Here is a 57,671-nt window from a genome sequence, read left to right on the forward strand (position 1 = left end):
TGACATAATTCCAGACGAAGTTCACTTCTGATGCTAGTTGGTCTAACACCTTGCAATGTTTGTCTTTTATACGTAATTTAAGGGTTTTCATGTACTTATATTAACAATCAAAACTCAAGGAAAATAGTCCTTAGTTAAATCAAACGACACTTCATGTCGTGTCGCTTATATCTCTGACCTGAAGGACTGAGTTTTACGCTCCATTTGATAAAGCATGCTAAACTGCCAAACATAGGGATTAAACTGCGTTAACCATGTCAAATATCAATAAAAAGTTATTTAAGCGCTTACATTTAAATCATGCTTATGGACAGCTGATTGCACTTATTTTTGTGCCAATTATGGTTTTGGCATGCGTCGGCACGATGCTAGTTTTATCTGAAACCTCGAATGCCGCAAAAGCACAGCAGCGACAAATGGCAATTGCGATTTTGACCCGTTTTGAGTTGCCATCTGAAGCAGCTTTGCATCAACTGGCTAGCTTTCCGTGGAAGTACGAAGAAGCACGTACTTTTATGCAAAACATGATGAACGAAAAGCACTTGATTCGTACTGCACTGATTGATGCTTCTGGTACACGCCGTTTAAGCATGGGCTTTCAAGACCAAGCCGAATGGCCCAAATTCCCTAAAAATGCCGATTTTTTTGGCCCAATTCTGTATAAAAATAATCATGTGTATGGCATGCAAATTCAGCAAGACATCAACCGTCCTGCATGGTTGCTGATTGAACTGGACAATCAGCCATTACAAATTGCCCGTTATCGGGTCATGATTGTATTAATTGCCACAGGCTTGCTGACCCTGTTGTTGTTATTGCTGTGTCTGAATTTCTATTCACGACGCTGGATTGCACCCATGTATGAAATTCGCATGCAGCTACAACGCCTGAATGCCGATACGCTAGATCAACACATGGTCATTAACAGTACTGGCGAATTACGCTTACTGCAGCGGGATATTGCCAATGTGGTAAAACGCCTGCATTTCAGCTTTTTAGAACTCAAAGAACATACCGAACAAACCGAAGATGACTTGCGCCGCACCCTCGATACTTTGGAAGTGCAAAACATCACTTATCGTCAGGCACGTGACCAAGCGATTTCTGCCAACCAGTCTAAATCGGTATTTTTAGCCAACATCAGTCACGAACTCAGAACACCACTGAACAGTATTGATGGCTTTATTCACCTGTTATTGCGTCAGGAAAATCTTAGCAATGAACAGAATTTATATTTACAGACCATTCGTAAATCATCGGCGCATCTTTTAGCACTCATTAATGACGTATTGGATTTTTCTAAAATTGATGCAGGCAAACTGGAACTGGATACCGCACCCTTTGATTTAGAAGAAGCCATTTTTGATGTGATGGATATGCTCTCGCCTTTGGCTGCGCAAAAACACATCAACATGGCCTTTTATTTTGCCAATAATGTGCCGCAATATGTGCTGGGCGATGCTTTACGTTTCAAGCAAATTTTAACCAATTTAATTTCCAATGCGATTAAATTCACCCCCGATGGTGAAATTATTGTACGGGCGCGGGTAGAACATGACGATATTGGACAATGCTTAATTCACTTTAGCGTCCAAGACAGTGGCATTGGCTTAAGCGGTACAGACCGTAAAAAATTGTTTGAGTCTTTCTCTCAAGGTGATACTTCGGTCACGCGTCAATTTGGTGGTACAGGTTTAGGTTTGGCCATTTCCAAACAGTTGGTGCATTTGATGCAAGGTCAAATTGGCTTTGAAGACAATCAGGAACGCGCCCCAACCGAAAAAGGCTCGACCTTCTGGTTTACTGCCATGTTTGCGGTAGATGAAGCGCATGCACAGCAGCATCCAAACTTTAAAGAGATTCAGGTGGTGTCGTATTTGGCGCACCCTGCCACAGCGAATGTCTTGCGTCATTATCTTGAAAATTATGCGGTGCGACATATTGAAGCCGCTTCAATTTTAGATTTATTTAGCCGCTTAAAAGATGTATCCGACCTGCAAGACAATACTTGGTTGATTGTTGATCATAGTGGCGACACCGAAGCTTTATTAAAAGAAATTCGTACCCGTTATCAAGGTAACTTGGCAGTGTATGGCTATCAAATGGCGCTAGACCCAAGTCTGTTAAATGAATATCGTGCGCGCGCTTTGTATCAACCGCTCAGTCGTTCAGCCTTAATTGACTTACTCAACAATGAAAACAGTTTTGATGAACAGGAGTCTGCATCATTTGATGGTAAAGGCCTGCACGTTTTAGCGGTGGATGACCATCTACCAAACCTGATTGTACTCGAAGCCTTGTTGGGCGAACTGAATGTGACCACCACCAAAGCGCAAAGTGGTCAGGAAGCTTTGGGGATTTTGCAGCAACGCATTGAGCAGGGACAGCAACCATTTGACCTGATCTTTATGGATATTCAAATGCCTGTGATGTCGGGGGTAGATACCACCCGTGCGATTCGTTCTTTAGAATCGACTTTGGAAAATCACAAACGCTTACCTATTATTGCCCTCACCGCGCATGCTCTTGCCGATGAAAAGCAAAAATTACTCAAAGTCGGTATGGATGACTATGTCACCAAACCGATTCAGATTGAACAAATCATCCAAATTTTAACCCATTGGACCACGCAAAGTTTTAATAAGCCACCTGCAGTCGATAAAGCCATTGTGATTGAAGCGCTAGATCCACAGGTGTTGGATTGGCAACAAAGCCTAATGCTGGCAGCCAACAAAGAAGACCTTGCAGTGGATTTACTGAAAATGCTAGTGGATAGCTTTGCCACAGAATTACATGAAATTGAACAGCTGATTGAACTGGAAGATTTCCCACAACTCGAGCATGTGTTGCATCGTCTGTATGGTGCGACCCGCTATGTTGGCACACCGAACCTGCAAGAAGTAACAGGCTCATTTGAACAGTTTGTTTCGACCTTACGTAAAGAACGTCGTAAAGCCGATGATCTGTTTGTGCAAGAGGTCTTAAACCGTTATCAGGAATTACAAACCTGTATACAGCAAGTTGAACATGCAGCAGAACACATTTTTACCAAACATAATGCGGCGAGTTAGCCAACATCAAAGTGACATTCACCGCGAACGCCTCAACGAGAAGATACAGTTTGTAAGCACGACTCACCCAGCACTATTCACAAAAAAAAGTCACGTAATCAAAGGCAAGGTCGCAAGGCTTTGCCGTGACTCTGCTGTCATTTATCGCACTGCTGCCCATGTTATGCTTTGCCCAGTAAAAACAAGAGCTCACATCATGACCTTACTTCGTATCGAAAAAAATAACGGCATCGCCACAGTTTCCCTGAACCGCCCAGACAAACGCAATGCCATGAGTTTTGCCCTACTTAAAGAATTGGTGCGGACTGCCGAAAAACTTAAAAAAGACCGCAGCTTACGTTGTGTAATTTTAACAGGCGAAGCAAAGGTATTTAGTGCAGGCATTGACTTGGCCGACCTCAACAATCCACAAAACCGTGCATTTGCGGCTTGGGAATTAATTAAGCCAGGGCAAAGCCTGTTTCAAAAAGCATTTCTCGTTTGGCAACAATTGCCTGTACCTGTAATTGCTGCAATTGAAGGCTATTGTTTTGGCGCAGGGATGCAATTGGCTTTGGCTGCAGATATTCGTATCGCGCATCCTGACACGCAAATGTCGATTATGGAAAGCCGTTGGGGCTTAGTGCCTGATATGGGGCTAAGCCGTTCATTAAAAGGTTTAATTGGTTTAGACCTTGCCAAAGAACTGACCTTAACTGCACGTATTTTTGATGCCAACTATGCCAAAGAAATTGGCTTGGTCACGCATTTAGATGCAACACCTTTACAAAAAGCACAAGACCTTGCTGAAGAAATTGCACAACGCTCTCCTGATGCATTGGCTGCAGCCAAACAAGTGCTGGATGCTATGGAACATGCGCCAAATAAATCTTTACGTTTAGAAAAAATTTGGCAATTAAAATTATTGCTGGGTAAAAATAGCCAACTGGCACGTAAAAAGGACAAGAACCCTGAAGTGACCTTTGCACCGCGTCAGTTTTGATTCAGTTCAAACACAACAGACTTTGACCAAAGGCTAAATTGACATTTCAAGCCAGACTTGTACTGTAGGCAAAAACGGAGAATCAGCGCTATGCATTTTGATCGTGACACAAAAATCGCTTTTTTAGGTATGGGACTCATGGGTACGCGCATGGCAACCCGCTTAGTTCAGGCAGGTTTTGAGGTCGCGGTGTGGAATCGTAGCCCTGCGGCTTGCGAATCTGTGCTCAGTCTGGGGGCAAAGTCGCTGCAATTGAGCGAGATCGGACAATATCCAGTGATCTTGAGTTGCCTTGCCGATGATCATGCCGTCCAAGCTGTATTAGATCAAATTGAGCCATTTTTGACTGCTCAACAAGTCATTGTCGATTTTTCCAGTTTGTCTGTAGATCAAACCCAAAAGCTAGCGCAGCAAGCCAGCCTCAAACAGGTCACATGGATTGACTCACCTGTATCGGGAGGCACTGCGGGAGCCGAACAAGGTAGTTTGGTGATTTTTGCAGGGGGTGATGCAAACACCATCGAAAAATTAAGCCCGATTTATCATGTGCTGTCACAACGTGTAACCCGTATGGGCGAAACAGGCACAGGACAAGCCACTAAAATCTGCAACCAACTGATTGTTGCTGCCAACAGCACCCTAATTGCCGAAGCCGTTGCCCTAGCTGGACAGGCAGGTGTAGACACCCGTTTACTTGCACCTGCTTTGGCGGGTGGTTTTGCCGACTCGAAACCGTTTCAGATTTTAACTCCACGTATGGCAACTCACAGTTTTGAGCCTGTGCAATGGAAAGTCCAAACCCTGTCTAAAGATTTAAACAATGCCTTACAACTGGCAGCGCAATTTCAGTTACAGATTCCTGTGGCAGAAAAAGCCCTTTCACAACTGCAAGCCCATCAAGCTAAGGGTTTTGCAGAAGCAGATTTAGCCACCATTATTCATCAGGTCGAAGCTTAATCGGCTTGATTCCTGATCCAACCTTTGCCTGCAAGGAGCACCTGCATGTCTAAACTGGCGGTTAATCTGTCGATGATTTTTACCGAAGTGCCTTTAATTGAACGCTTTGCCCTTGCACGCGAACATGGTTTTCAGCATGTTGAAATTCAATTTCCCTATGAGCTGAGTATTGAGCAGATTCAAACCCAACTCACACTCCACCAACTCAGCCTGTGTTTAATCAATGTCCCTGCGGGTGACCTCATGCAAGGCGGCAATGGTTTGGCGGGCGTACCCGGAAAAGAGATTGAATTTCATCATGCCTTAGAGTTAGCCATCCGCTATGCCACGGCATTAAATGTCCCTAGCGTCAATATTTTGGCAGGCAAACAACCTGTCGATGCCGATTTACTGCCTTGCTTAAACACACTGGCAGAAAACCTAAAACTGGCCTGCTCGATGCTCACTCAACATCATATTCAGCCTGTCTTTGAAATGATTAATGGCACCGACATGCCACGCTTTTTAGTACAAAATATTGCGCAAGCTCAAGAGATGCTAGAAGCAGTCAAACATCCTGCTCTTAAAATGCAATACGACTGTTATCACATGGCGATGATGGGTGAAGATGTGCTGAGCGCATTGCAAGAAAACATTCAGGATATTGGTCATATCCAGTTTGCCGACAATCCAGGACGCCATGAACCCGATTCAGGCGAGCTAGACTATACTACTATTTTCAAATGGTTACAGCACAGTGCTTATTCAGGCTATATCGCTGCAGAATACCACCCAAGTCTGGCGTCAAATCAATCATTTGCATGGAAAGACAAATACTTTCCCTCAAATCAAAGTGGTTAAAATTAAACCGATTTGAAATTTCAGGCTAAAACAGCTATATTAGACGATGAATAATTTTAGGAAATTATACACCCCATGAATTTAGAACCATCGCCCGGCGCTTCTAATTCTCACGATCTTGCAATGAATACCCAAAAGCATGACGTACAAACTTGTCTTAAAGTTGTACATGAAGCTCTCCTTGATGTAAAAGCCAAAGAAATTGTTGAACTTGATGTCAGCAGCATCAGCAATGTTTCAGATGCCATTGTGATTGCTAGCGGTACATCAACTCGCCACGTAAAATCTCTTGCCGACAATGTTGCCGAAGAAGCGCGCAAAGCAGGCTTCCGCCCAATTGGTATTGAAGGTGAACGTGATGCAGAATGGATCTTGGTCGATCTTGGTATGGTAGTGGTTCACATCATGCTACCAACAGCACGTAAATTCTATGACCTAGAAAGCTTATGGCGCACTACGCCTGAGTCTGTTGCTTAATACAACAGCTCACTTGAGCAGCCTTAAAGATACACAAAAAGCGACTTTCAAATAAGTCGCTTTTTTAATGCGGATCTTTTGAAGTTTAGATCTCTAATCGTTTTTATATCGTATTAACCTACCCTAACCAAATTCCCTATCTCAACTGACCACTTTACATCAGCCATAAAAAACCGCCCGAAGGCGGTTTCATCTCTAGGAACAGTGTCTTAGTGACCTGTACCGTTGATTGATTTAGTCATATCTTCCACAACTTTCTTGGCATCACCAAAAATCATCATGGTCTTGTCGTTATAGAACAAGTCGTTGTCTAGACCCGCATAACCTGTTGCCATTGAGCGCTTGATGACCATAATGGTACGTGCTTTATGCGCTTCAAGAATTGGCATGCCGTAAATTGGCGAGTTTGGATCGTCTTTTGCCGCAGGGTTAACTACGTCATTTGCACCAATCACCAACACCACATCTGTTGCAGGGAAATCTGAGTTGATTTCGTCCATTTCTAAGATGTCTTCATACGGTACGTCTGCTTCTGCAAGTAATACGTTCATGTGACCCGGCATACGACCTGCCACTGGGTGAATCGCAAAACGAACAGTTACACCTTGCTCTTTTAACAAGTTGGCCAATTCTTTGACCGCATTCTGTGCACGACCTTGCGCCATACCATAGCCCGGTACAATTACTACGCTGTCTGCATTTGACATCAAGAAGCCAGCATCATCAGCAGAACCTGAACGGTAGTTACGTTGCACTTGCGCACCCGCTGCTGCCGTTGGTGCTGCTGCACCGCCCATCGCACCACCAAACAATACGTTGATGATTGAACGGTTCATGGCTTTACACATGATGTAAGACAGAATCGCACCTGAAGAACCGACCAATGAGCCTGCAACAATCAGCATGTTGTTTTCAAGTGTGAAACCAATACCTGCTGCCGCCCAACCTGAGAACGAGTTCAACAATGACACCACAACTGGCATGTCACCACCACCCACTGGTGCAATCCATACCCAACCGAATGCCAATGCTAAACCTGTCATTGCCCAGAATGAAGTCATGTTGCCGCTCAGGAAGAAGTGAATCCCAAAACCGAGCATAGCAAGGAAAATTAACGCCTGAACAGGTTTTACCCATGCACCCGAAATAGTTTTTGCCCATTTCTTCGCCGCCAATTTACCGTATGCAAAAACAGATGCAGTAAAGGTAATCGCCCCCACGAAACAGCCCACAAACAATTCAAATAAATGAACTTTGCTCATTTCATGGAAAGTAATGCCATTTGCAGCCAACAAGTCTGGACCAAGTTCGATTAACTTGTTGTTATGAATAATCGCAGCAATCGCAATTAAAACTGCAGCCAAACCGACTAAAGAGTGCATTAACGCTACAGTTTCAGGCATTTGAGTCATTGGCACCGTACGTGCGCGGGCAATACCCACCACCGCACCTGCTGCCATAGCTGCCAGAATCATCCACACAACTGGATTGTCTGCCACAAAGAATGTAGTCAAGACTGCAATCGCCATTGCGATCATGCCGTAACGGTTGCCCGCAATCGCAGTTTTAGGCCCAGACAAACCACGTAAAGTTAAGATAAAGAGCACAGCCCCGATTAAATAGAACCAGTCTGCATATTCACGAATAAATTCCATGCATTAGCCCTCTTTTTTCTTTGCTTTTGGTTTGAACATTTCCAGCATACGTGCAGTCACTGCAAAACCACCGAAAATATTGATGCTTGCCAAGAACACAGCAATCGCACCCAGTACACTCACCACATTAATGGTTTGGAAATCGACACTGCCTTCTACACCCATGATTGGTAGACCAACAGTTTGAATCATCGCACCGACAATAATGATTGAAGAAAGTGCATTGGTTACTGCCATTAATGGCGTATGTAACGCAGGTGTTACCCCCCACACCACGTAGTAACCTACGAAGATGGCAAGGACAAAAATCGTAATTGTTTCAACCATGAGAATTCTCCTTAACCACGCTTTAACAGCACTTGACCGTTATGAGTGACCAGCAACGCTTTCTGAATTTCTTCTTCAGGATTCAATGCGAAGTTCTTGTCGTTATCAAATAATGTTTCAACAAAATTCAACACATTACGCGCATATAGTGCAGATGCTTCTGTCGATACAGTCGATGGAATGTTTGGAATACCCAAAATTTTCACACCATTGGCAGTCACTACAGTTTCACCGCATTGTGAACCTTCGACGTTACCGCCCGTTTCGACTGCCATATCTAAAATCACAGAACCCGGCTTCATTTTTGCCACAGTTTCCGCTTTGATTAAACGCGGTGCATCACGACCCGGCAATAACGCAGTGGTAATCACGATATCCGCATTAGAAACGGCTTTATCGACAATCACTGCTTGGTCTTTAATGTATTGTTCACCAGGCATCCAGCCATAACCATTTTTGGCAGCATCGGCAGCTTTTTGTTGTTCTTCTTCAGACATTGGTACGTCTAACCACTTACCACCCAAAGATTCCACCTGATCTTTTGCCGTTGGACGCAAGTCAGTTGCTTCGACTACAGCACCTAAACGCTTCGCTGTTGCAATGGCTTGCAAACCAGCAACACCCACACCCATGATCACAACACGCGCAGGTTTTACAGTACCCGCTGCCGTCATTAACATTGGGAACATGCGTTGATATTCTGCTGCAGCCAACAACACAGATTTATAACCTGCCAAGTTGGCTTGTGATGACAACACGTCCATATTTTGCGCACGCGACAAGGTACGTGGCAAAAGCTCTAAAGCAAATGCAGACACCTGAGCCGCAGCAAATTGGTCTAATTCAGTATTGCGGTAAGGATCAAACATCGCCACCACAGTGCTGTTCGGTGCAAGTTTTTGAATTTCTTCACCCTTTGGGGCACGAACTTTCAAAATCATTTGGCTACCGCGATAAGCATCATCTGTCATGGTCGCGCCTACTTGTTCATAAGCGCTGTCGATATAAGCGGCTTTTACGCCTGCACCACGTTCAATGACTACGCTATGACCCGCGCTAATCAACTTCTTTACTGTTTCTGGCGTCGCAGCGACACGATTTTCACCGACAACAGTTTCGGTTGGAATTCCGATCTGCATGAGCGTTCCTCAAGCTAGTTTTTCTTAAGTCAACATCGTGGATAACGATGCTTTCCCCTCAGGATAAGTTTTGTTGAATTTTTGGATTCTAATGCAACATTTTTAAATTACCACCCAATATTTATTTAATAAATACCCATATTTTGAACTGATGATTCATAAAAATATTGTTGCGAGATATAATTGATAAGTTTTGCTTATTGAATATAAGTCTAATTATTCAGCAAAACTTCGATTTGAAGTGTCTAAAAGAAAAAAAGCGATGCTTTGAGCTTGCAGTTGACCACATTTAAATGAATTAAGCATTGATCATTCTGACACGCATTTCACTTAATTGGGAAAATCCGACTTAGCGCTAAAAGATTGCATATCTATACATTTAAGCGCTAAAAGCAAAAACTTAAACACCAAATTGACTTTTTTGACAATTTTTACACCGCACAACATGGTTCAATTTAGAAGTGTTTTGCTCATCTGAAAACCTTAGAAAAACCTACCTTTGCCTTATGAGTAAAACCGAATATTTGAAACAGTAAAACTTTTAAAAGAAGCTTGAATTTATTCAACTCAGGTCTAAGTTAAGTGCTGCTATTTTTTTCATTTTTTTTGTGCGTCATTTTGTCTGATGATGGATTTTCTCTGTTTTGCAATATTTTCAACTAATTTGCACCATTATCGTGCAAATCCCATTTACTCTACTTTTCACAAAATTTATGCCATCTCAAGCAGACCATCTGCATAAAATCGGCTATGCTTGCTCAAATACAGCACACACAGCTTGATCCATGCAGTCGCATCTGCCTTTATCTATCATGCAACTTGCATTTGTGTGCGCAGCATGTGTCACTTCTCTTGCATCCACCTTGCTCGACAGCATTTTTCATGATCAGACTTAACGCCACACAATGGGGCTCCATCTTTGCCTTATTTGCAGCCTTTTTGTTTAGTACCAAAGCCATTTTTATTAAACAGGCTTATGCACTTTCACCGTTGGTCGATGCAACCGTACTCATGGCTTTGCGCATGGCAAGTGCCCTGCCTTTCTTCTTGCTGATTTGTTGGCTCAATCGCCATCACAGTCGCAACATCTCTACACGCAATTGGCTGCTAATAATATTTGCAGGTCTGATGGGCTATTATTTTTCTAGCTGGCTGGATTTTTTAGGGCTGATGTTCATTAGCGCTTCATTAGAACGCATTATTCTGTTTTTATATCCAACGCTCACCGTTCTGGCTTCGAGCGTAATGTATCGGCAGAAACTGAGCTGGCTGAGTCTGTTTGCAATTGCTCTGAGTTATGGCGGAACAGTGATTGTGATGTTACAGGAACAGAGCAATACCCCACATGACACGTATTTTTGGTTAGGCAGTAGTTTGGTGTTCGCCAGTGCAGTGTGTTTTGCAGGCTATTTATTGCTGACCAAAAGCCTGATTCAGCATTTTGGTTCATGGAATTTTACAGGTCTGGCTTTAAGTACTGCCTGCATCGGTACGCTTACACATTACAGTTTGGTCACACCGAATCCACTGGGACTGGTGCAACAACTGCCTGTAGAAGTGCTGGGCTATGGCATAGCTTTAGGGATATTTGTCACAGTCTTGCCCACCTTACTCATGGCGCACAGTATCGCCCGTTTAGGTGCGGCACAATCGGCCATGATTGCTTCAATTGGCCCCATCTTGACGATTCTATTGGCCACAGCATTTTTAGGTGAACATCTAAATGGCATACAATGGTTCGGCTGCATGCTCAATATTGTAGGCGTGATGATGATCACCTTGTCCAAAAACAAGTTCTCTCATTAAGTTAAAGGCGACATCCTGCCACTAATGAAGTTGAATATTGGATTCAATCTTTGAGCTACTGCAACCCCGTTTTACCATTGACCTTAGGATAATTATGAACACTGCACCCGACATCAGCCAAGATAAAACCCTGCTCTGGTTGATGGCGATCGCCTGTGGTCTATGCGCGGGGGCGAATTATTATTGCCAACCGCTGATTTACTCGATTCATCAATCTTTCCAAATTCCGCAATCCCAAGTGGCATTGACAGTGACTTTTTCACAAGTGTCTTATGCTCTGGGTTTATTATTCATTGTGCCCATGGGCGATATTGTCAATAAAACCAAATTCATTCCCTTATTGATGTTTTTGGCCTCGATTGGCTTATTTTTATGTGCCTTTTCCAGCAATTTAAGCATGCTATGGATTGGCACGATTATCACAGGGCTGTTTTCAGTTGCAGCACAAGTCTTAATTCCCTTTGCCACCATGACCGTAAAACCTGAAAAAATGGGTGAAGTGGTCGGTTTATTGATGAGTGGTTTATTGGTCGGTATTTTACTTTCGACCAGTTTGGCAGGTTTGCTGTCCAACTTATTCCATTGGAAAGTGATTTACCTGATTAGCGGTGTGCTGATGCTTTGCATTGCCGCGGTACTCAAAGCACGCTTACCCTTTATCTCAACCAGCAAACTCAGCTATTTGGCCGTGTTTCAGTCTATGGGCAAACTCATTTTAGAAGAACGTCGTTTGGTCTATCGTGCCTTGCTCGGTGCGTTTGCTTTTGCAGCGATGAGCGTGTTGTTTTCCACCATTGCAGTATTACTCAAATCCAGTTTTGGCTTAGCTGACTTTATGGTGGGCATTGTGGCAATGGTGGGTGTATTCGGTGCTCTTTCGACCAAACACGTGGGGAAAATTGCAGATCGTGGCTATGTTACAGCGCTGACGTGGGGTGGTTTGGCGCTATTGGCAATCAGTTGGGTCTTTCTATACAACGGACAATTTAGCTTATGGAGCTATATTCTTGGTTTTGGCTTAATTAACCTTGGGCTTGCCACCGTACACAGCAGCAACCAAAATGTAATTTTTCGCTTACGCCCCGATGCCAAATCGCGGATTAACTCAATTTATATGACCAGTTATTTTACTGGCGGTGCTTGTGGTTCTGCCTTGGGAATCTATGCATGGCAACACGGTGGATGGTTATGGAGTTGCCTAGTTGGTTTGTGTTTTGTTACCGCCGCAATGAGCTTTGCCCTACTCGACTGGCAGCATCAACGTCAACACACCGCCATGCCTTAAACGCTGCGATTACAATCAAGCAAGTCGCTTAAGACATTTGCATCACAGGGTAAAATGGCTGACTCAATTCCACATTTTCTAAATTTTCCAATAAGATTTGGATAAAACACGGCATCAACGCACACAGTAAAGTATTGGCATGGCTGAGTTGTTTGCGGTTGATTGCACTGTTATAAGTTGCACCACCTTGTAAAAGTTGCTGCTGTAACGTCAATAAGCGCTTAAACAAACATGCCAAAATTGTAGCTGAATCATGGATGTGCAATGCCTGCATAATCTGCTGTTTCTCTGCTTCATAATCTGCACGCCATTCAGCTTCAGTCATTTTTTGATTACGCCAATCCCAAAAACTTTGATACAAATAAGGGTTGGTCAGCAACACCTCTAAACTTTGTGGATATTTTTCCCAAATAATTCTCGCCATGCGCTGATCGACATCTTTTTGATACATACGCTGCACAAATTGCTGCAAGGTCTGTTGTGTATGCTCTGCCGTTTGACCTTGCGCATACAAGGCACTCAACGCCACCCATGCTGTCATAAATTGCATATCGACATCATCATGAAACTCAATGGCTTTTTTCCACCAACTTAAACTGCGCTGCATGCGTAAATTAAATGCCGTTGAAAATTCATTTTTCTTAGTTCGATAAATTTCTTCTAATACCAACATTTTATTTTCCCTCTTATGCTGCGTTATCCTATCTTTTCAACATACTAAAAAACGGCTACGCATACAAATACTGAGCAGTTCCGCTTTAGCATCTACGGTTGCGCTGCTTTGTTCATAGCGAACAAAGCAAAGTTAATGCCAATGGATGTGGGTTGGGGATACTGTCGATTTTCACTTAAACCCCGTATAATGCGCGGTCTTGTGCTTTTGTTTTTCAATTCAGGTGGGTTATGACACGTGCCATCCAAACTTTACAACCTCGCATTTCGGTTGCCCCTATGATGGATTGGACTACCCGCGATTACCGTTTTTTTGCACGTTTATTTAACCCCAATATCATTCTGTATACTGAAATGGTAACCACTGGCGCAATTTTATTTGGTGATGCCAAGCGCCATTTAGATTACAGCAAAGAAGAACATCCTATTGTCTTGCAGTTGGGCGGTTCAAATCCGAAAGACCTTGCGACCTGCAGTAAAATGGCACAAGACTGGGGTTATGATGAAATCAACCTGAATGTTGGCTGCCCAAGTGATCGAGTACAAAACAATAAAATTGGTGCGTGTTTAATGGCAGAACCAGACTTGGTTGCAGAGTGTATTGCCGCCATGCGTCAATCGGTTGATATTCCTGTGACCGTAAAACATCGCATCGGGATTGATGACATGCACTCTTATGCAGAGATGCTGCATTTTGTGGATACTGTGGCTCAAACAGGTTGCAATAACTTTATCGTGCATGCCCGAATTGCCTTATTACAAGGTTTATCGCCTAAAGAAAACCGCGAAGTTCCGCCTCTGCGTTATGAGGATGTGTATCGCCTAAAACAAGACCGCCCCGAATTGTTAATTGAAATTAATGGTGGAATTAAAACGTTTGCCGAAACCCAACAACACCTCAAGCATGTCGATGGGGTGATGATTGGTCGTGAAGCCTATCACAACCCTTATTTACTGGCAGAGCTTGGGCAATTATGGGGGCTAGAATTACCTGACCGTTTTGAAATTATGCAGCGCATGTTGCCGTATATTGAACAACGTCTACAACAAGGTGCACCACTTTCTGTCATTACCCGCCATATTTTAGGTTTATTCCAAAACCTGCCAGGTGCACGTAAATGGCGTCAGGCACTAAGTGGCGGCAATGCCAAAACATTTGCAGATGTAGAGCAAGCATTGGTCAATATTCAAGCAGCAATGCAGCGTACGGAAGACTATTTAAAAGAGCAGCAGCTACAACGACCTACTGAATAAAGTCATTGGCGATGTGCAAAATCAAAGAACTTTTTTATAAGCCATGCCTCGCATGGCTTTGATTTATGTATTTTTAGCCTGTAAGGCATCTAACTTTTTCAACACTTCTGCCACAGCTACCATCGCAAAACTGGACGTGACCACCACCGCCGAACCATAGCCGCCACAGCGCAAGCCTGCGCTTGGGCATACATCGGCACTAGAAAATGGATTGTCGATGGAATACACACAGGTAATCCCAAACTTTTCTTTTGGCTTTTTACAAATACCTTTGCTGCGTAATTGGGCGCGCAATTTGGCCAACATTGGGTCTTGTTCGGTTTTAGATAAATCTGCCACTCGAATTTTCAACGGATCAAGTTTGCCACCTGCACCACCCGAAACAATCAGTGGAATCTTGTTAAAACGACAATGCAGCATCAACGCTAGTTTAGCTTTTACGTCATCAATGCAATCTAAAATCAAATCAGGTGCAGTCGCCAATAACGCTTTGACGTTATCTGGACTGAGGTAATCATCGACCAAATTAATTTTGATACGTGGATTAATAGAACGGCAACGCTCTGCCATGACATTAATTTTTTCATGCCCCAAGGTTGAGCTCATGGCAGGCAATTGACGGTTAATGTTAGATGCTGCGACCACATCCATATCCACCAATGTCAGCTCGCCGATACCCGTACGTGCCAACGCCTCAACCGCCCAAGAGCCGACACCGCCAATTCCTATCACCATGACATGACTTTGGGCATAATGCTGAAAAGCACTGTCGCCATAAATTTTGGCCACACCTGCAAAACGGCGTTCATATTCATCATCTTGAAGAAGATCTGTCATGCTGCAATCAAATTTAATTTCAAAGTGTGGGCATTTTACTGCGTTTCGCAGACTTCGTGTTGTTTCATCTAAAGTTTAGGCAGGTCTAATACTTGAACACTATTCTGCCAAAGCTGTGCGGCTAAAGTTTGCGGTGCAATATCTAAACAATCCGCTAAACCTTCAAGCACATAAATCAGGTTCGCAGGGGTATTTCGGGTTCGTGATTGAGTATCTGTCTGACAACATAAAGGCGTCATATCGGGGCAGTCGGTTTCCAAAACCAAATGTTCAGCACCAATTTCTTGCACAACACGGCGCAGTTTTTTTGCATTGGGATTGGTAATCTGCCCTGTCACACCAATTTTAAAGCCCAATTTGATCAGTGCTTTGGCTTCTTCTACCCCACCGCTAAAAGCATGTGCAATGCCACCAAACTGAAATTGTTGCTGTTTGAGTATTTTTAAGGTTTCGGCATGAGCCTTACGAATATGTAGCAGTACAGGTTTATGTTGCTGACGAGCGATTTCCAATTGCGCGGCAAAAAAATCTTGCTGCTTTTGAAACGCTTCAGGCTGTTTATGTTCAACCAAAAAAGTGTCTAAGCCAATTTCACCCACCGCGACACAATGCTGTTGTTGCAAAAAATGTTCTAAATCTTGTAAATGTTGGTCTTGATGTTGTTCGATATAAAAAGGATGCAAGCCTGGTGCAAGATGACTTTGTGGCACATGCTCAAGTTGGTTTAAAAACTGTTGTGTAGAGATTAAATCTTGAAAACGTGATTGTACAAAGCCAATCAGTACCAAATGTTCTACGCCTGCTGCCTTGGCCGCATACGCCAATTGCTCCCGATCTGAGTCAAAATCAGGTACATCAAAATGGGTATGCGTATCAAACAGCGCAATGCTCATATTAAGATTTCGCTTTGGTTGTGTTTACTGCACTGGCTTCGGCAGATTTTGCGGTTGCTTCAGAGGCTGCTTCTGTTACAGGCAAATACGCAGCTTTTAAAATCCCCTGCAGTTCTGCATACGGAATGGTTAAACGCGGTAAACCAACGACATAAGGGCCTATTTCATATTCTGCGTATTGCAGAATTAAACCCTGTTGACCTAAATAGTAATTTTCCGACAGCTTAAATTTCCACGCTTGTTCATATTCTTGCACATTGGTGGAAAGTTCAGATGTGATGACCCATTGTTTAAATGCTTCGTAGGCTTTGCGCTCCAATTGTGGACGCTGCTTCTCTAACAGAATGTCATTTAACAATACTAATTTTTTCTGTTCTAAATCAAAATTATAGTATTGCTGTGCCGATGCACCATGCGCTCCGCCCAAATAACTACTGCTATTCAGTACCACGGTTGCCAAAGGCTGATCTGCATTCAAAATTTTAGGCTTAATCATCAAACTGATTTTATGATTTGAGCTTAAAGCTTTCAGTTCCTGATCAAGTACCAAAAAGCTTTGCACATAAGGCACAGTTTGTTTTTCTAATTTTTGCGCCAAAGTTTCCACTTGTGCAATGGCTGCTGCAGTGGGGTTGCTGGCAGGTGCATCTGCAGCACTGGCTGCTGTATTTTCACTGGCTGCATTCTCAACTGCTATAGCCTCAGAAGCCGCCTGCTGTGGTGCAATTTCTAAAATTTGTGCCAATTCTTGAATAATTTTCTGATCAATAAAATGGTCGATAAAGGCCTGATTACTATTCAAACGCTCAATTGAAATTTCAGGGCAGTTATTCCCTTCACATTTAGGCAACGACAAATTCAGTTTTTCAGTATCCCCGACCAGTTTTAAGCTTTGTTGTTCCGCCTGCGTCTGCTCTGGCTCGACTGTTTCTGGTTCGGTTTTCTTTGGCTGACATGCAGTAATCCCTAGCGTTGTAATTAAAATACTGATCGCCAAAATACTTTTATTTTTCAACATGGATCCAACCTTGATTTCATCTATTTTTGCTTGTCACCGTACTCACCTACTAAAACATAGATGGATAGATGTCTGCTTTTAAAACTTGTTGTGTTTGTGCTTTGCTTAGGTAAATATCTAACTGCGTGCCATCTTTGACAATTTCATGGGTGCGATAATGCAATCCTAAGCCCTGATCATCAAAAAACCAATCTGCCTGCCCCCAGTATAATTTGGCAGGTGCTGCTTTTTGCACGTCACTGCTTTGTGTTTTGAGCCAATCCTGATAGGCCTGCTGTACAAAAGTATTCATACGGGTTTGTTGTTTGGCATCAATCACATCTAAAACAGACAAGGCTTTTTGCTGCTTCCGATCTGCCACAAAGAAATAATAGCGTTCTTTGACCTGCGTGCCTTCCTGTTTGCTATCTACCCCGACTTGCAACAAAACATATTGATTGCGTTGATATGCCATACGGGTGTACATCGCCAATTCATAAGCTTTATTTTGATCTAATTGTGCCTGCCAAGCATCGGATTTTTTCACATAGGCATCTACGGCTTGCTGCAAACTCATGTTTTGTTTTAAGCCAATTTGATCTTGAATCACCATGGCCTGATTTTTTGCAATCCAACTGTTGAGCCATGTATCTTGGGTATTTAAAGTTTGTACTTCTAATTCAATGCAGTTTTTATTTTCACAAAATGGCAAGGCAATTTCTGCCGCCTGTTGCTTGATATTCAAATACGGTAAAACATCCGCTTGATCTTTCTGAAAAATAGACGTTTGCTCATCTGAGTTTTGATCTTGTTTAGATGAGTCACAGGCGCTAAGCAAAACCATCCCGCTCAAAATTGCACCCAGATAAACCGATTTTTGCTGCATGATTTCCCCAATTCATTTATCAAAAATAATCTTTAATCTTTTACCGCCCCCATAATAAAACAGCTTCCTAAAGAAGCTGTTTTAATTTTGAAACTTTTAGGCATGCCGAACATTCATCTGCGCTACGCTGATTGCATCTGCCAGATTAAGCATCATCAACCTGAGGCTTAGTGCTCGCGTGTATTTCTAAACTCAATGTCAGGGTAACGCTCTTGCATTAACTGTAAATTCACACGACTTGGCGCGAGATAAGTTAAGTGACCACCACCATCGACAGACAACTGATCGTGGGCTTTTTTCTTAAATTCGTTAAACTTTTTCTCATCGGCACAAGACACCCAGCGTACCGTGTTGATGCTGACAGGCTCGTAAATACAATCGACTTTGTATTCTTCTTTCAGGCGATAGGCGACGACTTCAAACTGTAGCACACCAACAGCACCTACGATTAAATCATTGCTGTTTTGTGGCATAAAGACTTGCGTTGCACCTTCTTCTGAAAGCTCTTTAAGGCCTTTTTGCAGCTGTTTGGACTTCAATGGGTCTTTCAAGCGTACACGACGGAACATTTCAGGTGCGAAGTGCGGAATCCCTGTAAATTGCAACTTTTCACCCGAAGTGAAGGTATCGCCAATTTGAATCGTCCCGTGGTTATGTAGACCAATAATGTCGCCCGGCCAAGCTTCTTCGAGGTGCTGACGGTCACCTGCCAAGAAGGTCAAGGCATCGCTGATACGTACATCTTTATCAATACGTACATGCTTCATTTTTAAGCCTTTTTCATACTTGCCTGAACAGATTCGCATGAAAGCAATACGGTCACGGTGCTTCGGATCCATATTGGCCTGAATTTTAAAAACAAAACCACTAAAGCCTTCTTCATTGGCTTCTACAATACGGTCTTGCGTTGGATGTGCTTTTGGCGGCGGCGCATATTCACTGAATGCATTCAATACATGATCTACACCGAAGTTACCCAAAGCAGTACCAAATAGCACTGGTGTTTGACGACCCGCTAAAAACTCTTCACGGTCTAAAGGCTCATTCGCCATTTGTACCAATTCAAGTGATTCTTCAAATGCCGCCCATGCCAATTCACCTACTTTTTCACGTAGGTCTGCATGGTTATAGCCATCACGTACTTCAATTTCAGGAATGGTTGAACCAAAACCTGATTTGTACACATAAAACTTTTCTTCGATGAGGTTAAACACCCCTGCGAAATCACGCCCTGTACCCATTGGCCAAGTGATTGGCACACACTTAATTTTGAGGACATTTTCAATTTCATCCAACAACTCTAATGGTTCACGAATTTCGCGGTCCATTTTGTTGACGAATGAAATGATGGGTGTGTCACGCATACGACACACATCCATTAATTTAATGGTACGGTCTTCGACACCTTTCGCACCATCAATCACCATCAGTGCAGAGTCCACCGCAGTTAGAGTGCGGTAAGTATCTTCAGAGAAATCTTCGTGCCCTGGGGTATCGAGCAGGTTAATCATTTTGTCTTTATACGGGAATTGCATCACCGAAGTTGTAATGGAAATACCACGTTCTTTTTCCATTTCCATCCAGTCAGATGTTGCGCCACGATCTGACTTACGGCTTTTTACCATCCCTGCAACTTGAATGGCTTGTCCCCATAACAGCAGTTTTTCTGTCATGGTGGTTTTACCAGCATCGGGGTGGGAAATAATCGCGAAAGTACGTCGCTGTGCGACCTGCGCCGCTAACTCATCTTTAAAACTCATGCAAGACACCTACTGCAGAACCGCAGTGTATAAGATCAAAATGATCAATATGAAAAATTGGCGTAATTGTAGCAGATTTGAATCAAATTTTATTGATTGTTGATATGTTCTAATTTATCCACAACTGAGAATATAGTTATTTTTTCAATCTATACTTTTGCTTTTGGCTTTTCGGTTTTTCTGGAATCGTACGTTCAATCAAACCTACTTCTATGGCAGGATTCATATCGTTCTTTTGGAATGTTGCGCTATGAGTTAAACCTAACAACTGCATCAACTCAGCCAAACTATATTCATCTTGTTTCATCACTGAAATTAAACGCTGGACTTGGTCGCTCACTTGTACGCTATCTTGAGCGGTAGCATGATCGCTAGCTTAAGCCGAATGTTTAAACAGCTCTTCTAAACGCTCAACATCCATTGGTAAGCCTAATAAGTAGCCCTGTAATTGCTGACAGCCTAAACGGGTTAAAATCTCAGCTTGCAATGGCGTTTCCACCCCTTCAGCGGTCACAGTTAAACCCAGTTTAATGGCTAACTGAATAATACTTTCTAAAATTAATTCTTCTTTGCTGTCCAAACACAAATCTAAAATAAAAGCACGGTCAATTTTCAACTCATCGACTGGCAATTTTTTCAAATACAAGAAACTCGAATGTCCTGTACCAAAATCATCAATCGCCAATTGAATCCCCATTTGACGCAAACGCTCAAAACTACGAATACTCGATTCAATATGATGCATTGCTGTACTTTCAGTCACTTCAATCATCAGGTGATGGGGTTGAATCTCATAGCGTTTAAACAAGTTTTCTAACGTCGAAAATAAGTGTTTATGTTCAAACTGCACTGCCGATAAATTCACAGCCACAGGAAATAACGGTGCACCCGATCTTTCCCAAATTTGAATTTGTTTAAAGGCTTCTTCTAGCGTCCAATAGCCAATTTGAATAATCAACCCCGTCTTTTCAGCCCCTTTAATAAACATATTTGGGGTAAGTAAACCATGTACGGGGTGATACCAACGAATTAAAGCTTCTACGCCACAAATTTTATGGTCAGCGGCTTTAAACTTTGGCTGATAGAACAACGCAAATTGTTGTTGTTCAACCGCTTTATATAAATCATTAATCAACTTACTTTGGCTTTTGGCCTCAAGTAACTCCAGATCATAATTAAATACCGAACTGGTGTTACGCCCCTGATATTTAGAGGTCAGCATCGCCGCATCAGCATTCATTAAAATATCTTGCAAATTGGTGCCATGCTCTGGATACATCGCAATGCCAATACTGCCTGAAATATTAATGACCTTGCCTGCAATTAAGAAACTTTGCTGAATCAGTTCTAATATTTTTTCAGAAATGACAGTGGCTTCTGCAATGTCGGTATGTTCAATCACCAAAAGAAATTCATCGCCACCAATTCTTAATAACTGGGTATTTTCGCCCAAGTGGGATTGCACACGTTTAGACAACTGAATCAGCAATTGATCGCCAACATGATGCCCAAATACGTCATTCACCGCTTTAAAGCGGTCTAAGTCGATATACAAAAATGCAATTTTAGTGTTTTTTTGCCGATGCTCAGAAAAAAGCAATTGTGCATATTCAGCTAAATATAAACGGTTGGGCAATTTGGTCAGGTTATCTTTGACTGCCTGATTGGCCAATTCACGGTTGGCTAAAGACAATTGTCTGCTTTTTTCTTCTAAGCGCAGCTCCAGCAGAGATACGCCCACCGCAGCAGCAAAAATCAGACTGGTCACTAAAATAACCACCAACAGAGCTGGCCCTTGCCCGATCTGGAAGTGCCCTGATTGAGGCAAATCTGCTGTAGAGTAAAAATGCAGTGCTTCCATGCCTATATAGTGCATGGCAACAATGCTCAGACTCATGAGCACCGCAATGAAAATTTTATATTGTGCCTGACGCCCCATTCTGCACTTGGAATGAAACATAAACCAAAAGGTAAGTATTGCTCCGCCAATGGCCACTAATACAGACAGCAAAACAATGGTAGGATCATAATAACTACGGTAGCCTTCTACCTGAATTCCCATCATGCCCGTATAGTGCATGCCTGAAATACCCAACCCCATTAAAATGCCGCTCAGGATCAAACGCGCCACAGGCAAGGTCGATTGCGTGGTCAGCCAAACCGCAAACGTAGAGGCGATAAATGCAATAACAAAAGATAGGGTCGTAAAGCTAAGATCAAATTGATACGGTGCAGGTAACTGGCAGGCCAACATGCCCACAAAATGCATACTCCACACTGCCGCACCCAGCAGCAAACCACTCATGATTAATGCAATTTTTTTTAGTTGTTGTTGTACATTTTGAAAAAGCATTTGCCCAACAGACACTGCAAAATAGCAGGCCAATACTGAGATTGCTACCGAGCCAATTACCAAGCTCAGATCATAATGTACATGCATCATTAGATGTATCCATCTCTGTCATATTTTATTGTTTTTCGGCTACTCAATCTCACACTCTCTTATAAATAATAACTAAAAAGCAACCTGAACGACGGATTGATCTAGCAAAGACTGCATTGACTTAAGAGTCTAATACTATTCCGCTTTGGTCAATAGTCAAATATATAATATGTCATCATGAAATAATGGCAATTCAAAACTGCTAAAAATAGCTGTCTGACTCAAAGCTATATGCATCTTGTCACTTTACTTTTCGCTTTAGGATGAAAAAAACCAGCAACTTTTCGCTGCTGGTTCTATTTGATTAAGATTCTAACATTGTTTTAAGGTTGATTCGGCTCAGAAACACCTTTTTGTAACATGGCATAGTCTTGCAACACCTGCGCTGCTTCAATCACAAAAGCTTCTTCCTCAGGTAAAGCAGGGCGTTGTGCCGCTTTCATTTTGGCACGCGCTTCTGCCAAAGCATCAATAGATGCCTGATAGCTTTCCCAATTAGCAAATGGTTTCAAACCTGTTTCCTGACGGCGTTTGTTTTCCGCAGTCAGCGTTTGTTGCTCCAAAGCTAACAACTCTGCTCTGCGTTGTTCAATATCTAACACAATGCTTTTGCGATCTTCAGTTTGTTTGGCAATTTGCTTACGTTGTTCCAAATATTGAAATTGTGGATCAAGCGTGACACGTTGCTGTGACAATTGACCCAACTTGGTGATGTACGGCTGTACTGAACCTTCACGCTTAAATGGCGCAGTTGGAATGGTATCCCACTTCAAGGCATTTTTAGCTTTACGCTCACCAAACTCCTCATTGTAAATATCCACCAGTTTAATATCTGGAATCACACCTTTGTTTTGGGTACTTCCACCTGTAATACGGTAGAACTTACGTTGAGTTAAGGTCGCCTGCCCATAAGCTAAGGTGTCGAGTTGTACCTGCGCTGTACCTTTACCTGTGGTGGTGCTACCAATCACAATCCCGCGCTGATAGTCCTGAATTGCAGCAGAGTAAATTTCACTGGCCGAAGCAGAAGCAAGGTTAATCATCACTGCCAATGGGCCTGCATAAGTCTGTGCACCGCCATCGTCATCTTCAAATACGCTCACGTTGCCATTGCCATCACGAATTTGCACTACAGGGCCTGATTTGATTACTTGCCCAAGCATACGTGCCACTTCTTCTAGTGAACCGCCAGGGTTGTTACGTAAATCGACAATAATCCCTGCGACATTTTTGGCCGCCAAACTTTTCAGGGCATTGTTGGTATCCTCCGACACCGAGCGATATTCATTGCCTGCACGACGTGCACGGTAATTCAAATAAAAGGATGGAATTTCAATCACACCATAGGTATAAGTTTGACCATCACGTTTGATGTCAATCGTTCGTGAGCGAACTCCCGCATCTTCTTCCTGAATCACATCACGCACAATGGTCACATTACGCGCCTGATTCATCGCCGCACCCGCACCCAACAAACGCACAGTGACTTTGGTGCCACGTTTACCACGAATCAGCCCAACAATTTCATTACTCGGCCAACCCACAACATCCACCATTTTTTCGCCATCTTGCGCCACACCAATAATGCGGTCACCCGATTTCACCTGCCCTGTTTTACTGGCAGGGCCACCTTCAACAATGGTTTCAATTTTAGTGTAGTCTTCATTGCCCCGTTCAGGACGAATCGACACCCCAATTCCTTCAAGCTGCAAAGTCGTTTGACGGTTCAGCTCCATCGCATCGACAGGTGGGAAATAATTGCTGTGCGGATCATAAGTCAGCATCATCGCATTCAAAGTTTTATCCAGCACGTCATCGCTCTTTAAACGATCCATTCGCTCTAACTGGCGGGTATAACGCTTGGTTAAAGTCTGAACTGGTGTCAAATCTTCTGGACTTGCCAAATCCTGCCCATTAGTCAATTCAGGGTTATCTTTAATGGCTTTTTGTTTTGCCAATTCTTCTTCTTTGCTAATGGTCAGGTTAATGAGCTGTGACACCAACATTTTTTGCCAATGCTTACGCATTTCTGCTTCAGTATTAAAGAACGGTGCTTTTTCACGATCTGTTTCAATCGTGACATTTGGCTGTTTTAAATTTTGTGGTTTTTTCAGCTCTGCCAACATGAAATGATAAAACTGTTTTAAGCGTTCACGATACTGTGCATGAATTTGATACGGCCCCGCCAAATTGCCTGCTTTTAATGAAGCGCCAAATGTTGCTGCATATTGTTTGCGGTATTGCTCAACTTCTTTAGCCAAAAACAAAGTATGGTCTGGGTCTAAACTGTCGATATAAAAATCAAAAATGCGCTGCGACGTCGCAGCATCTAAACGCTGATTTAAATAATGCTGACGATCGACCAAGGTCGCCAATTGACGCGAAACCAAAGCTTGTTCCTGCGTCGGCACAATACTGTTAGCAACGACAGCGGTATTATTGGCTGCAATTGCCTCGTTAATGGCGTGAGAAAAGAAAAAACCGCCAGTTGCTATTGCAACCGCACAAGCGATGGTTTGAAGTTTCATAAAAATATTTACGTCCTTGGTTTTTGACCAATCTCTGCTTTTCACAATGAATTGAGCAGATTCAAAATCTTATACAACTTAATTTGGGTCTATCGTGTAGTTTTATCATAATCTGTGCTGTCAAAATGTAGCAAATCATTGCAGAATTCAGGTATTGTTTTTTTATTGATAAAAATCGAATACGGACACCCAATATGATTGGCGCATTGATGCTCGACATCGTTGGCACAGAACTTACTCAAGAAGATATTGAACTATTAAGCGCTCCGCAAGTCGGTGGAGTCATTTTATTTGCCCGAAATATCCAATCTCCTGCGCAAGTACGCGCCTTGACCGACCACATGCGTCAGGTACGCCCTGATATTTTAATTGCAGTCGATCAGGAAGGCGGACGCGTACAACGCTTAAAACAAGGTTTTACCCTATTGCCTGCTATGGGTAGATTTGGCGAGTTATACCAAAACGAACCTGAACGTGCCTTAGATTTAGCCGAAGAATGTGGCTGGTTGATGGCCACCGAAGTATTAGCCGTAGGCATTGATTTTAGTTTTGCACCCGTTTTAGATTTAAATGACATCAGTGATGTCATTGGAGATCGTGCTTTTGCTGCGCGTCCTGTCGATATTATTGCTTTGGCAGATGCTTTTTTACGTGGAATGCATCGTGCAGGAATGGCAACCACAGGCAAACACTTTCCTGGACATGGATCGGTTAAAGCAGACTCTCACGTTGCTGCCGCGATAGATTCACGTTCTTTTGCCGAAATTCAACAACAGGATATGCAAACCTTTATCCAACTGCAAAATCAACTGGATGCGCTCATGCCTGCGCATGTCATTTATGATCAGGTCGATCCGAACCCTGCAGGTTTTTCTGAGTTTTGGTTACAGCAAGTGCTTCGCAAAGACTTGGACTATGATGGTGTACTCTTTTCGGATGATTTAAGCATGCAGGCGGCTTGTGTAGCAGGCGATGCCGATGCACGTATTCATGCCGCTTTGCTTGCAGGCTGTGACATGGGATTGGTCTGCAACAACCGTGCTGCACAACGATTGGCTTTAAATGCGATTGCCGATTTACCCTTGCCGAATCAGGCACGTTTAGAACGCATGCGCGGTAAAATCCCTGAGCTTAGTGCAGAGTTTAGCATTGCTGAAGTTTTAGACTTGGGTGATGAATGGCGAAGCGTCCGTGATCGTATCTTGGTATTTAAAGAACAAAGTGCCACGCTACTGGCAGCACAAACTAGTCACGACCCGACCAATTATTCAAGTACCACTAAAAACGCTGCGACTTGAGATCACCACAAACTAACTAGGGTCTGTTGACAATTCGTCTATGTTTGCGACGACACATATTTTTTAGCTGATATAAGGCATGGGACAGGAAATTTAGTCATTCTAAATGACTGGCACATAACGCAATAGCAGCAAAAAATATGCTCGTCCTGAAAGGCTGTGGCTAAAACTTTCTCAGATTGCGTTATGGAACTTGAAAATAGGTCCACTATTCCCTGCGTTTTATGCCTGATCTGCTCAGTTTTAGCCTACAGCGCAAGCCATTTATGAAATGTCAACAGACCCTATACGCCTTCACTTTTTCACAGCATTTATACGACAAAGGAACACGACAGCTTGTTCCTTTTTGATTATGATAAACTTATTCTATTTTGAGTATATGCCTGACACCGCAGCTTGAGTGTCAAAGCATGCCTAAAAAGACAACGACCACCATACAAACAATTAAGGTCTATACGAAAATGACAAAAACATTGCTGAACAGCAAAATCACGACAGAAAAAAGGACTGAAATGCACAACTCGGATGCCAAGCCAACTCGCTCAGACACGACTGCATTGTCCAAACATCAGCATATTTCTTTTACCGCACATTATACGGGATATATCTGGTATCAAAGGGGGATTTCACATCCTGTATTTGCGACCCGAAAAGGCAAGTTTTTAGCCAAATTGGTACATCCTTTAGAAAACTGGGCAGAACGTCATGTGGGCGGCAGTATGCGCAGCACCCTCAAACAACGTCACCAAATGATTGATGCACACTTAACCGCACTGATTCAGCAACATCCGCAATTACAAGTGCTCGAAATTGCATCTGGGCTGTCACCACGCAGCTGGAACTTTCGACAAAAATATCCTGAACTGAATTACCGTGAACTGGATTTGCCTGATATGGCGCAAATTAAAACTCAAGCGTTACGACAAATTGACCACGACGCACCTGAAGTTCTCACCGCCGATATTTTTAGTGAATCCTTTCAACAGGCCTTTGAATATTTTGATCACTCGCAGCCCTTAGTAATTATTAGTGAAGGTTTAATTAACTACTTCAGCAAAGACATGCTACAACAGCTGTTAAATGGCATGTGTAACTACACCCAAGACTTTCCAGAACTGCATTATTTAACCGATATTTACCCTGAACCCGTCAAAAACAAGCTCGCCAATTTTATTTGGAACTGCAGCCGATTATTGAAATTTATGTCACGCAGTGCTTTCACCTTTCACTTTCAATCTCCGCAGGAATTAACTCAGTTTTTTCAAAATGCAGGTTTTGAGCAAGTGCAGCTACAACAACCACAACTGTATTTTTCCAACAGCTCTTTAGAAAAAACAACCGCAGAACATTTAGGCGATTTAGTCTGGATGGTTCATGCCTACAAAAAAAATAGCGTGGTTTAACACGCTATTTTGATTCTATTTTCTTTGGATAATTTTAAACCAAGCACTGATTTTATCTACTAACGGGCATATTCCAAATTTTGTGCAGCCGCTTTTTGACGTTCCACATAACGCAACAAACGCTCTGCCACCTCAAAACTACCATGCTTAAATAATGCGCGTAGTTGCTGCCCTTGGCTTTCAAAAATTAAACATTCAATGCTAAAACTGCCTTCCTCATCCTGTAATTCTAAGGCCATATCTCGTTCAAACTGTGCTGCTTGTGCCGCCAACGCAGCATTTTCAAAATCAAGCAATACACCAAAGAAGTTTAAATCGACAATGTGCGTAGCAATTTTCAAATCAGAATGACGATACTGCAAATGACTTTGCGGATTTTGCACCCGAATACGCGCTTCTCCACGGCGTTCCATCGTCAATAGTTGCGCACGTGTCATTGGAATAATGCCATCTAAGTCCTGAATAGATTCATCGCTTAAAAAGGTCGCAAATAAATTCATGGTTTCTTTACGGCGCTGTAATTGCGGCACATGATCTGCATTGGCAATCATGGCAAATTCCATGTTCGGGCACTGTAAGGCAAAATTGGCATTTTCATGCGGCAAGGTAAAACTGTCATATTGCCCACACGCCACCAAAACCTTACATTGCGGAATAGGCACATTGGTTAACCGCAATAAACGGTTGCAGTTCACATCGTAGCGATCTTGCTCTGTAGCGGTAAAGTCGGCCATTTGTCGGTAAAACAAACGCTTTGCAGTCGGTGACATGCGAGTTTGTTCCATTTTGGCATGATTGACCAAGTATAAAATCACCGCCTGACCAAATTCATCCATGCGCTGCTCTTTCATTAAATGCAGTGATTCTTCAAGCAACATGCGCCAACTTTTACGGGTCTTTTGCATAACCCCCATTAAAATCATGCGATCAATCAATTCAGGACGCTGATCTGCTAGACACGATGCCACCACCGAACCCAATGACATGCCCATGACGGATACTTTATCTAAGCCGACAATATCCAGCCAATCACCCAACATCTGACCTAAATCATGCAGTTCTAGCGTTCCTGCCGACTCACCTGTTTCCACATTGGTCATTTGCTGATTGGCGCCCATAGATGGCATATCAATTAAAATGATTGGCCCTGCACGAAAAAGCTGCTCGACACAATATTTATATGAATTAAAGTTTTGGAATGCACCACCAATAATCACAATTGGAGTTAAATGTGCGGTTTCTGGCTGAGCAATTGCCATGTATTCCACTTTCCAGCCGTTGATCCAAGTGGTACGAGCGGGTTGTTTAAAGCTGTGTTTATCGTAAATATCAAAAAAACAGACATGCGAACTTGCGTCCTGTACATCCGTGTCCATCTGGATCATGGAATTCATATTCCTTACCTCCATGCGCATTTTATTTTTATTGTGCAAGTGTTCGTCATTGAACGATTACCCACTTATCTGAATTAAAGTGGCATCCTGCTTATTGTTGTGAATGACATCAATGTCGTTATCGCATCATTCTATACAGGTGCTGATTTTATACGCAACATTTTCTATGACCGCTCATCTACTTTTAAATCATAAAGCATTTCAAAATATTAATTTTTGTGATGAAAGCATTGAAAAATATGAAAAGATTGAACAATTTAGTCGATTTTCCGCTGAGACGCTTCATTGTGCAGGCACAGACTGTTAATATCGAGTTGAAATTTCTAAGTGATCAAACCGCTATGCAAGAGTCTATTGAACAATATATGCAAACGGTAGGACAACAAGCACGCCAAGCCTCTCGTGTCTTAGCAAGCGCTTCTACCCAATCTAAAAACAATGCGTTATCGGCTATTTATACGGCATTGGAAAATAGCGAGTCCGCTATTTTAGCTGCCAACCAAATTGATATGACCAAAGGTCGTAACAACAACTTGGATAGCGCACTGCTTGATCGCTTAGAACTTAACCCCGCACGCTTTAAAGGCATGTTACAAGGTCTGAAAGATGTGATTGGTCTCATGGATCCAATTGGTGAAATTACCGATATGGCTTACCGTCCATCTGGTATTCAATTGGGCAAAATGCGTGTACCGCTAGGTGTGGTGGGCATGATTTACGAATCACGTCCAAACGTAACCCTTGAAGCTGCGTCTTTGGCATTAAAATCAGGCAATGCGATTATTTTACGTGGTGGTTCTGAAGCACTGGAATCTAACCAAGCGATTGCTGCCGCGATTCAACACGGCTTAAAAGCATCAGGCTTGCCAGAAACATCGGTGCAAGTGATTAACACCTCAGACCGTGCTGCCGTTGGGCAATTAATTACCATGTCTGAATATGTAGATGTAATTGTGCCACGTGGCGGTAAAAGTCTGATTGAACGCATCAGCAATGAAGCGCGTATTCCAGTGATTAAACATTTGGATGGTAACTGTCACGTATTTGTAGAAGCACAGGCCGATTTACAAAAAGCCCTGCCTATTGCCCTGAATGCAAAAACTCACCGTTATGGCGTCTGTAATGCCATGGAAACATTGTTGGTCGATGAGGCTGTTGCCGCACAATTCTTGCCACGTATTGCCGAGCTATATGCAGAAAAACAAGTCGAATTACGCGGCTGTCCTGCAACCCAAAAGATTTTGGGTACAAGTGTTAAAACAGCAACCGAAGAAGATTGGTACACCGAATATTTAGGCCCAATTTTGGCAGTTAAAGTGGTTTCAGGAATTGATGAGGCAATTGAACATATCAATAAATATGGTTCACATCATACTGATGCCATTATTACTGAAAACTTTAGTTTGGCGCGTCAATTCTTGGCTGCGGTAGATTCTAGTTCAGTCATGATTAACGCTTCTACACGCTTTGCTGATGGTTTTGAATATGGTTTAGGTGCTGAAATTGGAATCTCTACCGATAAAATTCATACCCGTGGCCCTGTCGGTTTGGAAGGTTTAACCTCACAAAAATGGATCGTGTTTGGCGATGGTCAAATCCGCCAATAAAATCCATCTGTAATTTTGCAATATCCAAATATAATGTTCAGTTTCACAGGAAGCTGAACATTATTCCCTTCTATTTTTTAGACATTGTTTTAAGACACAGTTCCACTACACATTTCTGCCTCACGCTCACTTAAAATAAAAACACCATCAAGATTAGAAAAATCATCAAAAAGAGTGGCGATGCTTATGTTTTATTATTTGATTATTACTACCTTTGCTTTAGCACTGTTGGTGTCGTTCATTGTCATGCGTCTGTTTTCCAGCTCCATCAATGCAATTTTGGCGCGTATCATCCACGACCCAATTCATGAAGCATGGGCAAAGTACACCAAATTTGCAGGCATGGTGGTCGGCACATCTTCAGGCATTCGTATTTACGATATGGAAAAATACATTACCCCACTCACCTATGCCGAAAATGACAAAAGAATTGTGATTGAACTGACGCAAGAACGCTGGGTATTGGAAATTTACCGCACCATTATTGAAACCTTACAAGGCTTGGCGTGGATGATGTTGGTGTTTTTTATGGTGGCACTGATTGCTTATGTGATTGTCCGTTGGTCGGAAATTAAATACGCTGCCAAATCAAAATAAACCGACAAAGATTGAGGAAATAATTTAAAACAGTTTGCCACTCGCCTGCAGAATGAAGTGTGCTATGTTAAGAGAATACAACAGGAATTAAGCAGAAATTTTAGACCATCATTTCATGAAAAAATGAAAGTTTCGGGCTGATAAATTTTAATTATTTCTGATTTCATGGTCGATAATGCTTAAGTCTAATCTCCTAAAGTCTATCTAGGAGCAATAAAAAACCCATGATAAAACATACGTAATGATCAAGATTGCAACACAATAGATTGCCGTTTGCCATATCTTGCAATGCAGCTTGATTGACTAGGGATAACTTCAATTAGAATTCGGGTACATAAAAGTGACTACATCAGTATTAGTGATTAACTGCGGATCTTCTTCTATCAAATATGCGCTTGTATCTGAAAGCGTTGGAGATCGTATCTTTGGTTTGGCAGAAAATCTAGGTTCTGCTGATGCGCGCATTAAAGGCATTACCGCAGGTGGTGAGCCGCTCGAACTTTCTATTCCACATGCTGACCATGAAAAAGCATTGGAAACTATTCTTGGTCGCTTATCTCAATATAAGCCACAAGCCATTGGTCACCGCGTTGTACACGGCGGTACTTTAACCAAAGCAGAATTATTAACTGAAGAAATCGTGCAACGTATTCGTGAAGCAACTCCGCTTGCACCTTTACACAACCCTGCACACTTGGTGGGTATTGAAGCAACAATGCGTTTGTTCCCAGAACTTCCGCAAGTGGCTGTATTTGATACTGCATTCCACCAAACGATGCCTGCTCACGCTTACCGTTATGCAGTGCCTAAATTCTTATATACCGACCACAACGTACGTCGTTATGGCTTCCACGGTACAAGTCACGCATACGTTTCAGAGCGCGGTTCAGAGTTGGCTGGCAGCTTCAAACAAGGTGGCTGGTTAACTGCTCACTTGGGTAACGGTAGCTCGACTTGTGCAATCTGGAATGGTCAAAGTGTAGACACATCGATGGGCCTAACCCCACTTGAAGGTTTGGTGATGGGTACTCGTAGTGGTGATGTAGACCCAAGCTTACACAGCTTCCTTGCAAGCAACTTAGGTTGGGATATCTACAAAATTGACAAAATGCTAAACAGCCAAAGTGGTTTACTTGGTTTGTCAGGCTTATCGAACGACATGCGTACCCTGATTGAAGCATCTGAACAAGGCAACGAAGATGCAACGCTTGCAATTGAAGTATTCTGCTACCGTTTAGCTAAATCTTTAGCTGCACTTAGCTGTGGTTTACCACGCTTAGATGGCTTATTCTTCACAGGTGGTATTGGCGAAAACTCTGCGTACATCCGTGAAAAAACTGTATCTTACTTGCCACACTTTGGCTTTAACTTCAGCAAAGAACGCAATGACAGCTTAAAACGCGGTACTGAAGGTCGTATTGATGCAGGTACAGGCGGTCCACAAATTTGGGTTGTACCAACTGACGAAGAAGGCCGTATTGCGAAAGAAACTGCGCAAGTTGCAGAGGAGCTAAAGTCAGCTGCAAAAAAGTCTGAATGTGACGCTGCGATTGCTTAAGCAATCGTAGTGCTCAGCCACTTTCAATCAGCCCCTTTACGATTTAGAAAAAATTATGAAAACAATACTTTTGGTTCCTACAGAAATTGGTGTTGGTTTAACATCAGCATGTTTAGGTTTAATTTACGCTTTGGAATGCCAAGGCGTAAAAGCAGGTTTCTTAAAGCCTTTTTCACAAGAATTACAACCTGAAGCAGACCGCACAACTGCGTTGTATCGTCACCTGTTCAAGCATGAAACAGTTGAGCCGATTTCTTATACTGCGCTGACTGAGCGTTTAAAAAATGATGAAAATGACGAATTGCTTGAAGATGCAGTTCGTTTACATCGTGAAATTTCTAAACATCACGATATCATTATTGTAGAAGGCGTGTTGCCAAACGGACGTGATCCATTTGCAACTGAATTGAATGCAAATTTGGCTAAAGCACTTGATGCAAAAGTCATTATTGTCAGCAATGCCGACATCAACAATGCTGTTAAAACAGCGTCAAAAGTAGACAATCAATTACGTTTCTTTGGTGGTGCAACTTGTGAGCGTACTGCGGGCGTATTGTTTATGCGTACCAAAGGTTTACCAGAAGATTCTGCACAAATTCCTGTTACGCTTGATCCAAACTTACGTTTAATTAGCGACACCAACCAGTTTGTCAGCAAAATTCAAACTACACATCCAATGATTGGTAAAGATTGCATGCCAGTGATTGGCTTGGTGCCATTCAGCAATACTTTAAGTGTGCCACGCATGTCGGACTTGGCTGCACACATTTCTGCAGAATGGATTAACCAAGGTGAAGCAGCGCAGCGCCGTGTATTACACAGCAGCTTAATTGCATCGAATATTGAACACGAAATGCATAAATTCGTTGCAGGCGAGCTGATTATCAGTGGTTCTGACCGTGTCGATGTATTGCTTGCCAGTAGCTTAGCCAGCAGCAATGGTATTCCACTTGCAGGTTTGGTGTTAACTGAACATCAAGCACCAAGCGCACAAGCTTTAGAGTTCTGCCAAGCAGCAATGAAAAATGGCTTGCCAATTTTACATACTAAATTGAGTACCTTTGAAACTGCACAACAGTTATTAAACCTGAGCAACGAAATTCCTGTAGATGATACTGAGCGTGCAGAACAAGTTACCCGCTTTGTGGCCAGTCACATCAATGCAGAATGGTTAACCCAATTAATCAGCGATACGCATAAACCACGTTTATCGCCTTCTGCGTTCCGCCATGAATTGGTGCAAAAATCTATTGCAGCGAAAAAACGTATCGTGCTTCCAGAGGGTGATGAGCCACGTACCGTTCAAGCTGCAGCGATTTGTCAATCACGTGGTATTGCCCACTGCGTATTATTGGCAAAACCAGAAGCGGTAGTCGATGTTGCCAAAGCACGTGGTATTGAGCTTCCACACGACTTAGAAATCATTGATCCTGACTTGATTCGTGAAAACTATGTCGAAAAAATGGTTGCGATGCGTAAAGGCAAACTTACTGACGATCAAGCACGTGAACAGCTGCAAGACACTGTCGTATTAGGTACGATGATGTTAGCACTTGATCAGGTTGATGGTTTGGTGTCTGGTGCTGTGCATACTACAGCCAATACAGTTCGTCCCGCATTCCAGCTCATTAAAACTGCACCTGATTATTCATTGGTATCTTCAGTATTCTTTATGCTGTTACCAGATGAAGTATATGTGTACGGTGACTGTGCGATTAACCCAGACCCAGATGCTGAACAATTGGCTGAAATTGCGATTCAATCTGCTGACTCTGCAAAAGCGTTTGGTATTGACCCACGTATTGCCATGATTTCTTACTCAACTGGTACTTCGGGTGCTGGTGCTGACGTAGAAAAAGTAGCGAAAGCGACTGAAATTGCGAAACAACGTCGTCCTGACTTACTGATTGATGGCCCATTACAGTACGATGCAGCATCGGTTGAAAGTGTTGGTCGCTCTAAAGCACCAAACTCTCAAGTTGCAGGTCGCGCCAATGTGTTCATTTTCCCTGACTTGAACACAGGTAACACGACGTATAAAGCAGTACAGCGTTCTGCTAACGTGGTGAGTGTTGGCCCAATGCTACAAGGCTTGAACAAGCCAGTGAATGACTTGTCACGTGGTGCATTGGTAGATGACATTGTGTTCACGATTGCATTGACTGCGATTCAGGCAGAGCAACAAGCAGCTCAATAATTCGTAAAGTTAAGTTTTACAAACCACCTGATTGAAAAATTGGGTGGTTTTTTTATTCCACACTGTAGATTCATAGATCACTACAAAAATTGATTAGCTCCATCCAATCTATTTTTAAAACCTCTGCACCAACCACACCGTATGCCCTGCACAGTCCTGATCTTCCGCGAGCATTTTCACAACTTTAAAGCCATAATCTTTTAACAATTGCCGATATTCATCCTGCGACAAACTGGCGTGATAAAGTGCTTCACCAAACATTTCCCCAATCGCCTCACCCGCAGCAGGTCCACTGCTAAACATTAAAACTGTATTGGCGGTAGACCATTGCGCAAATTTCTCGAACATGCAGCGCTGATCGTTTGGCGTTAAATGAAAAAAGCTATCCCACGCCAAAATACCATCAAAGCACCGATTCAAGTTCACTGAGCGCATATCGGCTTCAATCCAGCACTGTTCAGGAAAATGTTCACGTGCCATCTCCAGCATGCTGTCTGCGCTATCTACTCCTGTAAGTTGATGCCCATGCTGTAATAGATATGCAGCAATAGGACGCCCCGAACCACAGCCCAAATCTAATATTTTGGCCTGCGCAGGCAAATAAGCAAGAAAACGATCCAGCCAAGTTTTTTCATATAACAACTGACCGCGCAAGTCTGTCCACGCTTTTGCATGCCGTTGATAAATGGGGATAATCTGAGCAGCTAAATGCGTGTGATCATTCATATTTACCCCAAACATCATTCCAAAGAAGTCTTTGAACATAGCTGAATTTGCACCAACAAAACAGCAAAATCATGGCCCGTTTTGACGACATAATTTTATGGATATTTCACAAATTCTCTCAAGCTAACGACTGATATTAAACTTTCGCCCAAAGCTTGATCAAAGTGCCCACAATCGCTGCATTTTATCTTATAATTTAGCCCGCTAGCTATCCGCCCGCTCAAGAGATTTTTGATATGACAACTATTATCAAGCAAGATGACTTGATCACTTCGATCAAAGACGCGCTTCAGTTCATTTCCTACTATCATCCACAAGACTTCATCCAAGCGATGAGCCGTGCTTATGATCGTGAAGAAAACAAAGCTGCGAAAGATGCGATTGCACAGATCTTAATTAACTCACGTATGTGTGCAGAAGGTCATCGTCCAATCTGTCAAGATACTGGTATCGTAAACGTATTCCTTGAAGTGGGTTTAGACGTTAAATTTGATTTAACCATGAGCTTGGACGATGCGATCAACGAAGGTGTACGTCAAGGTTACCTAGAAAACTCAAACGTACTTCGTGCATCGGTATTGGCTGATCCTGCATTTGGTCGTAAAAACACCAAAGACAACACCCCTGCAGTAATTCACTACAAACTCGTTCCGGGTAACAAAGTAGATATTACAGTTGCTGCCAAAGGTGGCGGTTCAGAAAACAAATCTAAATTGGCGATGTTGAACCCATCTGACTCAATTGTAGATTGGGTACTTAAAACTGTTCCGACTATGGGCGCAGGCTGGTGTCCACCGGGTATGCTTGGTATTGGTATTGGTGGTACTGCCGAAAAAGCCATGATGCTTGCAAAAGAAGCACTCATGGAAGAAATCAACATGGACGAATTATTACGTCGTGGCCCACAAAACAAAATGGAAGAACTCCGTATCGAGATCTTCGAGAAAGTGAACGCACTTGGTATTGGTGCACAAGGTTTAGGTGGTTTAACCACAGTTCTTGATATTAAAATCAAAGACTACCCTTGCCACGCTGCAGGCAAACCAGTGGGTATGATTCCAAACTGTGCGGCAACTCGTCACGCACACTTCCAGTTAGATGGTTCAGGTGTAGCGCATATTCAAGCGCCTAAACTTGAGGACTACCCAGAAGTAACTTGGGATTCATCTAAATCTAAACGTGTAGATTTAGACAACATTACCCAAGAAGAAATGAACTCTTGGCAGCCGGGCGACACGTTGTTATTAAACGGTACAATTTACACAGGTCGTGACGCTGCGCATAAACGCATGGTCGACATGATCAACAATGGTGAAGAATTACCAGTCGACTTAAAAGGCAAATTCATTTACTACGTTGGCCCTGTTGATCCTGTTGGTGATGAAGTCGTTGGTCCTGCAGGTCCGACAACTGCAACTCGTATGGACAAATTTACTCGCCAAGTCTTAGAACACACAGGTTTGTTCGGTATGATTGGTAAGGCAGATCGTGGTCCTGCAGCAATTGAAGCGATCAAAGATCACAAAGCGACTTACCTCATGGCTGTAGGTGGTGCGGCTTACCTCGTATCTAAAGCAGTACGTGAAGCAGAAGTGGTTGCTTTTGAAGACTTAGGTATGGAAGCAATCTACAAATTCAAAGTTGAAGATATGCCTGTATCTGTTGCGGTAGATGTCAATGGTACATCTATCCACGCGATTGCACCAAAAATCTGGCAAGCTAAAATTGGCAAGATTCCCGTTGTAGATGCTGCAGCAGAATAATATTCCAATTTAGTAATAAGCGAAAAAGCACCCAACATTGGGTGCTTTTTTATGCTTACTGGAAATAAATAAAAGCAATGCATGAGATAAAGATACAAGCCTTTACCACGTTCTCGGATCCCACAATTTAAAGGGTTGGGTTAAATGTACATCTTCTGCAGGGTCATATTTTTCATGCTTGATTTTTTGTGGCTTTTTACGCAACTTGCCTGTGGTTTGATCTTCCGCGACAAAGTTATAGCTTTCTGTTTTTAGTTGAGTAAATGCAATTTCCTGTTGTGCCGTACTTGCAGGCATGAGCATTAAAGGCCCAGAAACTTCTTTGCGAGTACTTAGGTTTTCTTCATCATACTTAATAAAATACGACTGCCCTGCCTGTACCTGAAAATCCAAATACTTTGGTTTTTGGAAATGTAATGCCCCCAAAGGACGGCTCACACTCAGACGATACGCACCTGGTGCCAGTTCAACCCAGTAATAATGATTGTGTAGTAAACTTGGAATCCGATGTTTGTTGATAAACATACTGGTCGCGACAATTTCCTGTCTGTTCCATTTGGAATCTGGACGATATAAATACACGATGGCAGCATCGGCATGTTGTGCCTGAACAGGTTTAAAATTTTGCCCTAGTTTTTGATTGACCCAACCACCAATGGTCATCATGCCCAAACGGTGTTGTTCTACAAAACCAGGTTTTTGTTCTAAATCTAAAACTTTTAAGGTACTAGGTGGTTGCGTTTGTTGCACCACGTTTTTTTTGCCATGACATCCCAGCAACATTAAACTGGTCACGACCAAGATTGCGACACCACGCATGTCTATCCCTCACTGCGTTTCTTATTTTTGTAAATCACGTTTTTGAAATCACGCTGCAAATTCATTTTGCAATTGTTGTTTTGAATAATGGGCATCCACGCCTAGGTCTAAGATTAACACTGCCTTGATTTTTTTGACAATAAAAAACGTGCCGAAACCTAGCGTTTCGGCACGTTTCAGACGAATAGCGTATTAAGCAGTTTTGCTGTCTAATACTTTTAAGTCAATTTTTTCTGCTGCAGGTTCTTCTGTTTGAGGCTGACGTTCGGTCTGAAATTCAGGTTTAGCACCTTCTTCAATCACCGCTTCAGTCACTACCACTGTGCCAACATCGGTACGGCTTGGCAAGTCGTACATGGTTTCGAGCAAGGCATTTTCCAGAATTGAACGCAAACCACGCGCACCTGTATTACGTTCAAGGGCTTTTTTCGCCACTGCACGTAATGCTGCATCTTCAAAGACTAAATCGACATTTTCCATCTCGAATAAGTATTGATATTGACGGGTTAAGGCATTTTTCGGCTCGGTCAGAATTTGCATCAATGCATCTTCATCTAGCTCGTCTAGCGTTGCAATTACAGGCAAACGACCAATGAACTCTGGAATTAAGCCAAATTTCACCAAATCGGTTGCTTCTACCTGACGAAATAAATCAGACAATTTCTTGCCTTCATCTTTTTTCTTCACGTCTGCCGTAAAACCAATGCCGCCTTTTTCTTGGCGTTGCTGCACAATTTTCTCTAAACCAGAGAATGCGCCACCGCAAATAAACAAGATATTTGAAGTATCAATTTGAATGAATTCTTGCTGCGGATGCTTACGTCCACCTTGAGGCGGAATAGAAGCCACCGTGCCTTCAATCATTTTGAGCAAGGCTTGCTGAACACCTTCACCAGACACATCACGAGTAATTGATGGGTTTTCAGACTTACGCGTGATCTTGTCAATTTCATCAATGTAGATAATGCCTTTTTGTGCTTTTTCTACATCGTAATCGGCTTTTTGCAACAGCTTTTGCACGATGTTTTCGACATCTTCACCCACATAACCCGCTTCGGTTAAAGTCGTGGCATCTGCCATTGCAAAAGGCACATCTAATAGACGTGCTAAGGTCTGTGCAAGTAAGGTTTTACCCGAACCCGTTGGACCTACCAACATGATGTTACTTTTTGAGATTTCGACAGCATCGCCTGCTTTATGCGCCTGATTGCTCACTTTTAGGCGTTTGTAATGGTTATATACTGCAACCGATAAGGTTTTTTTCGCAGTATCTTGACCAATTACATACTGATCAAGCGCAGCACGAATTTCATGTGGTTTTGGCAATGGACGTGTTGCCCAATCACCCGACTCAACTTGTTGACTGGTCTGAACCAAGTCTAAGCATACGTCCACACATTCATTACAGATGTATGCGTCCTCGCCTGCAATCAGCTTCCCGACTTCAGACTGCGTTTTACCGCAAAATGAACAATGTTTTTGTCCCTGAGGATGTTCGGACATAGTCACTCCAATATCTCAATCTTTAAAACTTATGGACGTTTTGTTAAAACTTCATCCACAAGACCGTATTCCTTCGCTGCCTGCGCAGTCATGAAGTTGTCACGGTCGGTATCTCTTGCGACAGTTTCATAGTCCTGACCACTATGTTCTGCCATTAAACGGTTCAAACGCTCTTTAATGAATAGAATTTCACGCGCATGAATTTCAATATCTGATGCCTGACCACGGAAACCACCCAATGGTTGGTGAATCATAACGCGGGCATTCTCAAGACAGTAACGCTTACCTTTTGCGCCTGCATTTAACAGGAATGCACCCATAGATGCTGCTTGTCCCATACAGTAAGTCACGACGTCTGGTTTAATAAATTGCATGGTATCGTAAATTGCCATACCTGCAGTCACTGAACCACCTGGTGAGTTAATGTAAAGGTGAATATCTTTATCTGGGTTCTCAGCTTCTAAAAACAACATCTGCGCCACAATTAAGTTGGCCATATTATCTTCGACTTCACCCGTTAAGAAAATGACACGTTCACGTAAAAGACGTGAATAAATATCAAAAGAACGCTCACCACGAGATGATTGTTCGACCACCATGGGTACTAAAGCATTTTCAATTGTTGGAACATACATAATGGTTATTTATTCCTAAATTCTTGTGACACGACTCATGTTCACAATATGAGGGATAATTGTCTAAATTGCAAAATATTCACGGCTTAAATCGTAGATATTTTGAGTTAAATGCGATCAATCTCTGAAAAACTGAAAACCGCGATGCAATAAAAAAGGCGCACGAAGCGCCTTTTTGTATCAAAGCAAATTAGCCTTGTTGACGAGCTTGCTGCTCTTTCAATAAGTCTTCATAGCTTACAGTTGTATCTGTAACTTTTGCAGAAGCTAAGATGTGATCTACAACCTGGTCTTCTAAAACAACAGCTTCAATTTGTGAACGTTGTTGTTTGTCGTTTTTGAAGTATTCAATCACTTCGCTTGGATCTTCATAAGAAGAAGCCATGTCTTCGATGTAAGCATCTACACGCGCTTGATCTACTTCAAGTTTAGCATTTTCTAATACTTTGCTAACCAATACGCCAAGTTTTACAGATTTTTCAGCTTGTTCTTTGAACAACTCATCTGGAAGCATGCTTGAGTCAAATGCTTTTGCACCTTGCGCACCAAACTGCTGTGTGAATTGCTGAATCATTTGTTGACGTTGACGGTCAATTTCTTGAGCAACCATTGCAGACGGAATTTCAACTTCGTTTGCCGCAACGAGTGCATCAAAAGTTGCACCTTTTACTTGGTTACGTAAACCGTTTTTCACTTCACGTTCCATGTTTTTACGAACGTCAGCTTTTAATTTGTCTACGCCATCTTCTTCAGAAATACCGAAGATTTGTAGGAATTCAGCATCAATTTCTGGAAGTTTTTGCTTTTCAACAAGTTTCACAGTGATTTTGAATTGAGCTGCTTTACCTGCAAGGTTTGCTGCTTGGTAGTCTTCAGGGAAAGTTACATCAATAACTTTCTCTTCACCTTTTTTCATGCCCACGATGCCATCTTCAAAACCAGGAATCATGCGACCAGAACCAAGTACTAATTTAAAGTCTTCAGCTGCACCGCCTTCAAACTTCTCACCATCTACAGTGCCTTCAAAGTCAAAAGTCACTTGCATGTCTTTTTTCGCCATGCCTTTGGTTTCTGCCCAAGAAGCACGTTGCTTTTGAAGATTTTCAAGCATTTGTTCAACGTCTTTGTCGTTCACTTCTGAAGACTTACGTTCAACTTCTAAACCGTCAAATTTCACTTCAACTTCTGGATAAACTTCAACTGTCGCTTCGTAAACTAAAGCGTCGTCTTTCATTTCAGTTTTTTCGATATTTGGCATACCAACAGCGTTGATTTTTTCTTGTTGGATTGCTTCAAAAACGGTGTCACGAATAATGTCGTTCACCACTTCTTGATAAATACCCGCACCGTATTCACGACGAACAACGTTTACAGGCACTTTACCTGGACGGAAGCCGTTGATCTTCACAGTTTTGGCAGTGCGTTTCAAGCGAGCTTCAAACTGCTCGTTAATACGGCTCGTCGGTACAGATACATTTAAACGACGGGCAACGCCCGAAACCGCTTCAGAAGTTACTTGCATGGCTTCCTCGATATAGTTAGTAATAACAGTTTATAAAAAAGTGCCACATTATATGACAACATTAAAGGATATACAAAATACGTTCTGATCTCGACTGAATTTTTTTAATCGGCACGCTATTTTCTGTAAATTTTCAACTTTGTGTATATTTCTTGTTGTAAATAAGAATCCTTATCATTATTATTAGCCAACTCCTTCATGAATGATTCTAATTACCATATAGGTCTGAATTAGGATCATTGATTCATATTAGAGATATAATTTTATGGCTAAGTTCAACCTACACCCGCTGTGTCTTGCATTACTTGGGGCAACCTCTACTGCTGTTTTCGCAAATACCTCTACCGATGCGACTTCAACCCACCAACTTTCCACAATTGTGGTTTCAGCGGCAGGTTTTGAACAAGAGCTAAAAAATGCACCCGCATCTATAAGTATAGTCAGTAAAGAAGATATTGAGAAAAAAAATGCGACCAGCATTGCAGACTTACTGGCAGATGTTCCTGGTATCGATATACGTTCTGGTGTCGGTAAAACCTCTGGTCTAAATATAAAAATGCGTGGTCTTGGAAATGATTACAGCTTAATTTTAATTGATGGTCGTCGTCAAACTACCTCTTCAGATGTTACCCCAAATGGTTTTGGAGAAACATCAAACGGATTTTTACCCCCACTGGCTGCAATCGAAAGAATTGAAGTGATTCGTGGACCTATGGCTACTCGCTATGGCTCAGAAGCGATGGGTGGTGTGATCAATATCATTACCAAAAAAGTGTCTGATGAGTGGAATGGGAATGTCACTGTCAGCGGTAATGTCATGGAAAGTAATGCCGAAGCAGACTCATGGAAAACCAGTTTTGTCGTCAATGGACCACTGATCAATGACCGTTTAGGTTTGCAACTACGTGGCAGCTATTTAGACCGTCAACGTTCAGAGCGTATTCAGGGTTCAACAGGTCGTGACCCACGCCCAAGCAAAGCTGATAATTATGATATCGGTGCAAAATTAGACTTTAAACTTGATGATCAAAACTCTTTTTGGATCGATGGTTTTTCATCAACTCAAAAATATGACAATTCAGATCAACGTTTGGGTAACTTCATTTCTCGTGGCGGTATTGCAGGATATGAAGATGAACTTGAGTTTAATCGTATTCAAATTGCTGCAGGTCATGATGGACAATATAACTTCGGTTTGTGGAAAACTTATATCAGTCAGAATACAACTGAGACTAAAGGACGCACCATTCCAACGGATGCATTTCCAGCACTTGCAGGACAACCCCGCAAATTAGAAAATACTGATTTAGTCTTTGACTCACATTTAGTCACTCCAATTGCGAACCACAAACTCACTATTGGCACCGAATATAAAGACACTACTATTGCAGATGATATCGCAGGCATTGGTAAAGAATTTACTCAAGATACTTGGTCACTGTATGCTGAAGATGAATGGCAATTAAGAGATAACCTTTATTTTACCTTTGGTGGACGCTTTGAGGATCACAGTGGTTTTGGTGGACAGTTTAGCCCGCGCGCATATTTAGTATGGAATACAACTGATGACTTAACGATTAAAGGAGGCGTCAGCACAGGCTATAAAACTCCATCAGCCAAAGATTTGTATAACGGTATCAATGGTTATAGTGGACAAGGTGCAACACCAAGTCTCGGAAATCCTGATCTAGATCCAGAAACTTCAGTCAACTATGAACTTGGTTTTAATTATCAACCGACTGATGCTTTAAATTTAACGGCAACAGCATTCTTCAACCAAGTTGAAGATAAAATTATTTCTAAAACATTTAGCTGTCAAACCAATAACTGTTCTAACTTCAGCAACAAAGTTACCTCTTTTAGTAAAAGCTTTAATGCTGATGAAGCAGAAATTTACGGATTAGAAACTTCATTGCAGTACCAAATTATCCCAGAATGGGATATCAAAGCCTCCTACACCTTTACAGAATCAGAAATCACCAAAGGTGATGATAAAGGGTATGCTTTAGAATCAACTGCTAAACATTTACTTAACTTGACTTCAACTTGGCATATTAATGATGCATTTGATATTTGGTTACAACATGAGTACCAATCTGGTCGCCCTCGCTTTACTGCCAAACCAACAGATGCCGGCTCACAAAGCATTGAAGTACAAACAAATAATGAGTTCTCTGGGTATAACCTCTTTAACTTAGGCACAAGCTATCAATTTAACGATCACATTCGTATTAATGCTGCGGTAAACAACTTACTAGATAAAGACTTTACCCAAAATATGGATTACATCGATATCAATGGTGATACACAACAGGCATATAAATATCTATCTATCGGACGCAGTTCTGAAGGTACATATTTAGCAGGTCGTAACTACTGGCTCTCTGTTTCTTATGACTTCTAAGTCTTAAACTTCATCTCAAACCCTGCTTCGGCAGGGTTTTCTGTATTTACTCCCAAGTCATTCACGTTCACATCGTTTTCTTAAATAAAAATATTGATAATGATTATTATTTTCAAATAAGAATTAAAGGAAAGCACCATTCTACACATTGTTGTTGATAATGATTCTCAATAAAATTAGCAACAATTGTTATAGACGTCATAACAACAACTTCACACTTTATTCATTTTGAACTAAAAACGCTGAATAAAGCGTGGCCTCCTGTTGGTTTAAATTTAGGGAAATACCATAAATGGCACAGATCAAAAGCCGCAAACACAACCGCTCTGCGCAACTGATGGCTTTAGCCGCCTCTCTTCCGCTACTTGCTCATGCAGCAAACCCTGAAGATGACGTCACCCAGCTTCCCACTATTACGGTTAAATCTGAAGCTGAAAGCAAATACAAGGCAGATAACTTAAGTTCCGCAAAATACACTCAGCCGTTGTTAGATACCCCACAAACAATTTCTGTGATTAAAAAAGAAATGCTACAAGAACAAGGCGCAACGTCCTTAGTTGAAGCCTTACGCAATACACCAGGCATTACTCTACAATTGGGAGAAAATGGCAATACTAGTGCTGGCGATGCCTTTCAAATGCGTGGTTTTTCCACCCAAACCTCGACCTATGTTGATGGTGTCCGAGATTTAGGCGCAATCAGCCGTGATGTATTTAACATTGATCAAATTGAAGTTGTCAAAGGCCCATCGGGTTCAGAAGCGGGTCGTGGTGCAGCATCGGGTTATATCAATTTGGTCAGCAAATTACCGCAAAGTGAAAATAGTCAGGAAATTTCTGCAACTTACAACACAGCACAACATACAAGACTTTCTGCTGACATTAACCAAGTCATCAATCCGAATACCGCATTTCGTCTAAATGTAATGGGGCAAGAAGGCGGCATAGAAGGACGTGACTATATTGAAAACAATAGTTATGCCATCGCCCCTTCTATTGCCTTTGGATTAAATACTGCCACACGCCTTTATTTATATTCTCAACACATCAGACAACGCAATATTCCAGATGGTGGCATTCCAACGGTGGGCATGCAAGGCTTTTACAATACAGACTCTGTGTTGGCGACTGCGCCTAAGGTCAATCGGGAAAATTTTTATGGTCACGTTAATGACTATGAAGATGTCGATGCCGATATGTTCACCGCGAAAATTGAAAGTGATTTAACCGATCAACTCAAACTGACCAATATCACCCGTGTAGCAAAAACCCACATGAATCGGGTGCTGACAGGCCTCAACACGGGTTCTAGTGGTTTAAGAACCAACGGTTCATCAAACCCTGCCGACTGGGAAGTAAATCGCTCCCGCCAAGGCGTCGATCAAGAAAATAAAATTCTGGCCAATCAAAGCACTTTAAACTGGAGTGTCAAAACGGGGGCAGTACAGCATGATGTTGTTGCAGGCATGGAGTTTTTAAAAGAACAGCAATCTAGCAAACTCATGGCAACCCAGATGCCTGGCGAAGCCACTGCCGATACACCGTGGGCCAATCTTTATCACCCAGACCGCAATCAAGCCATGCCAGCGCTTATTTATAATGGCGGTTATACCGATGGTGAAACCCAAACGGCAGCCGCATATTTATTTGATACTCTAAAATTTGGGGAGCGTTTTCAACTGAATGGTGGCGTACGGGTCGATTATTATGAAACAGATTATCAAGGGCTTACTCTGCCACGTGGGGGAAATGCTTTGGTGGCCACAGATCTGAGCACCCACGATACGCTGTTCAGCTGGAAACTTGGCGCTGTATATAAGCCTACATTAAATAGCAGTATTTACGCTGCGTATGCAAAATCACTAACGCCACCCGGCAGCACCAACTTCACGCTGTCTGAATCAGGCAATGACGCCATTAATGCGCAGCCTCAAGAAACCCATCATTATGAATTAGGCAGCAAATGGGAGTTATTGCAAGGCAAACTGGCTGTGGCTGCTGCAGCGTATCGCACAGAAAATGAAAATCAATCGACCATTGATCCGATTTCCCAGCTTGCCGTGCAGGAAGGCAAAAAACGTGTCGATGGTGTTGAGCTAAGTGCTGTAGGTCAAATTACCGATGCCTGGAATGTTTCTGCAGGCGTTGCCCACATGAAAGTTAAACAACTGAATCAACGCTCATCGAGTAGCACAACATTATCTGAACGCTGGTCACCTGAATGGACTGCAAGCTTATGGTCAACCTACGACTGGGCGGGCTTTAAATTTGGTTTAGGTGCTCGCTATGTCGATGAACAAAAACGTGTTGTGACTGACAGCAACGCACCTGCCAACATGCCAAATATTCCAGGCTATGTCGTATTTGATGCCTTAGCAGGCTACAACTTTAACAAGCATGCTTCACTAAATCTCAACCTCTACAACCTTGCCGATAAAGAATATATCAGCACCCTCAACAATGGTGGTGGTCGTGTGGTTCTTGGACAGCCGCGCTCAGCAGCACTCAGTTTGAATTACAAGTTCTAAGTTGTTGCAGCTAATCTGTGTTCCTCTACAAACAGGCTGCAGATATGGGTTCGAGGGATAGATCATTTTGCATACTGTCTATCGCTCGAACTTTGCATGTTGAACAACGCTGTCGAATATTCGGCTGTTTGAATTAAAACTTTTTCAGGAAGAATCGATATGATGCTTCACATTCCAGAAGTTCTTAGCAAAGTGCAAGTCCAACAGATTCGCGCTGAATTGGACACTGCAGCTGCATGGCAAAATGGTCAATTCAGTGCAGGCGCACAAGCACAGAAAATTAAACAGAATTTACAATTTGACCTGCAGCATCCGAGCTATGTAACTCTGTCACAAGACATCCTCAGTGCACTAAAACAACAGGCTTTATTGCAGTCCTTTGCCTTGCCGCTGCACATTCTGCAACCCATGTTCAATTGTTATCAAAACACAGGAACTTATGGCAATCATGTCGATAATGCCGTGCAATATTGTGCACAAGTACGACGCCCGATTCGCACCGATGTATCCATGACCCTATTTTTAAGTGAGCCTGAAGAATATCAGGGCGGTGAACTGATCATTGAAGATAGTTACGGTAGCCATGCGGTTAAACTCAATGCAGGCGATGCCATCGTATACCCTGCCACCAGTTTACATAGAGTCGAACCTGTCACCGCAGGTCAAAGAATTGCAGCATTTACATGGTGTCAAAGTATGGTCAAAGATGACTGGCAACGCAGTATGTTGTTCAATTTAGATATGACTATTTTGCAATTGCGTCAACAACTTGGAGATACAGCAGAAGTATTGGCACTAACCGCACATTATCACAATCTGATTCGTCAATGGAGTCAGTTATGAATACCACGCCATTGGCAGCTTTGAATCACATCCCGCCACATTTACACACCATTGCCGACTATCAAAAACAGGCGCAATTACATTTAGATGCAGCCACTTGGGCCAATTTAGAAGGCGCTGCAGGCGATGAATATAGTCTGAACAACAATTTACGTGCGTTTGCCGATATTCAATTATTGCCCCGTCATTTAAATACTTTTGCAGGGGCAAATACGCAAATTCAGCTCTTGGGCGAACAGTATCCACACCCAATTTTTTTAGCGCCCGTGGCTTACCAACAACTGTTTCATCCACAGGGGGAAATTGCTACAGCGCAAGCGGCAGCCGCCCTACAAGCCCCCATGATTCTCAGTCATTTAAGTACCACTTCAATGAGCACACTGAATCAGGTTTCGGGCGCGGCAAAATGGTTTCAACTGTATTGGCAAGGCAGTCGTAAAGCTGCTTTGGATTTGATTTTTCAAGCGCAACACTATGCCTATCAAGCCATTGTACTCACGGTTGATGCACCGCACATGGGCATTCGAGATCGGGAACGTCGCGCTGCTTTTCAATTGCCTGCACATATTCGGGCGGTATATCAATCATCTGTAAATACCACTCCGCTTAAGGAAAATCAGCACCCTCTTTTTGATGGATTGATGCAGCAGGCTGCCACATGGGAAGATATTGCTTGGTTGCTACAACACAGTCCACTGCCTATTTTACTCAAAGGTATTTTACATCCTGACGATGCGCAGCAGGCATATCAGTACGGAGCACACGGTATTATTGTGTCTAATCATGGTGGCCGAATTTTAGATACCGCGGTCAGCCCAATTCAAATTTTAGGCACGATGCGAAAAATTTTATCGCACGATTTCCCAATTTTATTAGACAGTGGGATTCGTCGTGGCACAGATATTTTTAAAGCACTAGCCTTGGGAGCAAGTGCGGTTTTGGTCGGTCGTCCGTATATTTATGGCTTGGCAGTTGCAGGCGCGCTAGGGGCAGCGCATAGCATTAAGCTATTAAAAGAAGAATTTGAGGTCACAATGGCACTTATGGGAACAAGCTGCATCGAACAAATCAACAGCGGTTATATTTATCACCAAAACAGCCAATAGCAAAAAAATATTTCACAGCACATGCAGTATCTGTAAAAAACAGGGAATTATTACGCTTGCAGATCGATTAACATACAGATATTGGTTTACAAGTGCCATGATTCTACTTTTAGCGATAGCCTCCTGAAAACAGCTTGTAAATTGATAGAATAGACACAATCTATATTTATAGTAAGTTGCCGTTATCCACGCGATGCAACCGCTACTATTCAAGGAGTTTTCACATGATGTTGGCAGATCCAAGCAAAAAATACCGTCGTATGTACCAGCGTGTCGATTTACCAGACCGCCAATGGCCAAATAACGAAATTACCAAAGCGCCAATCTGGATGAGTACCGACCTACGTGACGGTAACCAAGCGATCTTTGAGCCAATGAACATTGAACAAAAATTCAAAATGTTCCAAATGCTTGTGAAAATTGGTTTTAAACACATCGAAATTGGTTTCCCATCGGCATCTCAAGTTGACTTCGATTTCACGCGTAAATTGATTGAAGAAGGTCATATTCCAGATGACGTATATATTGAAGTATTGGTACAAGCACGTGACCATTTAATCGCACGTACTTTTGAATCTTTACAAGGTGCAAAACGTGCAATTGTGCATATTTATAATGCCAACTCGCCTACCTTCCGCCAAAAAGTCTTGAATGTAGATGTTGCGGGTGCCAAACAATTGGCAATCAATGCAGCAAGCAAAGTAAAAGAATACGCAGCGAAGCAACCTGAAACAGAATGGGTATTCCAGTACAGCCCAGAATGTTTTACTGCAACTGAGTTGGAAGTGGCTAAAGATGTTTGTGATGCCGTGACTGAAATTTGGGAAGCATCGCCAACCAATAAAGTAATTTTAAACTTGCCTGCAACGGTAGAAGTGTCTACACCAAACGTGTATGCCGACCAAGTGGAATGGATGCACCGCAACATTGCGCGTCGTGATGGCGTGATCATTTCAGTACACTGTCACAATGACCGTGGTTGTGGTATTGCCGCATCTGAATTGGCAATCATGGCAGGTGCAGACCGTGTAGAAGGCTGTGTATTTGGTAATGGTGAACGTACCGGTAACGTAGACGTTGCTGCAATTGCCTTGAACATGTACACCCAAGGTGTTGCACCAGAGTTGGATTTCTCAAACATCAACGAAATTATTGCAACAGTTGAAGAATGCACAGGCTTGCCAGTACACCCTCGTCATCCGTACGCAGGTGACTTAGTCTTTACTGCATTCTCTGGTTCACACCAAGACGCAATTAAGAAAGGTTTTGAGTTCCAGAAAAATGAAGAAATTTGGGATATGCCTTACTTGCCAATTGACCCGAAAGATTTAGGTCGTGACTATGACGCAGTGATTCGTGTCAACTCACAATCGGGTAAAGGCGGTATTGCTTACTTGTTAGAATCGAACTACAACGTGACTTTGCCGCGTCGTTTACAAATCGAATTCTCGCAAATTGTGCAACAACGTACCGATGAGCAAGGCACTGAAATTAGCGCAAGCGAAATTTGGAACTTGTTTAAAGAAACTTACGTTGCGGTAAAAGATGCACAATATGCAACACAAAACTACAAATTGTCTGATGAAAATGGCAATCAGGTCATTGAACTAGATGTTGTAGTAAATGGTGAAACGCAGCACTTACGTGGTGAAGGCAATGGCCCAATTTCAGCAATTTTGAATGCACTTCAATTACCAATTGATGTCTTGAATTATGAAGAACGCAGCATTAGCTCTGGCGCACATGCAAAAGCGTTGGCATTGATTGAGTTGCAAGTCAAAGGCACAGGTAAATCTGCCTTTGGTGCAGGGGTACATGACAACATCGTGACCTCATCTATCGATGCAATTATTGCCTGCACTAACCGCTTGATTGAACAAGGTGTGTTAAGCACAGATCAAGTGGTTGCAGCAGCAGTATAATCTTGCGCTAACATGTAAAAGCATTTTGAAAAGGATACCCCAAGTGGTATCCTTTTGTTTATTCATCCTCAGGATTTAAGGCGAATTATTCCCGTGTCTTTTCCAGCTGACTCAGTAGGCATTGTTGTTCCAAAAAAATTCCAATTTGAAGAACCTTTAGAACTCGAATGTGGTCGTGTTCTGCCCCGCTTTGAACTCATGGTCGAAACTTATGGCACACTCAATGCCGATAAATCCAATGCGATTCTAATCTGTCACGCACTATCAGGGCATCATCACGCTGCAGGTTATCATCATGCCGACGATAAAAAAGCAGGCTGGTGGGATGCCTGTATTGGCCCTGGAAAAGCCATTGATACCAGTCGTTTCTTTGTGGTGGCGCTAAACAATATTGGCGGCTGTAATGGTTCTACTGGCCCCACATCGCCTAACCCTGAAAATGACAACCGTCCTTATGGCCCAGACTTCCCGTTAGTTACGGTGCGAGATTGGGTAAAAACCCAAGCCATGCTGTCTGATCGTTTAGGCATTGAGGTCTGGTATTCGATTATTGGCGGCTCTTTGGGTGGTATGCAGGCCTTGCAGTGGTCGGTAGATTATCCTGACCGTCTGAAAAAATGCGTGATTATTGCCAGTGCACCAAAACTGTCTGCACAAAATATTGCCTTTAACGAAGTCGCACGTCAGTCCATTTTATCTGACCCAGATTTTCATCATGGGCGTTATTTGGAACATGACAGCTATCCAAAACGTGGATTGATTTTGGCACGCATGGTCGGACACATCACCTATTTATCTGAAGAAGCCATGAAACAGAAATTTGGTCGTGACTTAAAATCTGGCAAGTTTATGTATGGTTTTGATGTCGAATTTCAGGTCGAAAGCTATTTGCGCTATCAGGGCGAACAATTTAGCCGTAATTTTGATGCCAATACCTATTTAATTATGACCAAGGCACTGGATTATTTTGATCCTGCACGTGAATACGAGCAATCCTTACAAAAAGCCATGGCGAATACAAAATGCAAGTTTTTAGTGGTGTCATTTACCACCGACTGGCGCTTTAGCCCTGAGCGTTCGCAGGAAATTGTGGATGCCTTAATTAGCAATCATAAACCTGTCAGCTATTTAGATATTGATGCCGAACAAGGACACGACTCGTTCTTGTTCCCAATTCCACTGTACGTGAAAGCCATGCGTGCATTCTTGGGCGGAACAGAACATCTTCAAGCAACCCCACAGGAGGCCGTGTAATGCGTCTTGATCAGCAACTTGCCGAAAAGTGGATTAAACCCAATTCTAAAGTACTCGATTTGGGTTGTGGCGATGGTGAACTGTTGGCACACATGAGCAAACAGCATAATATTCGTGCATACGGATTAGAAATTGATCAAGAAAAGATTGCAATTGCGATCAGTCGCGGGTTAAATATCATCCAACAAGACTTGAATTTGGGGCTTAGCCGTTTTGCAGACCAGTCTTTTGACTATGTGGTCATGGCACAAGCCTTGCAAGCAGTAGATGCACCTGACGTATTATTAAGAGATATGGTACGTGTGGGTAAACAGGCAATTATTACCTTTCCGAACTTTGCGCATTGGAAGACTCGCTCTTTTCTTGCCTTAAAAGGGAAAATGCCTGTTTCAGATGCATTACCTTATATGTGGTACAACACCCCAAATATTCATTTGTGTACGTTTCGTGATTTTGAGGCACTTTGTGCCGAAAATAATATTCGCATCATTAACCGACTTGCCGTGAATGGGAATCAACAAGATAGTTTACTCAGTAAGCATCTGCCTAATTTGTTTGGTGAAGTCGCAATTTATCGAGTGAGCGCTCTATGAAAAAACTATTATTAAGCACCACGCTATTGGTTGGACTGTTGAGCATTCAAGCCCATGCAGATTATGTTTCACCATCATCTTCTGTAGCGAGCCAAGCGGCTCAATATTCAACCATGGATATTAATGGCTTGATTAAAGCAGCCAAAGCAGGTCAGGCAGGCGCACAATTTTACTTAGCGACAAAATATCAACAAGGTAAAGACGTTCAACAAGACAGCCGTCAAGCGTTTGCTTGGTACAAAGCTGCGGCAGATCAAGGTTTATCGGCTGCGCAATTAAATGTAGGTCGTATGTTGGCAGATGGTATTGGCACGAAAAAAGACGAAGTCTTAGCACGTCAATATTTTGAAAAGGCGGCTAGCCGTGGTGATAACCGTGCCAGCTTTAACCTTGCCATGATGGAAGAACAAAAGAAAAACTATATGGGTGCGTATCAGTGGTATGAGTTATCTACCCGTGATGGCATGCTCGACAATAAAGTAATTTCTTTGTCTGAAGGTAAGAAAACCGCTTTGGCAGCTAACTTAACTCAAGAACAAATTCGTCAAGCACGTGACCGCGCAGACCAATGGATTCAAGCGCAATAAATTTAACTACGTTTGAAGTGATCTCAAAGCACCTTCGGGTGCTTTTTGTTTTATCCGAAATAAACTGCCTGCATGGCCTGTAGCAGTTCAGGGCTGAATTCTTCTACTGCAGCAGAACCTAATACCGCATCTATACCACAATGCGGACAAATTGCGGTTTGCTCATCATCACACCAATCTTCAATTTCGCTATAAGCAAAAGTTTCCAGACAGTAAAAACAGCCACAACGCTCACTTTGCTGCAATAATGTACGGTGCTGACTCGAATAACGGTAGATCTCTGAAATTTTGCTCGTCATGATTCCCCTATTTTTTATATCTCAGCATAATTGGTATGTATTAAAACAAATCTATCTAAGATTAAACTTTTAAGTCTGCAAAATCCGTTAAAATATCCAAGATTATTTTAAATTAAGATCTGAATTATGGCTGCAACTGATTGGCGTGCTCAAGGTACTTTGGTTTTAGCAAGCAATAACAAGGGAAAAATTGCAGAATTTGAAACCCTGTTTGCGCAATTAGACTTGCCTGTGCAAGTGATTCCGCAAGGTCAACTAAATATTGAAGATGCTGTTGAAGATGGTTTGAGCTTTGTTGAAAATGCCATTTTAAAAGCACGCCATGCCGCAAAAATTTCAGGAAAGCCTGCCATTGCAGATGACTCTGGTTTATGTGTGCCTATTTTAGGCGGCGCACCGGGGATTTATTCTGCACGTTTTGCAGGCGAACATGGCAATGATGCAGCCAACAATGAAAAACTTTTGAATAAACTCAAACCACTACGTCAAGACGGCGCAGCAATTGAAGGTATGTTTGTTTGTGTTTTGGCTTTGGTTGAACATGCCGATGATCCATTACCACAAATTTTCCAAGGTATTTGGAAAGGCGAGATTTTAGCAGAAGCTCGTGGTGAAAATGGTTTTGGCTATGACCCGCTCTTTTGGTTGCCTGAATTGGGAGTGTCGAGCGCAGAAATGTCGAAAGCAGAAAAGAATAAAATCAGTCACCGTGGTCAGGCGATGCAACTGTTTAAAGCAAGTTTACAAGCTTAGATTTAACAGATGTGATTGATCTTACAGCCCGTTTTCAAACACGGGCTGTTTTATTTTCAAGCTTTACAAATCAGGTCAAACATCCCTTGTCGTCAAATCGCAACACATTCGTCACCGCATTGTCATACAGACCTGTTGAGATAGGCTCAACTATTGAGAGGTCTAAATCATGGCAGGATTATCTATTTGGCACGTGCTGATTTTTGCAATTGTGGTCATTTTATTATTTGGTACATCTAAGCTTAAAAACTTAGGTAAAGATGTAGGTGGCGCGGTCAAAGATTTTAAAAAATCAATAAAAGATGATGAGGCAGAAGCGGCGCAACTGAAAGAACCTCGTACGATTGAACATCAAGCCAATAGCAGTGATGTAAATTCGACTGTAAAGCATTAAGGCTGAGGGTTTGAGATTATGCTCAATATTGGAATGACGGAACTGCTGATTTTCGGCATCATTGCATTATTGGTGCTGGGTCCTGAAAAACTCCCTGAAGCAGCGCGTTTTGTCGGCAAGTGGTACGCTAAAATTAAACGTATGGTCAGTAATGTTCAAAATGACATTGACCGCGAATTGCGTTTATCTGAATTACGCGAGCAAATGCAGCAAGAAATGGCGCGTATTCAGGAACTTGAAGCAAAGATGCAAGCACAAATGCATGAAATGCAGCAAGAAAAAATATTTGAAGATATAACTGCAAAAAGCACACATTCCCCGCATGCCGTATCAAAAAATACCTTACAACAGCATCATTACACCTTGGTTTTAAATACTGAAAAAACCTCTGCGGTGTTACTCCCTAAAACTAAAATGACATCACATTCAAATTTATCTGCGCTACAACATACTACAGCGCCCTATACTGAAATGAAGGTTGCAGTATGAGCCAATCAAACGCTTCTGAGCTTTCACATTTGCCTGTGAAGGCAGAGCAAGCCGCATTAGAAGAAATGCCAATTACCAAGCACTTGATGGTGCTGCGTAATCATCTTTTTAAAATTGTAGGGCTTATTCTTGCCTTATTCTTCTGTTTATTGCCCTTTGCCAATAAAACTTATCAAGTATTGTCGGAACCATTACGTGCACAGTTGCCACATACATCAACCATGATTGCGACTGATGTTACCGCAACCTTTATGGCGCCGTTTAAACTAAACTTTTTTGTCGCGCTGTTCATTGCGATGCCATTTATTTTGTATCAGATTTGGGCATTCGTAAAACCAGCGTTATATGAAAAAGAAAAAAGTTTGGCGCTGCCTTTGCTGATCGGCAGTATTTGCTTGTTCTATATCGGAATTAGCTTTGCTTACTTTGTCGCCTTGCCATCCATTCTGCACTTTTTCATTAGCGTTTCCCCTGAAACAGTCGCCCCGATGACCGACATTAATAGCTATCTTACGTTTTGTTTGAAGCTGTTTTTGGTTTTTGGTTTTACCTTTGAGATTCCAATTGTCACACTTTTGCTGATTATGATTGGTGTCGTGTCTACGCAAACTTTGGTTGAAAAACGTCGCTTTATTATTGTTGGCTGTTTTTTTGTGGCCATGTTTGTCACACCGCCAGACGCTTTATCGATGATCATGCTTGCCATTCCGATGTGGATGCTGTTTGAAATTGGTTTGTTTTTTGGCAAATTAATTGAGAAGCGCCGAGTCAGTCACAGCTAATCTAAAATATTGAATTTTAAAAAGAAGCACATGGTTGCTTCTTTTTTTTGTGCGTGTAGATCACAACTGAACGGATTTAATCAGTTTGACACATAAGCTTAACCCGCATGTCATGTTTAGCCACTAATTTACATATAACTTTCAAACGACTAAGCAATTTGCTAGGAAAAAAAATGACTGATTTTATGCCTTACAATGAAGATCAAGAGTTAGATAATAACACTTCAGACAATACGCACTTTCGTGACATTCTAGAACAACGCATGAGCCGTCGCAGTTTAATTAAAAAAACTGCAAGCGGTGCAGCAGCTTTAGCTTTAGCTTCTTCTTTATCTGCATGTAGTGATGATGATGAAGATACAAATGCAACACCACCAACAAGTAAAGAAGAACCCAATACCAAGCCTGAAACATTAACATTTAAAGCTGTAGATAAAAATTTAAATGATATTGTTACTGTTCCTGAAGGTTACCAAGCAACTGTATTATATGCTTTAGGTGACTCAATCAATCCTTCTTATAGCAATTGGAATGCAGATGCAGATGTTCCATCTGGCCCAAGTTTCCAATTCCGCTCTGGTGACTGTCACGATGGCATGAGCTATTTTGGCTTAAGTACTAAAACTGGTCGTTATGATGAAAATGCATCAGATCATGGCTTATTGGTTTTGAACCACGAATATATCAACCAAACCTTCTTACATCCAAAAGGCGCAACTAAAAAGGATGGACGTCGCCCAGAAGATGAAGTGATTCGTGAAGTAAATGCACACGGTGTTTCAGTCGTTCATATTAAGAAAAATGCTGAAACTCAAGCTGTAGAGATTGTGAAGTCATCACCATTTAACCGTCGTATTACAGCTTCGACTGTCATGGATTTTGCAGGGCCTGTAGCTGGTTCTCCATTACTGCACACAGCATTCTCTCCCGCTGGTCGTCAAACTCGAGGCACACAAAATAACTGTGGTAATGGTTATACACCATGGGGCACTTATTTAACTGCTGAAGAAAATTTTATTGGTTATTTCCAACGCTCAGGTACAGACCAATACTCAGCCCGTAGTGAAGCTGAAAAAATAGCACTTAAACGCTATGGTTTAGGCTTAGAGATCTCTTATCAAACTGAAAAAAATGCAGACGGTAGTGTTAAACGTGATGCGAAAAACAACATCATTTATATTTTAGATGCTGATGGTAAAAAAATTCCAGAACGCGATGAGCAAGATCGCATCGTGTATTTGAATAAATCTTCACGCTATGGTTGGGAAACAGCAGAAGCTGGTTTTGAATCTCAAGACATGTATGATCGTTGGGCTGCTAACGTAACCAAAGAGTCTGCAACTCAAGACTATCGTAATGCGCCAAATACATTTGGCTGGATTGTAGAAATTGATCCATTCGATAGCCGCTCAAACCCAGTAAAACGTACTGCATTAGGTCGTTTTGCTCACGAAGACTGTCGCGCCAGCCGCGCAATTGAAGGGCAAAAATTTGCATTCTATATGGGCGATGACTCGCGCGGTGAGTACATCTACAAATTTGTATCAGATGCAACATGGGATCCTAAAGATGTGAATGGTGGCTATCGAGCTGGCGACAAATATATGAATTCAGGGAAATTCTATGTCGCTAAATTTAATGCATCAGGCACAGGAGAGTGGATTGAACTGGCTTATGGTAAAAATGGCTTAACCGAAACAAACGCTATTTACCCATTTAGCTCACAAGCGGATGTCCTTACTTTTGCTCGTCTTGCAGCAGATGCTGTAGGAGCTACAAAAATGGATCGTCCAGAATGGGTTGCTGTAAACCCTGAAAATGGTGAAGTGTACGTGACTTTAACCAATAACTCGAACCGTGGTTCAAGCTATGCAACAGATCCTGCAA

General features: G+C 42.4%; 46 protein-coding genes and 1 pseudogene (1 of these 47 running past the window's edge). 28 read left to right on the forward strand and 19 right to left on the reverse strand.

Annotated features, from left to right (window positions below; all coding sequences use genetic code 11):
• The first annotated feature begins 254 nt into the window (after positions 1–254).
• From FTT78_RS07415 to rsfS, 5 genes are all read left to right on the forward strand, one after another.
• Complete coding sequence (locus FTT78_RS07415; protein WP_180043994.1) at positions 255–3,071, forward strand: ATP-binding protein; 2,817 nt, start codon at positions 255–257, stop codon at positions 3,069–3,071.
• A 196-nt stretch (positions 3,072–3,267) separates the two neighbouring features.
• The gene (locus FTT78_RS07420; RefSeq protein WP_179995949.1) at positions 3,268–4,053 is read left to right on the forward strand and encodes a crotonase/enoyl-CoA hydratase family protein; all 786 of its coding nucleotides are present in this window, start codon (positions 3,268–3,270) and stop codon (positions 4,051–4,053) included.
• Positions 4,054–4,143: 90 nt separating this feature from the next.
• On the forward strand, positions 4,144–5,010 hold the full coding sequence (locus FTT78_RS07425) for an NAD(P)-dependent oxidoreductase (RefSeq protein ID WP_004974928.1): 867 nt from the start codon (positions 4,144–4,146) through the stop codon (positions 5,008–5,010).
• Positions 5,011–5,055: 45 nt separating this feature from the next.
• The gene (locus tag FTT78_RS07430; RefSeq protein WP_180043996.1) at positions 5,056–5,850 is read left to right on the forward strand and encodes a hydroxypyruvate isomerase family protein; all 795 of its coding nucleotides are present in this window, start codon (positions 5,056–5,058) and stop codon (positions 5,848–5,850) included.
• 75 nt (positions 5,851–5,925) lie between these two features.
• Positions 5,926–6,327 carry a ribosome silencing factor gene (rsfS, locus tag FTT78_RS07435; RefSeq protein WP_004974926.1) on the forward strand — a complete coding sequence of 134 codons (402 nt, stop codon included), beginning with the start codon at positions 5,926–5,928 and terminating at the stop codon, positions 6,325–6,327.
• 209 nt (positions 6,328–6,536) lie between these two features.
• On the opposite strand, the gene FTT78_RS07440 is transcribed toward rsfS, so the two are convergent.
• The 3 genes from FTT78_RS07440 to FTT78_RS07450 are packed head-to-tail and all read right to left on the reverse strand — an operon-like array spanning position 6,537 to position 9,448.
• Entirely contained in the window at positions 6,537–7,982 is a 1,446-nt protein-coding gene (locus FTT78_RS07440; protein WP_004974925.1) for an NAD(P)(+) transhydrogenase (Re/Si-specific) subunit beta, read from the reverse strand.
• Positions 7,983–7,985: 3 nt separating this feature from the next.
• Positions 7,986–8,309, reverse strand: a complete 324-nt coding sequence (locus tag FTT78_RS07445; protein WP_004974924.1) for a proton-translocating transhydrogenase family protein — start codon at positions 8,307–8,309, stop codon at positions 7,986–7,988.
• 11 nt (positions 8,310–8,320) lie between these two features.
• Positions 8,321–9,448 (reverse strand): Re/Si-specific NAD(P)(+) transhydrogenase subunit alpha, encoded by a 1,128-nt coding sequence (locus tag FTT78_RS07450; RefSeq protein ID WP_004974923.1) that lies wholly within the window; start codon positions 9,446–9,448, stop codon positions 8,321–8,323.
• Positions 9,449–10,330: 882 nt separating this feature from the next.
• Between FTT78_RS07450 and FTT78_RS07455 the strand changes: the two genes are divergently transcribed.
• Positions 10,331–11,254 (forward strand): DMT family transporter, encoded by a 924-nt coding sequence (locus FTT78_RS07455; protein ID WP_096901401.1) that lies wholly within the window; start codon positions 10,331–10,333, stop codon positions 11,252–11,254.
• 94 nt (positions 11,255–11,348) lie between these two features.
• A complete protein-coding gene (locus FTT78_RS07460) occupies positions 11,349–12,539 on the forward strand; it encodes an MFS transporter (protein WP_167846303.1) in 1,191 nt (396 codons plus the stop codon).
• Positions 12,540–12,567: 28 nt separating this feature from the next.
• On the opposite strand, the gene FTT78_RS07465 is transcribed toward FTT78_RS07460, so the two are convergent.
• Positions 12,568–13,212 carry a hypothetical protein gene (locus FTT78_RS07465; protein WP_004974903.1) on the reverse strand — a complete coding sequence of 215 codons (645 nt, stop codon included), beginning with the start codon at positions 13,210–13,212 and terminating at the stop codon, positions 12,568–12,570.
• Positions 13,213–13,442: 230 nt separating this feature from the next.
• Here FTT78_RS07465 and dusA point away from each other — a divergent pair, with 230 nt between their 5' ends.
• Positions 13,443–14,465, forward strand: coding sequence for a tRNA dihydrouridine(20/20a) synthase DusA (gene dusA, locus FTT78_RS07470; protein ID WP_004974902.1), 1,023 nt, complete (start codon positions 13,443–13,445; stop codon positions 14,463–14,465).
• Positions 14,466–14,528: 63 nt separating this feature from the next.
• Here dusA and FTT78_RS07475 read toward each other — a convergent pair whose 3' ends face one another.
• From FTT78_RS07475 to FTT78_RS07510, 8 genes and pseudogenes are all read right to left on the reverse strand, one after another.
• Complete coding sequence (locus tag FTT78_RS07475; RefSeq protein ID WP_096901398.1) at positions 14,529–15,302, reverse strand: ThiF family adenylyltransferase; 774 nt, start codon at positions 15,300–15,302, stop codon at positions 14,529–14,531.
• Between the two features lie 68 nt (positions 15,303–15,370).
• On the reverse strand, positions 15,371–16,195 hold the full coding sequence (locus tag FTT78_RS07480; RefSeq protein ID WP_167846304.1) for a TatD family hydrolase: 825 nt from the start codon (positions 16,193–16,195) through the stop codon (positions 15,371–15,373).
• Position 16,196: 1 nt separating this feature from the next.
• Positions 16,197–17,213 carry an RsiV family protein gene (locus tag FTT78_RS07485; protein ID WP_180043998.1) on the reverse strand — a complete coding sequence of 339 codons (1,017 nt, stop codon included), beginning with the start codon at positions 17,211–17,213 and terminating at the stop codon, positions 16,197–16,199.
• Positions 17,214–17,262: 49 nt separating this feature from the next.
• Entirely contained in the window at positions 17,263–18,078 is an 816-nt protein-coding gene (locus tag FTT78_RS07490) for a hypothetical protein (protein ID WP_096901395.1), read from the reverse strand.
• Positions 18,079–18,245: 167 nt separating this feature from the next.
• Positions 18,246–19,838, reverse strand: coding sequence for a peptide chain release factor 3 (locus tag FTT78_RS07495; protein ID WP_004974887.1), 1,593 nt, complete (start codon positions 19,836–19,838; stop codon positions 18,246–18,248).
• Between the two features lie 136 nt (positions 19,839–19,974).
• A pseudogene (locus tag FTT78_RS07500) lies at positions 19,975–20,211 on the reverse strand (Fic family protein); the annotation flags it as partial.
• A gap of 3 nt (positions 20,212–20,214) precedes the next feature.
• Positions 20,215–22,281, reverse strand: coding sequence for a bifunctional diguanylate cyclase/phosphodiesterase (locus FTT78_RS07505; RefSeq protein WP_096901394.1), 2,067 nt, complete (start codon positions 22,279–22,281; stop codon positions 20,215–20,217).
• Positions 22,282–22,604: 323 nt separating this feature from the next.
• On the reverse strand, positions 22,605–24,809 hold the full coding sequence (locus FTT78_RS07510; RefSeq protein WP_096901393.1) for a carboxy terminal-processing peptidase: 2,205 nt from the start codon (positions 24,807–24,809) through the stop codon (positions 22,605–22,607).
• 194 nt (positions 24,810–25,003) lie between these two features.
• Here FTT78_RS07510 and nagZ point away from each other — a divergent pair, with 194 nt between their 5' ends.
• Entirely contained in the window at positions 25,004–26,107 is a 1,104-nt protein-coding gene (nagZ, locus tag FTT78_RS07515; RefSeq protein ID WP_180044000.1) for a beta-N-acetylhexosaminidase, read from the forward strand.
• A 512-nt stretch (positions 26,108–26,619) separates the two neighbouring features.
• Positions 26,620–27,510 (forward strand): class I SAM-dependent methyltransferase, encoded by an 891-nt coding sequence (locus tag FTT78_RS07520; protein WP_096901407.1) that lies wholly within the window; start codon positions 26,620–26,622, stop codon positions 27,508–27,510.
• 59 nt (positions 27,511–27,569) lie between these two features.
• Here the strand turns inward: FTT78_RS07520 and FTT78_RS07525 are convergent, their stop codons facing one another.
• A complete protein-coding gene (locus FTT78_RS07525) occupies positions 27,570–28,904 on the reverse strand; it encodes an alpha/beta fold hydrolase (RefSeq protein WP_004974874.1) in 1,335 nt (444 codons plus the stop codon).
• 341 nt (positions 28,905–29,245) lie between these two features.
• Here FTT78_RS07525 and FTT78_RS07530 point away from each other — a divergent pair, with 341 nt between their 5' ends.
• The 4 genes from FTT78_RS07530 to pta all read left to right on the forward strand — a co-directional run bounded on the left by FTT78_RS07530 (position 29,246) and on the right by pta (position 34,863).
• Positions 29,246–30,511 carry a glutamate-5-semialdehyde dehydrogenase gene (locus FTT78_RS07530; protein WP_096901406.1) on the forward strand — a complete coding sequence of 422 codons (1,266 nt, stop codon included), beginning with the start codon at positions 29,246–29,248 and terminating at the stop codon, positions 30,509–30,511.
• Positions 30,512–30,697: 186 nt separating this feature from the next.
• Entirely contained in the window at positions 30,698–31,108 is a 411-nt protein-coding gene (locus tag FTT78_RS07535; protein ID WP_180044002.1) for a hypothetical protein, read from the forward strand.
• Positions 31,109–31,448: 340 nt separating this feature from the next.
• On the forward strand, positions 31,449–32,666 hold the full coding sequence (locus FTT78_RS07540) for an acetate/propionate family kinase (protein ID WP_096901391.1): 1,218 nt from the start codon (positions 31,449–31,451) through the stop codon (positions 32,664–32,666).
• A 55-nt stretch (positions 32,667–32,721) separates the two neighbouring features.
• Entirely contained in the window at positions 32,722–34,863 is a 2,142-nt protein-coding gene (pta, locus tag FTT78_RS07545; protein ID WP_004974865.1) for a phosphate acetyltransferase, read from the forward strand.
• 114 nt (positions 34,864–34,977) lie between these two features.
• Here pta and FTT78_RS07550 read toward each other — a convergent pair whose 3' ends face one another.
• Complete coding sequence (locus tag FTT78_RS07550; RefSeq protein WP_026438429.1) at positions 34,978–35,589, reverse strand: class I SAM-dependent methyltransferase; 612 nt, start codon at positions 35,587–35,589, stop codon at positions 34,978–34,980.
• A gap of 236 nt (positions 35,590–35,825) precedes the next feature.
• Here FTT78_RS07550 and FTT78_RS07555 point away from each other — a divergent pair, with 236 nt between their 5' ends.
• Positions 35,826–37,352, forward strand: a complete 1,527-nt coding sequence (locus tag FTT78_RS07555; protein ID WP_004974861.1) for a fumarate hydratase — start codon at positions 35,826–35,828, stop codon at positions 37,350–37,352.
• Between the two features lie 102 nt (positions 37,353–37,454).
• On the opposite strand, the gene FTT78_RS07560 is transcribed toward FTT78_RS07555, so the two are convergent.
• From FTT78_RS07560 to tig, 4 genes are all read right to left on the reverse strand, one after another.
• Positions 37,455–38,171, reverse strand: coding sequence for a DUF2846 domain-containing protein (locus tag FTT78_RS07560; RefSeq protein WP_096901390.1), 717 nt, complete (start codon positions 38,169–38,171; stop codon positions 37,455–37,457).
• A gap of 192 nt (positions 38,172–38,363) precedes the next feature.
• Complete coding sequence (gene clpX / locus FTT78_RS07565) at positions 38,364–39,674, reverse strand: ATP-dependent protease ATP-binding subunit ClpX (protein WP_004974856.1); 1,311 nt, start codon at positions 39,672–39,674, stop codon at positions 38,364–38,366.
• 29 nt (positions 39,675–39,703) lie between these two features.
• Positions 39,704–40,309: an ATP-dependent Clp endopeptidase proteolytic subunit ClpP gene (clpP, locus tag FTT78_RS07570; protein ID WP_004974855.1), complete on the reverse strand. Its 606-nt coding sequence runs from the start codon at positions 40,307–40,309 to the stop codon at positions 39,704–39,706.
• A 190-nt stretch (positions 40,310–40,499) separates the two neighbouring features.
• Complete coding sequence (tig, locus tag FTT78_RS07575) at positions 40,500–41,831, reverse strand: trigger factor (protein WP_180044004.1); 1,332 nt, start codon at positions 41,829–41,831, stop codon at positions 40,500–40,502.
• A gap of 265 nt (positions 41,832–42,096) precedes the next feature.
• Here tig and FTT78_RS07580 point away from each other — a divergent pair, with 265 nt between their 5' ends.
• The 8 genes from FTT78_RS07580 (at position 42,097) to FTT78_RS07615 (ending at position 53,067) form a co-directional block, all read left to right on the forward strand.
• A complete protein-coding gene (locus FTT78_RS07580; RefSeq protein WP_004974851.1) occupies positions 42,097–44,235 on the forward strand; it encodes a TonB-dependent receptor domain-containing protein in 2,139 nt (712 codons plus the stop codon).
• Positions 44,236–44,527: 292 nt separating this feature from the next.
• Positions 44,528–46,762: a catecholate siderophore receptor Fiu gene (locus FTT78_RS07585; RefSeq protein ID WP_180044006.1), complete on the forward strand. Its 2,235-nt coding sequence runs from the start codon at positions 44,528–44,530 to the stop codon at positions 46,760–46,762.
• A gap of 159 nt (positions 46,763–46,921) precedes the next feature.
• Entirely contained in the window at positions 46,922–47,605 is a 684-nt protein-coding gene (locus FTT78_RS07590; protein ID WP_004974842.1) for a Fe2+-dependent dioxygenase, read from the forward strand.
• A complete protein-coding gene (locus tag FTT78_RS07595) occupies positions 47,602–48,711 on the forward strand; it encodes an alpha-hydroxy acid oxidase (protein ID WP_180044008.1) in 1,110 nt (369 codons plus the stop codon). Before FTT78_RS07590 ends, FTT78_RS07595 begins: the two co-directional genes overlap by 4 nt.
• Before the next feature lie 224 nt (positions 48,712–48,935).
• A complete protein-coding gene (gene leuA, locus FTT78_RS07600; protein ID WP_180044011.1) occupies positions 48,936–50,633 on the forward strand; it encodes a 2-isopropylmalate synthase in 1,698 nt (565 codons plus the stop codon).
• A gap of 93 nt (positions 50,634–50,726) precedes the next feature.
• Positions 50,727–51,887 carry a homoserine O-acetyltransferase gene (locus tag FTT78_RS07605; protein ID WP_180044013.1) on the forward strand — a complete coding sequence of 387 codons (1,161 nt, stop codon included), beginning with the start codon at positions 50,727–50,729 and terminating at the stop codon, positions 51,885–51,887.
• A complete protein-coding gene (gene metW, locus FTT78_RS07610) occupies positions 51,887–52,480 on the forward strand; it encodes a methionine biosynthesis protein MetW (RefSeq protein WP_004974832.1) in 594 nt (197 codons plus the stop codon). Before FTT78_RS07605 ends, metW begins: the two co-directional genes overlap by 1 nt.
• Positions 52,477–53,067 carry a tetratricopeptide repeat protein gene (locus tag FTT78_RS07615; RefSeq protein WP_070153255.1) on the forward strand — a complete coding sequence of 197 codons (591 nt, stop codon included), beginning with the start codon at positions 52,477–52,479 and terminating at the stop codon, positions 53,065–53,067. The genes metW and FTT78_RS07615 overlap by 4 nt, the downstream gene beginning before the upstream one ends.
• 50 nt (positions 53,068–53,117) lie before the next feature.
• On the opposite strand, the gene FTT78_RS07620 is transcribed toward FTT78_RS07615, so the two are convergent.
• Positions 53,118–53,366, reverse strand: a complete 249-nt coding sequence (locus FTT78_RS07620) for a cytoplasmic protein (RefSeq protein ID WP_180044015.1) — start codon at positions 53,364–53,366, stop codon at positions 53,118–53,120.
• 126 nt (positions 53,367–53,492) lie between these two features.
• Here FTT78_RS07620 and rdgB point away from each other — a divergent pair, with 126 nt between their 5' ends.
• From rdgB to FTT78_RS07645, 5 genes are all read left to right on the forward strand, one after another.
• Positions 53,493–54,119, forward strand: coding sequence for an RdgB/HAM1 family non-canonical purine NTP pyrophosphatase (gene rdgB / locus FTT78_RS07625; RefSeq protein ID WP_004974822.1), 627 nt, complete (start codon positions 53,493–53,495; stop codon positions 54,117–54,119).
• Between the two features lie 169 nt (positions 54,120–54,288).
• The gene (gene tatA / locus FTT78_RS07630) at positions 54,289–54,513 is read left to right on the forward strand and encodes a Sec-independent protein translocase subunit TatA (RefSeq protein ID WP_004974820.1); all 225 of its coding nucleotides are present in this window, start codon (positions 54,289–54,291) and stop codon (positions 54,511–54,513) included.
• Between the two features lie 18 nt (positions 54,514–54,531).
• Complete coding sequence (gene tatB / locus FTT78_RS07635) at positions 54,532–55,002, forward strand: Sec-independent protein translocase protein TatB (RefSeq protein ID WP_167846331.1); 471 nt, start codon at positions 54,532–54,534, stop codon at positions 55,000–55,002.
• A complete protein-coding gene (gene tatC, locus FTT78_RS07640; RefSeq protein ID WP_004974811.1) occupies positions 54,999–55,784 on the forward strand; it encodes a twin-arginine translocase subunit TatC in 786 nt (261 codons plus the stop codon). The genes tatB and tatC overlap by 4 nt, the downstream gene beginning before the upstream one ends.
• 173 nt (positions 55,785–55,957) lie before the next feature.
• Positions 55,958–57,671, forward strand: partial view of a PhoX family phosphatase gene (locus tag FTT78_RS07645; RefSeq protein WP_179995935.1) — the 5' portion only. 602 nt of this gene lie beyond the right edge of the window; 1,714 of the gene's 2,316 nt are visible here — the first part of the coding sequence; it begins with the start codon at positions 55,958–55,960; its stop codon lies beyond the right edge, outside the window.

This window comes from Acinetobacter sp. YH01011 (assembly GCF_013420785.1).
Classification (GTDB): domain Bacteria; phylum Pseudomonadota; class Gammaproteobacteria; order Pseudomonadales; family Moraxellaceae; genus Acinetobacter; species Acinetobacter towneri.

Excerpts from the sequence above, each read along its gene's own strand:
- FTT78_RS07495 (WP_004974887.1), bottom strand. The coding sequence starts at position 19,838 with ATGAGTTTTAAAGATGAGTTAGCGGCGCAGGTCGCACAGCGACGTACT.
- rsfS (WP_004974926.1), top strand. The coding sequence starts at position 5,926 with ATGAATTTAGAACCATCGCCCGGCGCTTCTAATTCTCACGATCTTGCA.
- FTT78_RS07555 (WP_004974861.1), top strand. The coding sequence starts at position 35,826 with ATGACAACTATTATCAAGCAAGATGACTTGATCACTTCGATCAAAGAC.
- FTT78_RS07420 (WP_179995949.1), top strand. The coding sequence starts at position 3,268 with ATGACCTTACTTCGTATCGAAAAAAATAACGGCATCGCCACAGTTTCC.
- FTT78_RS07490 (WP_096901395.1), bottom strand. The coding sequence starts at position 18,078 with ATGCAGCAAAAATCGGTTTATCTGGGTGCAATTTTGAGCGGGATGGTT.
- FTT78_RS07460 (WP_167846303.1), top strand. The coding sequence starts at position 11,349 with ATGAACACTGCACCCGACATCAGCCAAGATAAAACCCTGCTCTGGTTG.
- metW (WP_004974832.1), top strand. The coding sequence starts at position 51,887 with ATGCGTCTTGATCAGCAACTTGCCGAAAAGTGGATTAAACCCAATTCT.
- FTT78_RS07510 (WP_096901393.1), bottom strand. The coding sequence starts at position 24,809 with ATGAAACTTCAAACCATCGCTTGTGCGGTTGCAATAGCAACTGGCGGT.
- FTT78_RS07560 (WP_096901390.1), bottom strand. The coding sequence starts at position 38,171 with ATGCGTGGTGTCGCAATCTTGGTCGTGACCAGTTTAATGTTGCTGGGA.
- FTT78_RS07475 (WP_096901398.1), bottom strand. The coding sequence starts at position 15,302 with ATGACAGATCTTCTTCAAGATGATGAATATGAACGCCGTTTTGCAGGT.
- clpX (WP_004974856.1), bottom strand. The coding sequence starts at position 39,674 with ATGTCCGAACATCCTCAGGGACAAAAACATTGTTCATTTTGCGGTAAA.
- FTT78_RS07585 (WP_180044006.1), top strand. The coding sequence starts at position 44,528 with ATGGCACAGATCAAAAGCCGCAAACACAACCGCTCTGCGCAACTGATG.
- FTT78_RS07530 (WP_096901406.1), top strand. The coding sequence starts at position 29,246 with ATGCAAGAGTCTATTGAACAATATATGCAAACGGTAGGACAACAAGCA.
- FTT78_RS07430 (WP_180043996.1), top strand. The coding sequence starts at position 5,056 with ATGTCTAAACTGGCGGTTAATCTGTCGATGATTTTTACCGAAGTGCCT.
- tatA (WP_004974820.1), top strand. The coding sequence starts at position 54,289 with ATGGCAGGATTATCTATTTGGCACGTGCTGATTTTTGCAATTGTGGTC.
- tatB (WP_167846331.1), top strand. The coding sequence starts at position 54,532 with ATGCTCAATATTGGAATGACGGAACTGCTGATTTTCGGCATCATTGCA.
- tig (WP_180044004.1), bottom strand. The coding sequence starts at position 41,831 with ATGCAAGTAACTTCTGAAGCGGTTTCGGGCGTTGCCCGTCGTTTAAAT.
- FTT78_RS07425 (WP_004974928.1), top strand. The coding sequence starts at position 4,144 with ATGCATTTTGATCGTGACACAAAAATCGCTTTTTTAGGTATGGGACTC.
- leuA (WP_180044011.1), top strand. The coding sequence starts at position 48,936 with ATGATGTTGGCAGATCCAAGCAAAAAATACCGTCGTATGTACCAGCGT.
- FTT78_RS07450 (WP_004974923.1), bottom strand. The coding sequence starts at position 9,448 with ATGCAGATCGGAATTCCAACCGAAACTGTTGTCGGTGAAAATCGTGTC.
- FTT78_RS07590 (WP_004974842.1), top strand. The coding sequence starts at position 46,922 with ATGATGCTTCACATTCCAGAAGTTCTTAGCAAAGTGCAAGTCCAACAG.
- FTT78_RS07535 (WP_180044002.1), top strand. The coding sequence starts at position 30,698 with ATGTTTTATTATTTGATTATTACTACCTTTGCTTTAGCACTGTTGGTG.
- FTT78_RS07520 (WP_096901407.1), top strand. The coding sequence starts at position 26,620 with ATGCACAACTCGGATGCCAAGCCAACTCGCTCAGACACGACTGCATTG.
- tatC (WP_004974811.1), top strand. The coding sequence starts at position 54,999 with ATGAGCCAATCAAACGCTTCTGAGCTTTCACATTTGCCTGTGAAGGCA.
- rdgB (WP_004974822.1), top strand. The coding sequence starts at position 53,493 with ATGGCTGCAACTGATTGGCGTGCTCAAGGTACTTTGGTTTTAGCAAGC.
- FTT78_RS07440 (WP_004974925.1), bottom strand. The coding sequence starts at position 7,982 with ATGGAATTTATTCGTGAATATGCAGACTGGTTCTATTTAATCGGGGCT.
- dusA (WP_004974902.1), top strand. The coding sequence starts at position 13,443 with ATGACACGTGCCATCCAAACTTTACAACCTCGCATTTCGGTTGCCCCT.
- FTT78_RS07455 (WP_096901401.1), top strand. The coding sequence starts at position 10,331 with ATGATCAGACTTAACGCCACACAATGGGGCTCCATCTTTGCCTTATTT.
- nagZ (WP_180044000.1), top strand. The coding sequence starts at position 25,004 with ATGATTGGCGCATTGATGCTCGACATCGTTGGCACAGAACTTACTCAA.
- FTT78_RS07480 (WP_167846304.1), bottom strand. The coding sequence starts at position 16,195 with ATGAGCATTGCGCTGTTTGATACGCATACCCATTTTGATGTACCTGAT.
- FTT78_RS07445 (WP_004974924.1), bottom strand. The coding sequence starts at position 8,309 with ATGGTTGAAACAATTACGATTTTTGTCCTTGCCATCTTCGTAGGTTAC.
- clpP (WP_004974855.1), bottom strand. The coding sequence starts at position 40,309 with ATGTATGTTCCAACAATTGAAAATGCTTTAGTACCCATGGTGGTCGAA.
- pta (WP_004974865.1), top strand. The coding sequence starts at position 32,722 with ATGAAAACAATACTTTTGGTTCCTACAGAAATTGGTGTTGGTTTAACA.
- FTT78_RS07485 (WP_180043998.1), bottom strand. The coding sequence starts at position 17,213 with ATGTTGAAAAATAAAAGTATTTTGGCGATCAGTATTTTAATTACAACG.
- FTT78_RS07615 (WP_070153255.1), top strand. The coding sequence starts at position 52,477 with ATGAAAAAACTATTATTAAGCACCACGCTATTGGTTGGACTGTTGAGC.
- FTT78_RS07465 (WP_004974903.1), bottom strand. The coding sequence starts at position 13,212 with ATGTTGGTATTAGAAGAAATTTATCGAACTAAGAAAAATGAATTTTCA.
- FTT78_RS07620 (WP_180044015.1), bottom strand. The coding sequence starts at position 53,366 with ATGACGAGCAAAATTTCAGAGATCTACCGTTATTCGAGTCAGCACCGT.
- FTT78_RS07580 (WP_004974851.1), top strand. The coding sequence starts at position 42,097 with ATGGCTAAGTTCAACCTACACCCGCTGTGTCTTGCATTACTTGGGGCA.
- FTT78_RS07415 (WP_180043994.1), top strand. The coding sequence starts at position 255 with ATGTCAAATATCAATAAAAAGTTATTTAAGCGCTTACATTTAAATCAT.
- FTT78_RS07550 (WP_026438429.1), bottom strand. The coding sequence starts at position 35,589 with ATGAATGATCACACGCATTTAGCTGCTCAGATTATCCCCATTTATCAA.
- FTT78_RS07595 (WP_180044008.1), top strand. The coding sequence starts at position 47,602 with ATGAATACCACGCCATTGGCAGCTTTGAATCACATCCCGCCACATTTA.
- FTT78_RS07505 (WP_096901394.1), bottom strand. The coding sequence starts at position 22,281 with ATGATGCATGTACATTATGATCTGAGCTTGGTAATTGGCTCGGTAGCA.
- FTT78_RS07525 (WP_004974874.1), bottom strand. The coding sequence starts at position 28,904 with ATGAATTCCATGATCCAGATGGACACGGATGTACAGGACGCAAGTTCG.